A 57,208-nucleotide genomic window follows, 5' to 3' on the forward strand; every position below is an offset into this window, starting at 1 on the left:
TGGCGGCTCTGATCCGATGGACGCTGTACCTCTCTGGAGGCCTCGCTGAAGGCCGTGGGGATTGGCATCCCGAGCGGAGAAAGCAGGCTGGGTCCCGCTCGTCCTCTTCCTGCCCGGAGCCGACATGACCGCCGCCCAACCCCAGCCGCAGCCCAACGCCCTCGCTGAAGCGGCCCAGCCGTTGAGGCAGGTCGAGGCCGAGGTCGGGAAGGTGCTGGTCGGTCAGCGCGAGCTGGTGCGTCGGCTGCTCATCGGCCTGCTCTGCGACGCGCACCTGCTGCTCGAGGGCGTGCCGGGGCTCGCCAAGACCACCGTGGTCAAGACGCTCGCCGCGGCCTGCCAGGCGCAGTTCCGCCGCATCCAGTTCACGCCCGACCTGCTGCCCGCCGACATCATCGGCACGCGCATCTACGAGGCCGGCACCTTCGCCACGCGCAAGGGCCCGATCTTCGCGCAGGTGGTGCTCGCCGACGAGATCAACCGCGCGCCGGCCAAGGTGCAGTCGGCACTGCTCGAAGCGATGGCGGAGCGGCAGATCACCGTCGGTCGCAGCACGTGGCGGCTGCCCGAGCTGTTCCTGGTCATGGCAACGCAGAATCCGATCGAGCAGGAGGGGACTTTCGCGCTGCCCGAGGCGCAGCTGGACCGGTTCGTGATGCACGTGACGATCGGCTACCCCGATGCCGCCGCGGAGCTCGCCATCCTCAAACTGGCGCGCAGCCAGGCCAGTCGCCATGCACAGGCGCACGCCGCGCCCCGCTCGCTGCTTACCCGTGCCGATGTGATGGAGGCACGCGAGGCGGTGCTCGCGGTCCATATGGCCCCGGCGCTGGAGGAATACCTGACCCAGCTGGTGCTGGCGACCCGCGACGCCGGTCGCTACGGCGCCGAACTGGCCCGCTGGATCGCGTGGGGTGGCAGCCCCCGCGCCACCATTGCACTGGATCGTTGTGCCCGCGCCCACGCGTGGCTGGACGGGCGCGACTACGCGCTGCCCGAAGATGTGCATGCGGTGGCGCACGAGGTTCTTCGCCATCGCGTTCTGCTCAGCTACGAAGCCGAGGCGGAGGGTGTTCGGCCCGACCAGGTCATCGACCGACTGCTGGACCTTGTGCCGCTGCCGTGACCGCACTCCAGCAACACGCCACCGGAGATGGTCGCACCCGCGTTTCGCTGCCTGAACTTCTCGCGCTGCGCGCGCAGGTAGGGCGCGCCGTACTGCCACAGCAGGTCAGCCGCGCCGGACGCATGGGGCAGCAGGCCAGTCGGCTGCAGGGACGCGGCATGGATTACGCCGAGTCGCGCGTCTACCAGGGCGGCGACGACGTGCGCCGGCTCGATTGGCGACTGACTGCCCGCAGCGGCAAGCTGCACACCAAGCTGTTCCAGGAAGAGCGCGAAGGTCGTCTGCTGATCCTGATCGACAGCCACCCGGCCATGCGTTTCGGCACCCGAACGCGGTTCAAGTCGGTGCAGGCTGCCCGCGCAGCGGCATGGGCTGCCTGGTGCGCGGTCAAGGCCGGCGAGCGCGTGGCGATGATGGGTTTCGGCGCGCATGACGAGCTGCTTACGCCGCGAGCAGGGCCGCGCGGTGCACTCGCCGTCTGCGGCGCGCTGGCGCAATGGGATGCCCGGGCCGATGCGCTGCCGGGCGAGTCGTTGTCGGCCGCACTGCAGCGTGCCGGGCGCGTGCTGCATGGCGCCAGCCGGGTACTGCTGATCAGCGATGGTGGCTGCAGCGACGAGCCCGCCCGGCGCCAGTTGCTGGAGCTCGGGCGCAAGACGCGCTTCGGCGTGCTGGCGCTGGCCGATCCACTGGAAGTGAACGCGCTGCCGCCAGGACGCTATCCGCTCGAACACGACGGCGAACGCGTCGAATGGCTGGCCTACGCCGATCGCCAGCGACACGCCCTGCAGCGCGTCCTCGGCAGCGGCCACGCGCGACTGCTGGACCTGGCCCGCGGCGCGGGCGTTGCCTGCCGCACGGTCACCACGGCGGACGAGCCGTTCGAGAGCACGGCCGCGCTGCTCGGTGTCAGGGGCAGCGCCCGATGATGATGATCCGCCTGCCTGCGTCCGGGTCTCCACCCGGCCCCGTTCTGCGGGACATCCATCTGCCGCCGCCGCCCGGCTGGTGGCCGCCGGCACCCGGATGGTGGGCGCTCGCCGTGCTCACGCTGGTGGTGCTGTGCATGCTTGCCCGAGCGGGCTATCGGCGTCGCCAGCAAGCGCATCGGCGCCGGCGCCTGTGGGCCGAAGTCGATGCACTTGAGCAGCGGCACATGGGCGACTCCGACAGCGCGCTCGCCGCTGCGCTGCATCAGCTGCTGCGCCGCGCCGCGCGCCTGATCGATCCGGAGGCGGCGACCCAGACCGGTTCCGCATGGCGCAATACGTTGGAACGGCTGCAGGTCTCGGAGCCCACGGTCTCGCAGCTGGTGCAGCTCGACGCCGCGCTCTATCGCCCCGCCGGAACGTTCGACCGCGCCGGCGTGATCGTGGCGGTTCGGCAATGGCTGGCGGCGCTGGCGGCCAGCGACGCGATGCTCCGTCGCATTCCTCGCCACAGGAGCGGTGCATGAACCTGCCGGTTTTCACGTGGCCGTGGGTGGCGCTGCTGTTGCCGTTGCCGTGGTTGGTGCGTCGATGGTTCCGGCCTGCGGCGCCGGGGCAGGCGTTGCATCTGCCGCACGCGGGGTTGCAGCTGTCGGCCACCGATGCTGCGCCTGCCAGTGTGCTGCGGCAGTGGCTGCTGGCAATCGCGTGGCTCTGCCTGCTGCTCGCGGCGATGCGCCCGCAATGGGTGGGCCCGCCACAATCGCAGCAGCGCAGCGGGCGTTCGATGATGCTGGCTGTGGATCTGTCCGGCAGCATGCGCACCGACGACATGCGACTGGCCGGGCGCCAGGTCAGCCGCTTCGGCGCAGTCGAAGCCATCGCCAGCGACTTCATTACCCGCCGCAGCGGCGACGAGCTGGGGCTGGTGCTGTTCGGCAGTCGCGCGTTCCTGGTGACGCCGCTCACCTACGACCTCACCGCGGTGAGCGCCCAGTTGCAGGGCGCCGCAGTCGGCCTGGCTGGCACCGAGACCGCCATCGGCGATGCGATCGCCGTATCGGTGAAGCGGCTCGCTGCGTTGCCGCAGCAGGCGCGCGTGCTGGTACTGCTGACCGATGGCGTCAACAACGCCGGCAGCATCGCGCCTGTGGACGCGGCCAAGGCGGCCAAGGCGGCCGGCGTGCGGATCTACACCATCGGCATCGGCGCCGACCGCATGACCGTGCCGGATTTCTTCGGCAGCCGAACCATCAATCCATCGGCGGACCTCGATGTCGGCATGCTCACCTCCATCGCCGAGCAGTCCGGCGGACGGTTCTTCCGCGCGACCGACAGCGCCCAGCTGGCCGACGCCTACCGGGCGATCGATGCGCTGGAGCCGATGCCCCAGCGAGCGCCGGCGCTGCGTCCGCGGCATGAGCTGTTTCGCTGGCCGTTGCTGGCTGCCGCGCTGTTGCTCGCCCTGGCCGCATGGCCGCGTCGACGCGGCACGATGATGGAGCAGCGCGCATGATCGCGGCCGTGCATGCCTTTCACTTTCTGCGGCCGTGGTGGCTGCTCGCGTTGTGCGCGCTTCCGCTGGCGCTGTGGTCGTTGTCGCGCGCCGATCGCGGCGTGCGCGAGCTGGCGCGGGTGGTCGACGCCGAACTCCTGCCCCACCTGCTCAGTGGCAAGGCCGCCAGCCGCGGCGCCTCCGGAGTGCTGCTCGGACTCGGCTGGCTGCTGGCCGCGCTGGCGCTCGCCGGCCCCACCTGGAGCCGGCAGCCGCAGCCGCTGTACGCGGAGCGGGCGGCGCAGGTGGTGGCGGTGTCCATGTCTCAACGGATGCTGGCCCGGGACCTGGCGCCGAGCCGCCTGGACCGCGCGCGCTACAAGGCGCGCGATCTGCTTGCCGCCAACCAGTCCGGGCAGAACGCATTAATTGCGTTCGCCGGCGAAGCGTTCGTGGTGGCGCCGCTGACCAGCGATGCGGCCAGCCTCAACGAACTGCTCGACGCACTCTCGCCCGACACCATGCCCACCGAGGGCGACAACGCCAGTCAGGCGATCGAAAAGGGGGTGGCGTTGATCAGCCAGGCCAAGGCCGGTGGCGGCTCGCTGGTGTTGATCACCGACCGCGTGGACGGCGCTGCCGCAGCGGCGGCGCAAAAAGCGCGCGCGCAGGGAGTTCAGGTGTCGGTGCTCGGCGTGGGCACTCGCACTGGTGGCCCGGTGCCGCTGGGTGGCGGCGGGTTCCTGCGCGATGCGCGCGGCAATCTCGAGCTGGCGCGCCGCGACGACGGGGCGCTCCGTGCAGTTGCCACGGCCGGTGGTGGCCGGTTCGTCGCGATCACCGCCAACCACGACGACATCGATGCGCTGCATGCGCAGCTTCGCGGCGACGGCACTTCCGCCGCCGCCGGCGCCGCCGACAGCCAGCAATGGCAGGATCGCGGGCCGTGGCTGCTGCTGCCGTTGCTGCTGGTGGTGGCGCTGGGCTTTCGCCGTGGCTGGCTGATGGTGTTGCCGCTGGCATGCCTGCCCCTGCTGCCGGGCACGGCACACGCCGACGGCTGGCAGGACCTGTGGCAGCGCCCCGACCAGCAGGCCGCCCGGGCACTGCGCCAAGGCGACGCGGCGACCGCACTGAAACTGGCCCAGGATCCCGCACTGCGCGGCGCCGCGGCCTACCGCCGCGGCGACTACGCGCGCGCGGAGCGGGCCCTGGCCGGACTGCCCGGCAGTGATGCGCAGTACAACCTCGGCAATGCGCTGGCCCGGCAGCAGCGCTACAAAGAGGCGATTGGCGCGTACGACCGGGCGCTCGCGCGCGACCCGCACAACGCCGATGCGCTGGCGAACAAGCGTGCGGTGGAAGCGTGGCTGCGCCGCCAGCAACAGAAAAAGGACGCGCAGAACGGCGACGACAGCAAAGACCATCAGGGCAAAGACGGCCAGCAGGACGGCCAGAACGGCCAGTCCAGCGGCCAGGACAAGCCTCCCGGCCAAGGCCAGCCGAAGCCGGGCGAGAACGGCAAGAACGGCTCGGGCAAGCCCGGCACCGCGTCGGACAAGACCTCCGGCGACCAGACGCAACGCGAGGGCGAGCAGGGCGAACCCAAGGACGCCGGCGGCAAGCCGCAGACCGCCGCACAGCGCGCAGCCGAACAGGCGCGCGCGGAAGCTGCGCGTGAAGCGTTGCAGAAGCAGATGGACCAGGCGCTGGCAAAGAACGGCCGGTCCACCACCGATCCGGCCAACGGGCCCCACCAGCTGGGCCTGCCTGACAGCGACGACCCGACCTCGCGCCTCCCGGCACAGGTGCGCCAGGCGCTGCAGCGCGTGCCCGACGATCCGGGCGCACTGTTGCGGCGCAAATTCGAACTCGAGTACCGGCAGCGCCACGGCGGCGTGCCGGCGGAGGATGATCAGCCGTGACCCGTTCAGTGCGATGCGTGGCCCTGGTGCTGCTTGGCTGGCTGCTGCCGTGGCTGGCGGTCCACGCGCAGGTGCGGGCCACGCTCGATCGCAGCAGTGCTCGACTGGGCGACACCGTCACCCTCACCCTGCACGCCGACGCACCGCTTGCGAGCCCTGACCTCAGTCCGCTGCAGGGCGACTTCGAGGTGCTTGGTCGCTCCAGCGGCAGCAGCACCAGCATTCGCAATGGCCAGGTCACTACCGACTACTCCTACGGCGTGGCGCTGCGACCGCTGCACGAGGGCACGCTGCAGATCCCCCCGCTCACCGTCGGCAACCAGACCACGGAGGCGCTCACGCTGCAGGTGAGGACGCCCGACCCGGGCGATCCGGCCGCGCCGAACGGCCCGGTATTCGTGGAGGCGGCGATCGAGCCGGACCATGCCTACGTGGGGCAGCAGCTGCAGCTGAGCGTCAAGCTCTACTTCACCGCCAACCTCGCCAATGCCTCGCTGGCGGACCCGCGCATCGACGGCGTCGACGTCAGCCGCATTGGCGGCGACACCGATTACCAGTCCGAGCGAAACGGCCGCATCTACAACGTGATCGAGCGCCATTACGTGCTGCTGCCGCAGCGCGAAGGCACGCTCGATATTCCGCCGGTGCAGTTCCAGGGCGACCTGCTCGATCCGAACGACCCCGACAGCTTTCTCGGCATGGGCGCGCCGGTGTCGGCGCGCAGCAACCCGCTGCAGGTGCAGGTCAAGCCCGTGCCGGCGGGCTGGGGACAGGCGGCGTGGTTGCCTGCGCGCCAGCTCAGCCTGCAGATGGAGGGGCTGCCCGACGCCAGCCGTCCGCTGCGGGTGGGGCAGCCGTTCAACCTGCAGATGACGCTGGAGGCGACCGGCGTGCCGTTCGAGGCGCTGCCGGCGCTGAGCATGCCCGCGCTCGATGGCGCGACGGCCTATCCGGACAAGCCGGTGACCGGCAATCGCGCCGACGGCGGCTGGGTCGTCGGGCGCCGTCAGCAGGGCTTTGCGATCGTGCCGGACAAGCCCGGCACGCTGGTAATTCCTGCCGTCACCGTAAGGTGGTGGAACGTGGTGGCCGACCGCGCCGAGACGGCCACCATCCCCGAGCATCGCCTGCAGGTGCGCGCCGCCGATGGCTCGGTGGCGCCCGCGAAGCCGGCGCCGGCATCGTCATCGAGCACGGGCGATTCGGGCCCGGCGAACGTGCCGAACCGCGCCGCTCCGGAAGCCTCGGCCGCTCCCGCCGCGGGCGCCACGTGGCGGCGGGCGGCGCTGCTGGGTGCCGGCTTGTGGCTCATCACGCTGGCGGTGCTTGCGGCGGTGTGGTGGTGGCGACGCCACCGGCGCCGATCGGTCAGCGCCGATGCACCCGCGCCTCGGCCCGCACGGGCGCTGCGCAACGCGTTCGAGCAGGCCGTTCGCTCCGGCGATGCCGCCGCGCAGGCTGCTGCGCTGCTGGCGTGGGCCCAGGCGGAGCGGCCATCAGTCCGTCACCTGCAGGCGCTGTCCGAAGCGCTCGACTCGCCCGCGCAGCGCGACGCCATCGTCACCCTGCAACAGGCGCGTTTTTCTGCCCACGCCGCATCCGTCGATCGTGCGGCGGTGGCCGCCGCGTTCGCACCGGGACTGGCCTGGCGCGCGGGGCCGAGCGCTGGCGGCGATGGCGACGTGCTCGCTCCGCTGTATCCGTTCAAGCTGCACTGAGCGCGCGCTGCAGCACGGCGGCCATGTCGCGATCGCGGGCGCACAGCGTGACCTCGAGCCTGGGGCTCGCTTCGAGTACCGCCCGCACGGTGTGCACGGCGATGCGTGCCGCGGCCTCGGCCGGGTAGCCGTACACGCCGCAGCTGATCGCGGGGAACGCCACCTGTCGCAGCGCGTGCTGGTCGGCCAGCGCCAGCACATTGCGATAGCAGCGTTCAAGCAACATCGGTTCGTCGTGTCCGCCGCCGTGCCAGACCGGGCCCACCGTGTGGATGACGTAGCGCGCCGGCAGCACAAAGCCAGGCGTGATCACCGCCTCGCCGGTCCGGCAGCGCACGCCGGGGCGGTGTTCCGGCAGCGCGCGGCACGCCTCCAGCAACGCGGCACCGGCAGCGCGATGGATCGCCCCGTCGACGCCACCGCCGCCCAGCAGCGCGGGGTTGGCGGCGTTGACGATGGCGTCCACCGCCAGTGTCGTGAGGTCTCCCTGGCGCACGTGCAGAGTCATGGCCTGTCCATCGGCAGGCACGTATGCTTCGGTGCAATGGCTGGTTCGGAGTGCTTGATCGACATGGCGAAAACTGAAGACATCTCGTTCGGCTACCTGCTCAACGACGTCACGCTGCTGTTTCGCAAGCACTTTGATCGGCGTGCGGTGAAGTTCGGGTTGACCCGCGCGCAGTGGCGGGCCACCAAGATGCTGTGCCACCGCGAAGGCCTGCGCCAGACCGAGCTGGCCGAATACCTGGAGATGGAACCGATCGCCGTCGGCCGCGTGATCGATCGCCTGCAGGCGGCCGGATTCGTGGAGCGCCGCCCCGACCCGCGCGATCGCCGTGCGTGGCGACTGCATCCCACCGAGCAGGCGCGCAGCGTCACCGGCGACATGGAAGAGATCGGCCGCGGCCTGCGCAAGGACGCCACGCGGGGCATCAGCTATGCGGAGCTGGAACAGGCGCTGGCGGTGATGACCCGGATCAAGGACAACCTGCAGGCGCTCGACCAGGGCGCGGGCGAGCAGCTGGATGCTGTCGAAGGCGAGGACGCCAAGGAGTAACTGCCTCGCCTCGGGGCCCGTGTATCGGAGCCTTATCGCGCGTTCCTGGCCATGCATCTACCGGCACCTTGCGCAGCTGCTTCCTTTAGCCGTCTGGCCGGGGCAAGCCGCTGGCCGCAAACGTCCTGTGCGGCGTTCGCCTGCCGACCCTCTACCCCGTAACCGCGAACGGCCACGCTGGCGTCCATTCCTCCGTGCCACTGCCCCCGCGTTGCCTGTGTCGCCTGCAGCTTCACCCCGGATCGGGACGTTTCAGATACGGCACCGGCGGTGCGGGAGCGCAGGCACCGCGTTCACGCCGGCGCGAGCTAAGCTGCCCCTTTCGGCAAGGGAGACGGCGGCGATGCGCAACCACCTCACCACATGGATCGGCAGCTTCACCTTGCTGGCAATGAGTGCGTGCGCCAGCCAGGCCGCGACGCCGGGCCCGCTCGATGACGCGGCGCTGCTGGCTTATGCGAAGCAGCCCTGGGACAAGGCCGAGCTGATGCACAGCACGGTGGAGGTCGGGCGTTACCACGGCCAGCGCGTGGTGGCGGAATACCCGTGTGGCGACGTCTGTCCGCAGTACACCGCACGGGTCATCCACTACGAGCTCGCGCAGGGCGCCACCTGCGACAGCGTGGGCGGCGTGCAGCAGGACGTGCTGATGCCGGTGGCGATTACGGTTCGCCCGAAGACCTTCTGCTTTCCGAAAGTACTGGTGGACGCCCAGCTGCACTACACACGCTGACGCCCGGCTGCCCATGGCCGCCCGCCTCGTCGGCGGGGGTCGGGTTCCCGAGCGGCGCAGCGCCCATGCGCTGCGTCGGTGGGCGAAAGGCTCCGACCGCACGCGCAAGGCGACACGGCCTGCCTCTGACATCGTCACTATCGGCCGGTGACGCTCACTCGCCAGCGTCCCCCGGGAACGCGCCGGGTGCCGAGCCGAAATCGCCGTCGGCCTGGGCCGCCATGTACGCATAGGCGGCGTATACCGCCACGTTCTGCGCCAGATCCGCCGGGTCGATCTTGTCCAGCGTGTCCTCGGAGGTGTGGTGCCAGTCGAAGTAGTGGGTGCCGTCCTGGGTCAGCGACAGCGCCGCCATGCCTTTGGCGTGCATCTGCGAAAGATCAGACCCGCCACCCCCGGCTACCCTGGCGTCGTAGGCGACGCCGATCGGCGCAAGCACCTTGGCGATCTGCTCGATCGCGCCCCGCGCCTGCGGCTTCACGCTGGCGCTCATCCGCCAGATGCGGCCGGCGCCGAAATCCGACTCGGTGCCGAGCTGGTGGTTGGCCACGTCGGCGCCGTGCTTCTCGGCGTAGGCGCGACCACCGAACAGGCCCATCTCCTCGTTGGCGAAGGCGATCACCCGGATGGTGCGGTCCGGTCGCTGCGGCAGGTCGTGGATCAGCTTGGCCGCGGCCATCGCGATCGCCACGCCGGCGCCGTCGTCGATTGCACCGGTGCCGGGGTCCCACGAGTCCAGGTGCCCGCCGATGTCGACGATCTGCTGCGGATGGGTGCGACCGGTGATCTCGCCGATCACGTTGGCGCCGGTGTACTGGCCGGTGATGCCGCAATCCAGGTCGAGCTTTACCCGCACCGGCTTGCCGTAGGCCAGCACGCGCTCGAGCTGGTCGGCGTCGGGCGCGGCCAGCGCCGCGGCGGGAATCGCCTTGGCCGGATCGGTGAAGCCGGTGACGCCGGTGTGCGGCGCGCGGCTGTGCGGATCGGTGCCGGCCGAGCGCAGCAGGAAACCGGCGGCACCCTTGTCCTGGGCGATCACCGGCCCCTGCGTGCGTACCGACGAGCCGATCGCGTAGTCGTGCCCGTCTTTCTGCCGGGTCATGCGTGCGCCCACGTAAACGATGCGGCCCTTCACGTCGGGCGGCCTGGCGGCCTTCAGTGCCTCGAGCGTGGGGAACGCGATCACCTCGGCGGTCAGCCCACCCATCGGCGTGCCCGGCGAGTAGCCCAGCGCCGTGAGCGCGAGCTTCTGCGGGAACGGCGCGACGATGGCGCCGCTCTCGCTGCGGCGCTCCCACAGCGGGTAGCTCACCGGCTCGGTGTAGACGCGGTCGAAGCCCAGTGCCTTCATTTTCGCCACCGCCCACTCGCGGGCGCGCTGGTCGTTGGGACCGCCGGCCAGGCGTGGGCCCACCTCGGTGGTCAGCGACTGCACGATGGCGTATGCGGTGCCGTCGTGCATGGCGGTGTCGCGCAGCTGTTCGGCCGTCCTTACGGCCTTGGCCGGAATAGCGGTGGCGCGATCGGCAGCAACCGCAGTAGCGCTCGCCAGGGCGAGGCTGGCGGCGAGCAGGGAGAGCGAGAAGCGGCGCATCGGGAAGTCTCCGGGGGCAAACCCCGATTATGGCCGCGTGCCTGCGCGCCGCTTAGGCCAAAAGTCACGACGTGCCAGCGCAGGTCCGGCGGTGCCGCGGCCTGCGCTGGCGGACGATCAGTTCAGTGGACGCTGCCGCAGCAGGTCCCGGATCTCGGTCAGCACCACCACGTCCGGCGGCGGCGCGGCGGGAGCGGCCGGCGCGGCGGCCGCCTGTTCCTGCTTGCGGTTCATGCGGTTGATCACCTTGACCACGAAGAAGATCGCCAGCGCGATGATGATGAACTGGATCACCGTGTTGATGAACGCGCCGTACTGGATCGCGACCTCGGCCACCTTGTGCGCCGGGTCGGAGTTGTCGGCGGGCTTGAGCACCCAGCGCAGCCGCGAGAAGTCGACGCCGCCGGTGACCAGGCCGATCGGCGGCATGATCACGTCGTTCACCAGCGAGGTGACGATCTTGCCGAAGGCGGCGCCGATCACCACGCCCACGGCAAGGTCGACCACGTTGCCGCGCATGGCGAATTCCTTGAACTCCTTGATCATGCTCATCTTGGTCTCTCCCGGTACTGGCCCGATGGCGGGCGGATTGGGTGTGGCGCAACCGCTGTCGCGGCCGTGCGAGGTGTCAGCTGATGCGTCCGTCCAGGGTGGCCACGCCCACCAGCTCGGCGTGGAAACGGTCGCCCCGGTGCAGCGCCGCCACGCCTGCCGGCGTGCCGGTGAAGATCAGGTCGCCCGCCTTCAGCGCGAACAGCCGCGACAGTGTGGCGATGATTTCCGGCACGCTGTGGACCATGTCGCCCAGCGTGGTCTGCTGGCGCAGCTCGCCGTTGACGCTCAGCTGCAGCACGGTGGCATCGTCCAGCGTGGCCTGGGCGCGCGGCACCAGCGCCGACACCGGCGCGGAGTGGTCGAACGCCTTGGCCACGTCCCACGGATGGCTTTTTGCCTTGGCCTGCGCCTGCAGGTCGCGTCGGGTGAGGTCCAGCCCCACGCCGTAGCCCCACACCAGTTCGCCGGCGGCCTCCGGCGTGAGATCACGTCCGCCCGCGCCCAGCGCCACCACCATCTCCACCTCGTGGTGCAGGTCGGCGGTGGCCTGCGGATACGGCACGTCGGCGCCGTCGGTCACCACCGCGTCGGCGGGCTTGCAGAAGAACAGCGGCGTGTCCTTCTCCACCGGCGCGCCCATTTCGCGGGCGTGGTCGGCGTAGTTGCGGCCGATGCAGAAGATCCGCCGCAGTGGAAAACGGGCCGGGCTGCCGATGATCGGCAGGCTAGGCATCCTGGGCACGTCGATGGCGTAAGGCATGCGCTCAAGGGTATCAGGCGAGTCGCCGCGCGCCACCGGCGCGCGGAGCAAATGACAGCTGTCACCAGCGATGGCTGATCGCCGCCGCTGCCGGGCGATGGGCGCACACTGCAAGCTGTCGTCATGACGGCCGGGGTGGGCCGGCCGGGGAGAGCACGTGGACAACGCGGATCTGTTGAAGCAACTGCGGATCGACCGGAACGATCGCGAGGACGCCGGGCGTGGCGCACCGCGCTGGCCGTGGATCGCGGGCGCGCTGTTGGTGCTGCTGGTGCTGCTGGGCATCGGCGGCTGGTGGTGGATGGGACATCGCCCGCTGGCCGTCGAGACGGCCGCCGCGGTCACCCCATCGAGCCACAGCGAGGCCGGCGCCGTGCTCGACGCTACCGGTTACATCACCGCCCGGCGCCAGGCCACGGTGTCGGCGCAGATCACCGGCACGCTCACCGAGGTGCTGATCGAGGAGGGCGACCACGTGGACAAGGGCCAGGTGCTCGCGCGGCTCGAGGACAGTGGCTACCGCGCCAATCTCGAGGCCGCGCGGGCCAGCGCGCAGGCGGCCCAGGCGCAGGTTGCGCAGCTGCAAGTGCAGCTGGTGCAGGCCCGCGCCGACGCCAGGCGCCAGGACGCCCTGGTTGCGCGCGGACTGGTCTCCACCCAGGCCGCCGAACAGGCCCGCACCGCGGTGGCCAGCTACGCCGCGCAGTTGCAGGCGCAACAGCGCCAGGCCGCCGCGGCGCAGGCGCAGGCACGCGTGGCCCAGGTCGATTACGACTACACCGTGGTGCGCGCGCCGTTTGCCGGCGTGGTTACCGACAAGGCTGCCCAGGTCGGCGAGATCGTCTCGCCGCTGTCGGCCGGAGGCGGGTTCACCCGCACCGGCGTGGGCACCATCGTGGACATGGATTCGCTGGAGATCGAGGTCGACGTCAACGAGGCCTACATCGGCCGCGTCAAGCCGGGCATGCCGGCCCAGGCGGTGCTCGATGCCTACCCCGACTGGACCATCCCGGCGCACGTGATCGCGATCGTGCCGGCGGCCGACCGCGGCAAGGCCACCATCAAGGTGCGCGTGGCGCTGGAGCAGCGCGACGCGCGCATCGTGCCCGACATGGGCGTGCGCGTGGCCTTTCTCGACCAGGCGCCGCGCGCCGCCGCGAGCGCACCGCGCGGCGTGCTGGTGCCGGCCGGCGCGATCGTCCAGCGCGACGGTCACAGCGTGGTGTTCGTGGTCGAGGGCACCACTGCGCGCCAGCGCCTGGTAACTCCGGCCAGCCAGACCTACGGCGACCTGCGCCTGCTGCCGGAGGCGGTCAAGGCCGGCGAGAGCGTGGTGCTGTCGCCACCGGCCGCGTTGCGCGACGGCTCCGCCGTCCAGACGTCCACCACCCCTTGATAGCGCCCGCGGGCCCCCGTGCCGGGGCCTGCACGTGCCACGTCATCCACGCAGGAGAAGCAGCATGGCAACGTTGATCGACATCCATGACCTGGCCAAGGTCTACGAGCGCGGCAAGCAGAAGGTGGAGGTGCTCCACCACGTGAACCTGGCGATCCGCGAGGGCGACTTCCTCGCCCTGATGGGCCCGTCCGGCTCGGGCAAGACCACCCTGCTCAATCTCATCGGCGGGCTCGACTCGCCCAGTGCCGGCAGCATCACCGTGGGCGGCCAGCACATCGACCAGCTCGGCGCCGGCGCGCTGGCCAAGTGGCGCGCTGCCAATGTCGGCTTCATTTTCCAGTTCTACAACCTGATGCCGATGCTCAGCGCGCAGCGCAACGTGGAGCTGCCGCTGTTGCTGACCAAGCTCTCCGGCGCGCAGCGCCGCAAGAACGCGGCCATCGCGCTGCAGCTGGTGGGCCTGGCCGACCGTGCCTCGCACAAGCCCAGCGAGCTGTCCGGTGGCCAGCAGCAGCGCGTGGCGATCGCCCGCGCCATCGTCTCCGATCCCACCTTGCTGGTGTGCGACGAGCCCACCGGCGACCTCGATCGCCAGTCGGCCGAGGATGTGCTCGGCCTGCTGCGCACGCTCAACCGCGAGCACGGCAAGACGATCGTGATGGTGACCCACGACCCCAAGGCGGCCGAATACGCCGACCACATCCTGCACCTGGACAAGGGCTCGCTGGTCGAACAGGCGACGGCCTGAAGGAGGCGGCGATGAAATACCTGCACCTGATCTGGGCGGCGCTGTTCCGGCGCAAGACCCGTACCTTCCTGACGCTGGTGTCGATCGTCACCGCGTTCCTGCTGTTCGGCATGCTCGACGCCGTGCGCACCACCTTCGACAGCGGCAGCAAGAGCATCGTCGGGGTGGATCGGCTGATCACCTCCTCGCGCTACTCGATCATTCAGTCGCTGCCGCAGTCGCTGCGTTCGCGCATCGCCGCCGTACCCGGTGTGCGCGACGTGGCCTATGCCAACTGGTTCGGCGGCATCTACCAGGATCCGAAGAACTTCGTCTTCAGCTATGCGGTGAGCCCGAACTACCTGGACGTCTATCCGGAGATCAAGCTCTCGCCGGAGCAGCGCAAGGCGTTCGACGAGACCCGCACCGGCGTGGTGATTGGCCCGCTGCTGGCGAAGAAGTACGGCTGGAAGGTGGGCGACAAGATCCCGCTGCAGTCGACCATCTTCCCGCAGAAGAACGGCGACAAGACCTGGCAGTTCGACATCGTCGGCATCTATGGCGTGGGCGAGGGCGCGGCCAACGGCATGGACCAGCTGTTCCTGCTGCACTGGAAATACTTCGACGAGGCCAACCTGTATTCGCGCCACGAGATGGGCTGGTACATCGATCGGCTGGCAAATCCCGATGATGCCGACCGCGCGGCCAAGGCGATCGACGACATCTCGGCCAATTCCGACCACGAAACCAAGACCCAGACCGAGCAGGCGTTCAGCGCCTCGTTTGCCAAGCAGTTGGGCGACATCGGGTTGATTGTCACGGCGATCATGGGCGCGGTGTTCTTCACCCTGATCCTGCTCACCGGCAACACCATGGCGCAGGCGGTGCGCGAGCGCACCTCGGAACTGGCGGTACTCAAGACGATCGGGTTCTCCAGCCCCAGCGTGCTGGGCATGGTGCTGGCCGAATCGGTGCTGCTGCTGGTGCTCGGCGGGGTGATCGGGCTGGGCATCGCCGCGGTGCTGGCGCCCGGCGTGAGCAAGGGCAGCGGCGGCATGGTCAACCTGCCGCCGGTCGGCGCCACCAGCTGGGCGCTGGGCGTGGGGCTGATGGTGCTGATCGGTCTGGTGGTCGGCGCGTTGCCGGCGCTGCGCGCGATGCGCCTGAATATCGTCGACGCCCTCGCGGGCCGCTGAGGAGAACTCCATCATGAAGAAATTCCTGCGCTTCCTCGGCAATCTCGGCCTGCTTGCGTTGCTCGCTGCCGTCCTCCTGGTCTGGACCCGGCTGCCGCTGGCCGCGGTCGGCGTGCTGGCGCTGGTGCTGGCGCTCTGGCTGGTGCTCACCCGGCGCGGTCGCCAGACGCTGTCGGTGACCCGCGTGGGCATCAGCACGCTGGGCCAGCGCCTCGGCGCCTCGTCGGTGATCGTGATCGGCATTGCCGGCGTGGTCGGCGTGCTGGTGGCGATGCTGGCGATGGGCGACGGCTTCGCCGCCACCCTGCAACAGACGGGCAGTGACGACAGCGCCATCGTGCTGCGTGGCGGCTCGGCGGCGGAGCTCAACTCGGTGCTCGAGCGCGACAACGTCGACGTGATCGAGCAGGCACCCGGCGTGGCCAAGGGTGATGACGGCAAGCCGGTGGCCTCGGCGGAGATCTCGGTGGTGGCCAATCTGCCCAAGAAGAGCGACCCGACGGTAGATGCCAACGTGCAGATCCGGGGCGTCGGCGACGCCGCCTGGGCACTGCGTCCCAACGTGAAGATCACCCAGGGCCGACGCTTCCAGCCGGGTCTGCGCGAACTGGTGGTGGGGCAGGGGGCGCAGCGGCAGTTCGCCGGGCTGGAGGTCGGCAGGCAGATCCGGCTGGCGGGCCAGGCCTGGACGGTGGTCGGCGCGTTCGCCGCGGGCGATTCGCACGATTCGGAGCTGTGGGGCGACAAGCAGACCGTCGCCTCGGCCTATCGTCGCGGCTCCAGCGCGCAGTCGGTGACCGTGCGGCTGACCTCGCCCAAGGCGTTCGACACGTTCAAGGCTGCACTGGTCAGCGATCCCCGCCTGAAGGTGGACGTGACCACCACGCGCGAGTATTTCGCCAAGCAGTCCGAGGGCCTGACCAAGGTGATCCGCATCGTCGGCATCACGGTGGGCAGCATCATGGCGATCGGCGCGATCTTCGGTGCGCTCAACACCATGTTCGCCGCGGTGGCAGCGCGGGCGCGCGAGATCGCCACGCTGCGGGCGATCGGCTTTCGCGGCGTGCCGGTAGTGGTGTCGATCCTGCTCGAGACCATGCTGCTGGCACTGCTCGGGGGCCTGCTCGGCGGCCTCGTCACCTGGCTGATCTTCAACGGCTACACCGCCTCCACCCTGGGTTCGAACTTCAGCCAGGTGGTGTTCCAGTTCAAGGTGTCGCCGCAGCTGCTGTGGACCGGCATCAAGTGGGCGATGGCGATCGGCTTCGTCGGCGGGCTGTTCCCCGCCGTACGCGCGGCGCGGCTGCCGGTGACGACGGCGCTGCGCGAACTCTGAGGGCAGGGAGTGCGTGGGCAGGAGTGAGAATAGAGAGAGCGTCGGCCGGGCCCGCTGACTGCCCTTTCTCTCACTCCTCGCTTTTCGCTCCCCACTCCTCGTGCCTTAGGGCATGACCGGTGGGATGTAGGTCAGTGTCATACCCAACAACCACAACAGCCCCAGCACCAGCGGCACGTGCACCAGCAACTGCATGAAGGTGTAACCGACCAGGTCGCGTGCCTTCAGCCCCAGCACGCCCAGCAGCGGCAGCATCCAGAACGGGTTGATCAGGTTGGGTAGCGCCTCGGCAGCGTTGTACACCTGCACTGCCCAGCCCAGGTGCACATGCAGGTCGTTCGCCGCCTGCATCACGTAAGGCGCCTCCACCAGCCACTTGCCGCCGCCGGACGGCACGAAGAAGCCGAGCACCGCCGAGTACGCGCCCATCACGGCGGGAAAGCTGTCGGTGGAGGCCACCCGCACGAACAGGCCGGACAGGTGATGCGCCAGGGTCTGGCCGTCCGCGCCGGTGGCCTTGGTCAGCAGCGCGGCGATGCCGCCGTAGAGCGGAAACTGGATCAGCACGCCGGCGGTGCTCGGCACCGCGCGCGCCACCGCGTCGAGAAAGCTGCGCGGACGCCAGTGCAGCAACAGGCCCAGGGTAAGAAACAGCAGGTTGTAGGTATTGAGATTGGCGATGGCGCCGAGCACCGGCTGGCTGGCGAATTCGCGGGCCAGCCAGCCCAGCCCGAGCAGGCCGATCACCAGCGACAGCAGCGGGCTGTATTCCAGCCACTCGCCCGGTCGCGTGCGCGGCGGCAGCGCAGGCAGTGGCGCATCGCTGACGTCGAAATCCTTCGCCACCCGCGCGTTGGCATCCGACGGCGCGGTGAACCAGCACACCAGCAGCGACACGCCGATCAGCGCCGCGGTGAGCACGATCGACTGCCACAGGAAGATCGTCTGCGAGAACGGCAGCACGCCGGTGATGCCGAGCAGGCCCGGCGGCATGCTCTTGGGGTTGGCCTGCAGCTGCGCGGCCGACGAGGACAGCCCCATCGCCCACACCGCGCCCAACCCGAGATAGGCCGCCGCACCGGCGGCGCGGTAATCCATGCGCAGGTCGCCGCGCCGCGCCAGCGCGCGCACCAGCAGGCCGCCGAACACCAGCGAGAAGCCCCAGCTGAGCAGCGATGCCAGCATGCTCACCAGGCCCACGTAGACCACCGCGCCGCGGCCGGAGCGCGGCGCCCGCGCCAGCACGTCGATGAAGCGCGCCACCACCGGTGCGGTCGCCAGCACGTAACCACCGATCACCACGAAGGCCATCTGCATGGTGAACGGAATCAGGCTCCAGAAGCCGTCGCCGAACGCCCGCACTGTGGCCACCGGCGTGGTGCCGAAGCTCATGGCGGCGATGGCGACCAGGGCGACGCCAAGCGCGGCGAATACCCATGCATCAGGAAACCAGCGCTCCGACCAGGCGGCGCAGTGCAGCGCCGCGCGGGCCAGCATGCCTTCGTTGGGGTGGGACATGCGCCGGCCTCCTGCGATGGGAGCGGGCATGGTGGCGCGCCGTTGGCGGCGCGGGCAAGCGCAGGCCGTCGGCGCGGTCAGGCGGCGCGTTTTTGCCGCGCCAGCGTGATAACGCCCACTCCCAGCAGGATGACCGCCATGCCGGCCAGGTCGAACGGTCCGACATGCTCGCCGGCCAGCAGCACGCCGAACAACACGGCGACCGGCGGATTGACGTAGGCATAGCTGGTGGCCACCGCCGGGCGCGCGTGCTTGAGCACGTACAGGTAGGCGGTGAATGCCACGATCGAGCCGAACAGCGCCAGATAGACCACCGCCGCGGTGGCGCGCACAGTCGGGTGGTCCGGCAGGTGCTCGCCGCCGGCGTAACCCACGCCGAGCAGGGCCACGCTGGCGCACAGCATCTGCGCGGCCGTGTTCATCGGGCCGGCGGGCATGTCCTGCCGGCGGCTCCAGGCCGAGCCGAATGCCCAGCACATCGCCGCGGTGATCAAGGCCAGCGCGCCGATGCGCGAACCGGACAACCCGCTGCCGAGGTTCAGCACCACCACGCCGGCGAACCCGATCAGCAGGCCGATCGTTTCGCGCCGCGTCGCCCACTGGCCATACAGGCCCGCGAACAGCGCCGCAAACAGCGGCATGCTGGCCACCGCCACGGCGGCGATGCCCGAACTCACGCGCTGTTCGGCAAAGCACACCAGCCCATTGCCGAACCCGAGCAGGAGCACGCCGGTGAACGCGGCATTTTGCCACTGCCGCGCGGACGGCGCGGCCAGGCCGCGCAAGCGCAGGAAGCCGTAGAGCAACACGCCGGCGCCGAGAAAGCGCACCCCCGCCAGCAGAAACGGCGGATAGCTCTCCAGTGCATAGCGGATGCCGAGATAGGTCGATCCCCAGATCACGTAGAGCGCGAGCAGGGCAAGCGGGATCAGCACACGCTCGTCGACGGGGCCGCGCACGGTGGACGCAGAAGCTGGCTGGGACATGCTGGGGAGGTGTCGCGCGGGGAAGGGCGCCATTATCCGCGAGCGCGACGCGCCGCACGAGAGGCGCTGCCGGCAGCACCGGGGCGCGACGCGGCCTGTTCGCGGGCAAGCAGTTGCACCTTGCGCTCCACGCCCCAGCGCCAGCCGCCCGGCGAGCCGTCCTCGCGCACCACGCGGTGGCACGGCACGATCAGCGCCAGGCGGTTGCTGCCGCAGGCGCGGCCGATGGCGCGCGCGGCTTTCGGCACGCCCAGTTCGGCGGCCAGTGCCCCGTAGCTGCGCGTGCTGCCTTCGGGAATCCGGGTCAGCGCCTGCCAGACCCGCCACTGGAACGCGGTGGCGGCGATATCGATCGGCGGCAGCGCCGGCGCTTCGGCCTCGCTCCAGCCCAGTTCGTGGGCGATCCGCCCGACCACGGCGTCCAGCCACTCCTCGCGGCCAACATCGACGCGCTCACGCGCGGCGCGCGGAAACTCCTGCGCCAGCTGTGACTCCAGCGTTGCGCCGTCCTCGCCCAGCGACACCGTACACAGGCCGCGCGTGGTGGCGGCGACCAGCAACTGACCCAGTGGCGTGGCGGTGATGGTGTAGCGGATGCTCGCCCCGGCGCCACCGGCCCGATAGCTGGCGGGAGTCATGCCGAGCAGGCGATCGCTGTGTTCGTAGACACGGCTGCCGGAGCCGAAGCCGGAGGCGTATACCGCGTCGGTCACCGCGCTGCCCTGGCGCAGCGCGTGCCTGAGCTGGTCGAAACGGCGCGCCCGATGGTATTCGGCCGGGCTCACGCCGTAGCGGCGGCGAAACGCGCGCTGCAGGTGGGACGGGCTGAGTTCGGCGAGTGCGGCCAGGCTGGCCAGGGTCGGCAGCGTGTCGCACTGCTCGATGCGCGCGCGCACCTGTTCTAGCGCTAGGTCGGTACCGGGACGGGGCATGAGGGTGGCATCCTCGACTGGATGCGGCTCAGCCTACGCAGGCGGGCACGTGCCGACCATCCGGATCTTGCGCGGCGAGGTGCTTGGGGAGGTGAGCTTCAGTGCGCGGCGCGATGGCCGTCATGCAGCACCACGAACTCGCCTTCCAGCGTTTCCGCGCGCGCGGCCGGGCGCGCCGGGGCCGGGCGTGCGGGGGCCTTCCACTGACGGATCGCCAGCAGCACCACGCCACCGACCAGCAGCACGCCGGCGACGACCAGGCCGAAAACCATCAGTACGCCGACCACCGCCAGGCCCAGAATCACCGAAACGGCGCGGGCGAGCGGATGGCGGGAGCGACGCGTGGCAGGCAGTACGAAGCGCATGTGTTAAAAATCCGTGTGGTAAAATCAACGACTTACGCGTGCAACGATGAGGCCTTCACGCCTCCGGGACAAGTGCCGATGGATAGAAACGAGATGTCGCCCCCGCTGTGCCGGTTGCACGACATCCCGGACGGCGAGGCAATTGCAGTGGATGCTGCGCTGCCCGACGGCGAAGAAAATCTGATCGTCTGGCGCCGTGGCGAGGCGGTGCACGCCTATCTCAACATCTGCCCGCACGCCGGCCGGCGGCTTGACTGGGCGCCGGGCAAGTTCCTGCTGAGCAAGGGCGCTCTGGTGTGCGCCGCGCACGGAGCCAGCTTCACTGCGTCCAGCGGCTGGTGCGTGGGCGGCCCGTGTCGGGGCCAGAGCCTGCGGCGGGTGCCCGTGACCGTGCGCGACGGCGAGGTGCGGCTCGCCGAATGAACGAGCGGCGCGCTACAGGCGCGCGTCTGCCAGCGCTTCGCGCGGCACGCTCTTGATGTCGAAGATGGTGCAGGCCTCGCGGCCCCATGCGCGAATCGTCGCAGCATCGATCGCCGGAAACTGCCGGTGCACCACGGCCAGCACGATCGCGTCGTAGGCGCCCAGCTCCGGCGCGGCCAGCGGCCGCAGGCCGAGCTTGCGCTCGGCTTCCTCGGCATCGGCCCGGGGATCATGGACATCCATGCCCGCATGCGCCGCCGCGAGCGCGCCAACGATATCGGTGGCGTGCCTGTTGCGCAGGTCCGGGCAGTCTTCCTTGGACGTCACCCCGGCACCAGAATGCGCGAGCCGACCCAAGCCGTCGAAGCTCATCTCCATGCGGATCCGCCGGCGTCAGCCCAAAAGCACGGCAGCGTCGCAGCCGGCCCCGCGCCGGGCCGCGGCCGACGGCGAGGGTTCCAACGCCGCGGTCGCCACCGCCTGCGCCGTGATCGCCTGCTGCCGGTCGGCTCATGCCGAGGAGCATGCGTACGCGGCGCAGGCAGGGCGTGGGGGGCGTCCATCAGGCGATGGACGCGGATCCGTCATTCGTGCGATCAGTTGCCCAGGCGCTGGTTGGTCAGCGCGGCATTGCCCACGATGCCCGACAGCGGCAGCAACTGGCTCAGCACGCGATTCCAGCGGGTAACCCCGGCCGGGCCCACGAACACCACGTCACCCGCATGCACCTGAAAGTTGTCCGCCAGCGCGAAGGCCGCCGGCGACCGTGCGTTGAGGTGGTACACCTTGGCCGGTTCGCGGGCCAGATCCTGTACCCCGCGGATGACATAGACGGCGCGTCCGTCGGAGGTCACCGGGTTCAACCCACCCGCGCGGCCGATCACCTGGGTGAGCGTGAGGCTGGAGGTCTTGAACGGGATCGCCTGGGGGCGGATCACCTCACCCATGACGTAAACCTCGCGCTGGTCGTTGTAAGGCAGGAACAGCCGGTCGCCGGGCTTCAGGTAGATGCCCTGCGCCGAGCGCGGCCCGACCGCGTTGAGATCCAGGTGATAGTCCTGGCCGTCGCGGGTGAGAACCAGGTCGGAGAGGTCGGCCTGCTCGGCGTCGACACCCGCCGTACCCACCACCTGGCCCAGTGTCATCGGCACCGCGGTAATCGCCTGCGGGTCGGTCTTGCCGAACGCGCCTTCGAGCGTGATGCGCTGGCTGCCGTAGCCGATCACGCTCACGTCCACCTGCGGATCATCCACGTAGGCGGCGATCTTCTTGCTGATCACCTGCCGCAGCTCCTCCACCGTCATGCCCTCGGCCTTGATGGTGCCCACGTACGGGTAGAACAACGTGCCGTCGGGCCGGATCAGGCGGCCGTTGGGCAGGGTCTGCTGCTGCGAACCGGCCGGCGAGGTCAGCTCGGGATGGTCCCAGATGGTGATGTAGAGGGTGTCGCCGGGGCCGATCTGGTAGGCCTTGGGCTGATACTCCGTCAGCGCGGCGGGTACCGCCTCGCCACGGCTGTCGGTGGCCGGGCTGGAGACGAGATCGGGCGTGATCTGCACCAGCTGCACGTGGCCGCTTTCGGGAGCGTCGCCGTGGGTGAGTGCGTCGGCGGACATGCGTTGCCCGGGCGCAATCGCGCAACCGTGCAGCAGCAGCGCCGACAGCATGAGTCCAACCAGGGAAAAGCTTTTCATGAGCGTGGCCTTCTATGGCAGTGCCCGCGAACGGGCCATGGATGACCGTGCCCCGGACGGGGCAAGGTAGCGGGCGGACGCATACGCACCTGCACGGGGTGCATCGTGCGAACGTCCTGTTCCCTTGCGTCGCTGACGACACGCGCGTGCGCCAGCAACTGATGAAACTCAGCAGAGGCCGGATAAACGGCGGCCGATAAAAAGCCGTCGCGAACCATTAATGGCCGCTGCATAAAAACGTGGTTTTCACGCCGCGAAAGTAGGCCCGCCAATTCCACATTTTTTCGTGAATAAACCGTGTTACATCGGCGCCATCTTCTTCACGAGCGTGAATCATGTCAGGCGTGTAACAGCGGCGGTGGCCATTATTAAAAGGAGGCGATTGTAAGCCCGCCGCATCCTCCTTTTTGGTAACCGTTTGTAACGGCGAGTAACCCGTCCCGGGGGAATGTAACGGCTTGTAAGAATCCGGCCTTTTTGGCTCTGGTGCTATTCCTTGTGGGCCGTCACGCAGGTTAAATGGCCCGCTCCGGCATGGCGAGCCGGGATCTGTGCGTCGATGTGGCGCGGTCTGACGCGGCGAAATGGATCGGGATCACTTATGGACGTGCGGAAAACAGATGTCGCATGGATGGGTCGGTATGTCATTACCGCCTTCATTGCTTGCGTGCATTACCGCACATATGGCGCGCTCCGATTATTGCGCCGTTTATCGGGAGTGGCGGCAGTGGCAGAAAAGGATGTGGCGGATCGCGCGGGCGGCAGCATGTTCCAGCAGGTTTTGATTATCTGCGTGGGCAATGTGTGCCGCAGTCCGATCGCGGAGTTTCTGCTGCGCGAGCGGCTTCGTGATCGCGGCATCCAGGTGGACAGCGCGGGCCTCGGCGCGATGGTGGGATACCCGCCGGAGGGCCACGCCGCCGCGCTGCTCAAGGAGCACGGCATCGACGCTTCCTCGCACCGCGCCCGACAGCTCGAGCTGTCGATGTTGCGCGAGGCCGATCTGGTGCTGGCGATGGAGCGCAGGCACGTGCACGCGGCGACCCGGCTGGCGCCGGAAGCCAGCGGCAAGGTGTTCCTGCTGCGCAAGTGGCTCGATGCCCGCGACGTGCCGGACCCGCACCTGCAGTCGCGCCCGTTCTTCGAGCGCGTGTACGAGCAGATCGATCGTGGCGTCGGCAGCTGGCTGCGCTACCTGTAAGTCCCTTTTTCATTTTCTGGAACGGCACCCATGACTACCCGGCAAACGTTCTCATCGCGCGACGACGACATCGATCTGCGCGCCATCCTCGGCACGCTGCTCGATCACAAGTGGCTGATCATCGCGGTGACCGCGGCCTTCGCCATCGCCAGCGTGCTCTACGCGGTGCTGGCCACGCCGGTCTACCGCGCTACCGCGGTGGTGCAGGTTGAGCCGAAGACGCCCAGCCTGCCGGGCCTGCAGGATCTCAGCCAGACGCTCGGTACCTCCACCTCGCAGGCGGTGACCGAGATTGCGCTGCTCACCTCGCGCTCTACCGTAGGCCAGGCGGTGCAGAACCTGGGCCTGGACATCGACGTCAAGCCGGAGCACTTCCCGCTGTTCGGCGCCTTCATGGCGCGCCGGTTTTCGCCTACCCGCCCGGGCGAGGTGGCCGCGCCGGTCGCGGGCATGAACCGCTACGACTGGGGCGGCTCGCAGCTGGAGATCTTCCAGCTCGACGTGCCGCCGAGCCTGCTCGACCAGCCGCTGCACGTGGTGGCGGGCGAGCACGGCAACTACGTGCTCACCGACGACGACGGCAATACCCTGCTGTCGGGTCGGGTCGGTCAGCCGGAGTCGGCCAGCGGCATCACCATGCAGGTGCAGGCGATGCAGGCCAACCCGGGCATGCGCTTCGACGTGGTGCGGCATGCGTCGCTGGTGCTGATCGGCCGGCTGCAGGCCAACCTCGTGGCCGCTGAACAGGGCAAGGACTCGGGCATCATCCGGGTCACCTACGACAACAGCGACCCGCAGCGGGCCACCCGCTTTCTCGATCAGGTCACGGCGCTCTACGTGCGCCAGAACGTCGACCGCAACTCGGCCGAGGCCGCCAACAGCCTGAAGTTCGTGCGCGACCAGCTGCCGCGCGTGCGGCTGGAGCTGGAGCAGGCGACCAAGGCCTTGAATGCTTTCCAGACCCAGGCCCATTCGGTCGACATCACGCTGCAGACCAAGGGCGTGCTCGACCAGATCGTGTCGATCGAGAGCAGCCTGCAGCAGCTGCGCATGCAGATGAGCGACATGCAGCAGCGCTTCACCCCGCAGCATCCCGCCTACAAGGCGCTGCAGCAGCAGATCGGCCAGCTGGAAGCCAAGCGCGACACGCTGCAGAAGCAGGTGGGCAAGCTGCCGGACATCCAGCAGCAGCTGCTGCGGTTGACCCGCGATGTGCAGGTGAGCAACCAGACCTACACCAGCCTGCTCAACCAGGCCCAGCAGCTGGACATCGCCCGCGCCGGCACGGTGGGCAACGTGCGGGTAATCGACCGTGCCGCCACCGATGTCACCCAGCCGGTGTGGCCGCAACGCGTCCTGGTGGTGCTGGCAGGTACGGTGCTGGGCGGGGTGCTGGCGGTCGGCTTCGTGTTCCTGCGCCAGATGCTCAATCGGGGCATCGAAGATCCGGCCGCAATCGAGCGGCTGGGACTGCCCGTCTACGTGTCGATTCCGCACAGCGAGCTGATGCCTGCGGCAGTGCCGCGCAGCCGCCAGCGGCGATTGGGTGCAAAGCAGAACCTGCTGGCACTGCGCGCGCCCGACGACATCGCCACCGAGGCGCTGCGCAGCCTGCGCACCAGCCTGCATTTCGCCCGCATGGAGGCGAAGAACAACCTGCTGATGATCAGCAGCGCCAGCCCCGGGGCGGGCAAGTCGTTTGTGGCCGGAAACCTCGGCGTGGTGGTGGCCCAGGCCGGGCAGCGCGTGCTGCTGATCGACGCGGACATGCGCAAGGGCACGCTGCACAACGCCGTCGGTGGCCGCCCCGAGGAAGGATTGTCCGAGCTGATCAGCGGCCAGATCGACCTGCCGCATGCGGTGCGCAACGTCGATGGTGCCGGCAAGCTGTTCTTCATCGCCCGCGGCAAGGTTCCGCCCAATCCGTCGGAGCTGCTGATGCACGCGAACTTCAGCGCGCTGCTGGAGAAGCTCAAGAGCCGCTTCGACCTGATCATCATCGACACCCCGCCGATCCTCGCAGTGACCGATGCGGCGGTGATCGGCCACCACGTCGGCACCAGCCTGATGGTGGTGCGGTTCGGCGTGAACCAGGCGCGCGAGATCGCGCTGGCGCGGCAGCGCTTCGAGCAGAACGGCGTGCCCATCAAGGGCGCCATCTTCAATGCCGTGGAGAAGCGCAGCGCCGGTTACTACACCTACGCCTACTACGCCTACGGCAGCACGCCGGCGGAAGTTCCGCTCGGCGCCTGAGGGCGCGGGCGATCACCTCATAAAGGAGCGGCACGCATCATGAAAGTTACGTTGTTCGGCAGCGGTTACGTGGGTCTCGTCACCGGCGCATGCCTGGCGGAAATGGGCAATCAGGTCACCTGCGTCGACGTCGACGTCGACCGCGTGGCTCGGCTCAAGCGCGGCGAGGTGCCCCTGTTCGAGCCCGGGCTGGAGCCGATCGTGCGGCGCAACCAGGCCAACGGCAATCTCGACTTCACCGTCACCGCCGCCGAGGCGGTGGCCCACGCGGACGTGATCTTCATCGCCGTCGGCACGCCGCCGGCCGAAGACGGCAGCGCCGATCTCAGCCACGTGCTCACGGTGGCGCGCACCATCGGACAGCATCTGCAGCAGCCCGCGGTGGTAGTGGACAAGTCGACCGTGCCGGTCGGTACCGCCGAGCGCGTCCACGCGGCGATCGCCGCCGAACTCGACGCGCGCGGCGTCAGCGTGGACGTGGACGTGGTCTCCAATCCCGAGTTCCTGAAGGAGGGCGAGGCGGTGGAAGACTGCCTGCGCCCGGAGCGGATCATCCTGGGTACCAGCAGTGCGCGCGCACTGGCAGTGCTGCGCACGTTGTACGCCCCGTTCAATCGCAACCGCGACCGCACGCTGGTGATGGATACGCGCTCGGCCGAGCTGACCAAGTACGCGGCCAACGCCATGCTCGCCACCAAGATCAGCTTCATGAACGAGATGGCGAACATCGCCGAGCGTGTCGGCGCGGACATCGAGCACGTGCGTCGCGGCATCGGCACCGATCCGCGCATCGGCTATCACTTCATCTACCCGGGCGCCGGTTACGGCGGCTCGTGCTTCCCCAAGGACGTGCAGGCGCTGGCGCGGATGGCGCGGGCAAGCCAGTACGAGGCACGCATGCTCGGCGCCGTCGAGGCGGTCAACCACACGCAGAAGCTCAAGGTCTTCGAGCTGCTGAAAAATCACTTCAAGGGGCACCTGGCCGGACGCACGGTGGCGCTGTGGGGCCTGTCGTTCAAACCGGAAACCGACGACATCCGCGAGGCGCCCAGCCTGTACCTGCTGCGGGCCCTGTGGGCTGCCGGCGCCAAGGTGCGCGCGCACGATCCGCAGGCGTCGGACCACGTGCTGCACTGGTGCGGCGAGCGCGAGGATCTGGTGATCTGCGAACAGCCCTACGAAGCGCTCGAAGGCGCCGATGCGCTGGTCCTGCTGACCGAGTGGAAGCTTTTCCGCAGCCCCGATTTCGGTCGCATCCGTGCCGCACTGCGAGAGCCGGTGCTGTTCGATGGACGCAACCTGTACGACCCGGCAGCAGTCGAGGGGGCCGGGCTGGCCTACTACGGCATCGGCCGCGGGCGCTCGATCGGACTGGCGAGCCATGCAGTCGTCGAGCCGGCGGTGACCGCCGGTGCCGATCCGCTCGCGGCGGCGTGACCGAACCATGGCATCAGTCCTCTCCTGGCGATGGCGCATGACTACCCTGCCGCAGGGCTGGCATCGTGCCGTGGGCGCGATCTCGCTGCTGTGGCTGGCAACGGCGCTGGGTGCCGGCATGACGTTCGGCTCGCAGGCGCTGCTGGCACGCGAGCTCGAGCCGGCGGGCTATGGCCTGTTCACCTCGTCGCTGGCGATGATCACCATGGTCGCACCGCTGGCCGGCTTCGGCCTGGCCCAGTTCTGGCTGAAGGCCTATGGCGCAGAGGGCTGGGCGGCCAATCGCTGGCTGCGGCCGTCGATGCGGTTCCTGAGCGTGAGCACGCTGCTGACGATGCTGCTGATCGCCGCCTGGGCGATCACCGCCGCGCCGGCGGACGCCACGCCGATGTTGCTGATCCTGCTGCCGGTGGTGCTCGGTGTCCTGGCGGCGTCGTTGATCGGCACCAAGCTGCGGCTGGAGGAGCGCCACGGTGCGCTCGCGGCGTGGCAGCTCGCCACGCCGGGGAGCCGGCTGCTGGTGGCGGTGATGCTGCTGCTGGTGCCGAGCCTCACCAGTCGGTTCGTTGCGGTGGGGTTTGCGGTGATCTCGCTGGGCGTGGCCGCACTGGCGACGCCGGAACTGCGGGCGATGTTGCACGGGGAAATGAAGCTGCACGGCCACGGGCCGCGCCCCGCGCCGGCGGCGTCCACAGAAAGCCCGGCGCCCGGGGCCTGGTCGGTGTGGTCGCAGGCGTGGGCATTCGGGCTGTCGGCCGTGCTCTATCCGGTGTTCTTCCAGATCAGCACGGTGCTGGTGAAGTACTTCGACGGCAACGTGCGGGCGGGCATCTTCGGCATTGCGCTGGCGGTGATGACGGCGATCTACCTGATCCCCACCACCGTGTTCCAGAAGTATCTGCTGTCCAAGCAGCACCGCTGGGCGGTGCATGACCCGAAGAAGTTCTGGATGGTCTACCGGCGCGGCAACGTGGCGATGCTCGTCGCCGGGCTCGCCCTGGGCGCTGCCGTGGCCGTGCTCGCGCCGTGGGCGGTGCCTCTGGCCTTCGGCGAAAAGTACCGTCCGGTGGTGCCGGTGTTGATGGTGCTCGCATGGTGCGTGCCGATCCGCTTCATGGCCATCGGCATCGGCTCGGCGCTGCTGAGCGAGCGGCACATGCGCTACCGGGTGTTCGCCATGGGCCTCAGCGCGCTCGTGGTAATCGCATTGAATGTGGTGCTGATTCCCTCGCATCACGAAATCGGCGCAGCGATAGCCACCGTCGTGGGTGAGACGGTGTTGTTGCTGGCCCTCTATGGCGGCGTCCGCCGCTTTCATCCTCTGCAGGAGCGCGCGTCATGATCAGCTCGCGTCTGAAGCGCCTCATTCGACCACTGCACAACCTGCTGTGGGCGTTTGGCGGGTTTGCCTACGACTTTTCCCGTTACGTGCGTTACGGCGGCTGGCGCGCCCACGCCGAGCACCGTCGCCGCGACTACAAGGCGGTGAAGATCTATCACCAGCTGGAGAAGAGCCTGAGTTTCCGCGAGCGGCGTGCAAACTCCGGCTGGGAGGCGGCGGGCAACCTGCTGCGTGTGCTGGAGCGGCGCACCCCGGCGACGGCCGGCCCGGGCTACCACGAGTCGGTCGGCGTGAAGGTGCTGCGCGATTTCGCGGCGACCGCCGACGGTGGCGGCGACACGGCCCGGCGGGTGCAGGAGTTCCTGCAGCACGTTCGCCAGGAGTCGGCCGAGGGAGGCGTGATCGATTTCCATCTGGAAGAGCTGCTGGCCGGCAAACTGGAGGACCCCGAGCGCTTTTTCTGTTCGCGCCATTCCGTGCGTGATTTCCGCCCGGGCGCCGTGCCACGCGAACTGATGCGGCGCGCGATGAAACTGGCCATGCGCACGCCCTCGGTGTGCAACCGCCAGGCATGGCACGTCTACCAGATGGACTCGCGCGGCACCATCGATCGTGCGCTTGCCCTGCAGAACGGCAATCGCGGCTTCGGCCACGAGGTGCCGTGCCTGTTGATCATCACGGCCGACCTGCGCGCCTTCGACACCCACGGCGAGCGCTTCCAGCACTGGGTCGACGGGGGCATGTTCGCCATGTCGCTCGCGCTGGCGCTGCATTCGCTCGGGCTCGCCTCGTGCTTCCTCAACTGGAGCCGCGGAGCGCGCGAGGACCGACGCCTGCGCCGCGTCGTGCCGATCGATCCGGCCCACACCGTGATCACGATGATGGCGGTCGGCTTCGCCAGTGACGAATTCAAGGTGTGCTACTCGGCGCGCCGCCCCATCGACAGCATCCTCACCTATCTGGACGATCCTGCATGAAGCGATTCTATCTATCCGGCCAATACGCCTTCGACAACCGCGGCTGCGAGGCGATCGTGCGCAGCACGGTCGACCTGCTGACCGAACAGTTCGGCGAGGTCGAAGTGCTGGTGCCGGCCACCAATGGCCAGCGCGATGCCGTGCAGTGGCCGCAGGCAGCCAGCAAAGGCGTGCGCTTCGTGCGGGCCTACCAGCCGCTCGAGGGACGCTACTGGGTGCAGTTGCAGCGACTTCCGCTGCCGTTGCTGCAGGGCGCTCCGTGGCCGTTCCCGATGCCTTCGTGGTTGCGCGACGACCTGGACAGCGTCGACGCCGTGCTGGCCGTGGGGGGCGACAACTATTCGCTCGATTACCGCATTCCCTCGCCGATCATGGCAGTGGACCGCTACGCCATGGACCTGGGCAAACCGGTGATCCTGTGGGGCGGTTCGGTCGGGCCGTTCGACCGCGCGCCGGGGCTGATGCGGCCGATGGCGCGGCACCTTTCGCGCATGCGGCACGTGGCTGCGCGGGAGTCGGCCAGCTACGACTACCTCACCCGCAAGCTCGGCCTGGCCAACGTCATTCGCATGGCCGATCCCGCTTTCGTGCTCTCTCCCGAACCGGTCGCGGTGGACGATTTCTGGCCCGAGGGCAGCGGGCGCGTGCTCGGCCTGAACGTGAGTCCGTTGATCGAGCGCTATCGCAAGCCGGGGCAGGATCTGCGGGCCGAAGTGGCCGGGTTCATCCGCCACGTCGTGCAGGACCTGGGCATGCGTGTGCTGCTGGTGCCGCACGTCAATCCGCTGATGGCGGAAGGACAGGGCGGCGACTCGCGCTACATGGCGCCGCTGCTGGAGCAGCTCGGAGACCTGGGCGGTGCGGTGAAGCTCATGCCCAGCCACTTCAATGCGGCGCAGACCAAGCATGTGATCAGCCGACTCGACTTTTTCATGGGCGCGCGTACGCACGCCACCATCGCGGCCCTGTCCAGCGGCGTGCCGACCATCTCGATTGCCTACAGCGTGAAGGCGCGTGGCATCAACCGCGACCTGTTCGGCAGCGAGGACATGGTGCTGCAGACGCCCGACGTTTCGGCCACGACGCTGCGCAGCGCCATGGAGTGGCTGATGGGGCAGGAGCAATCGATGCGCGAGACATTGGCCGACCGGCTCGGCGAGTGGCGCGGCATGGCACGTACCGCCGCCGTACGGGTATCCGATGCACTGGTCCACTGAAGAGGCCTGCGCCGCAATGCAATCCACAGCTTCCAGCCTGCCGTCGGCGGACTCCAGACGCACCGCGGACTTTTCGCCGCGCCAGGCGATCGCGCCGATCAGCGTGGTGGTGCCCTGCTTCCGCTGCACCGCGACGATTGCCGGTTCGGTGGCCCGGGTAGCCGCGCAGACGATGCGGCCGGCCGAGGTGCTGCTGGTGGACGATGCAAGCGGCGACGGCACACTCGAATGCCTGCAACAGGTGGCGCGCGACTATCCCGAGGGGTGGGTCAAGGTGTTCGCCCTGCCGGCCAATGGCGGACCGTCGGCGGCCCGCAACGAGGGCTGGAAACACGCGAGCCAGCCGTGGATCGCCTTCCTCGATGCCGATGACAGCTGGCACCCGCGCAAGATCGAGTTGCAGATGGCGGTGCTCAACGCCGATCCGCATATCGCGATGATCGCGCATCTGATGAATGTGCAGCCGCGCTCGGCGCCGCCGCCGCCGCTGACCTACCCGATCAAGATCGTGAAGATGCCCAAGCGCCTGCTGCGCCTGCGCAGCGGCTTTCCCACGCCATCGGTGATCCTGCGCCGTGACCTGCCGTTCCGCTTCGACGAGAGTCGGCGCCGCTCGGAAGACGCCCTGCTGTTCGGGCAGATCCTGCTGTCGGGCTATCGCTGCGTGACGATCCGGCAGGTGCTGGTCTCCGGTCACAAGCAGCCTTTTGGCGAGGGCGGCCTGAGCGGCGACCTGGCCGCCATGCAGAAGGCAGGCTGGGACTCGCGGCAGGCACTGTACGCGCAGGGACTGGTGGGTCGCGCCGAGTTGCTGGCGACCCATGCCTATTCGATCGCCCGCTACGCGCGGCGGCACGTGCTGACGTTCCTGCGTCGCCAACGTGCCTCCAACCGTGCCGGCCAGGGACACTGACTCGATGGCCATCAACGACAGTTTGTTGCAAAGCCCGCTTGGTCTGGTGGACAGCGGCGACACGGCCGCGGCCAATGCACGTGCGGTGCTGACGGTACTGGTGCTCGGCGTCGCCTGCCTGATCGCGACCGCCACGGTCGCCTTGCGTGCCGAGAACATCGGCACCGACACCCATATCTACGCGGGCGTGTTCGAGGCCATGCGCCACGGCCAGGTGACCACGCGTTTCGAGCCGGGGTTCGTCGCACTCACCAAGATCAGCAGCGTGATCGGCATGAGCGTGGTCGGCTACCAGGCGACGCTTTTCCTGGTGTTGCTGGCGGGCGCAGCGGCAGCGGCCCATCGCTACTTCAACTACCTCGGCTCCAACCGCGAGTTCCTCACGTTCCTGTGCGCGGCGCTGCTGTTTCTCTTCCTCTCGCCGATGTTCGTCAACGCGTCGATCAACGCGGTGCGCCAGGGGCTGGCGACGCCGTTCGTGTTCGCAGCCCTGCTGGCGTTTCACCGAAAGCAGTGGCGCGGCTTTCTGTTCTACGGCTTGCTGAGCAGCAGTCTGCACTACTCCTCGTTGATGTACCTGGGCTTTGCTCCGGTCCTTCTGCTGAGATTGCGTACGCAGCGAATCATCGCGGGCGTGGCGTTTGTGGCGTACTGTTCCGGGCTGTCGATGCTGCTGGTGCGGACCATCGCCCCGGCGGTCTACGCCGCGGTGATGAGCTACAGCTCCGGGGCCGAGTACCGCGCCGGCGTACGGCTGGACTTCGCGGTGTTCTCCCTGTTCTGGTACCTGCTGCCGTTCATTGCCTCGCGCCTGGTGCGCGAGCCGTACGACGAGCGCATCAAGAGCAGCGCCGCCGTCTACATGGCCATGGTGCTGCCGTTCCTGGCCGTGGGCTGGGGCAACTACTCCAACCGCTACCTGCTGGTGCCATGGGTGGCGGCGTCGTTCATTCTCGCCGCCATCGTCTGTCATGCGCGCACGCCGGTGCTGCGTCATCCCCTGTTGCTGCGGCTCGTATTGATTCCAGCCAGCGGCCTGTTTTCCTACTTCGTGCTCCACATGGTGCTGATATGAGCGTGCCCGGGGCGAGCTACAGGGCGCCTCCGACCGACGCCACCCTGTCGGGCCCGATCCAGCTGATCGCGGAGGCCGACGGGCGCCGCGTCGATTTTTCGCCGCTGCGTCGTCGCTCGCCGGGCAACGCCATCGATCTGGTGTCCGTAGCGGACCTGTTGCGCAACGCGTTCGTCTACCCGCCACACTCGATCTACAGCGACGTCAAGATCGCCATTTCCGGGTTCGAGCCGGACCAGGACCTGCACGCGCAACCTCGATTCCACTTCCCCTACCAGTCGTCGGCTGCACCCGCGCGGCCCCGCCTGGCGGACACCAGTGGTCCGCTGCTGGTCGAGCGCTACCACCAGCTGCTGTGCGAGGCGGTGTTGCGCACGACCGCCACCATGCGCACGCCCTGGTTGCTGCAGAGCGGAGGCAAGGATTCGACGTCGATGGCGCTGGCGGTGGCGGAGGTGCGACCGGACACCACCTGCGTCACCTATCTGGGCGGGCGCGAGGAGAACGAAGTGGAGTCGGCGCGCCTGGTCGCGGGTCGGCTGGGACTGCGTCACGAGACGCTGGTGTGCGACCCGGGTCGGGCATACGACCGGTATCTGGCGATGGTGGGGAGGATGCCGCTGCTCACGGCCGACTTCGCCATGTTGTCGTATGCCGATCTGGTCACCGAGATCGCCGCCAACGGTGGTGATGTCGTGCTCGACGCGCTTGGCTCGGACCCCTATTTCGGCCTGCCGCTGCGTTGGCCGCAACTGTTGCGCGGGGTACTGGCGCGGCGGCTCTCCCTGCCCGACGTCATGCTGCACTCGTCTCTGGTCAGCCGGAACTTCCCGCTGTCGTATGCCTTGGGCTCGCTGCAGATGGATCGGTTCGAGCGCACCTTTCCCGGTTCCCGGTTCACCGATCGCGAGGTGGACGACCTGCTGCACCTGCCGATGGCGGCCGCCTCACGGCAACGGCTGGAAATGTTCCGTGCAGACATCACTGCGGCGCCCACGCTGGAGGCCCAGCGGAGGGTCGCGGCGACCATCGTGGAAGCCGCGACTTTCGGCAAGGGCATGTACACCACCGAGGCGATGGGGCTGGCGCTGGGCTATCCGTATTGCGATACCGCGTTGTGCGACTGGATCTTCCACCACGTGCCCGACGCCATGCTCATCGGCCGCGGCGGGGTGAACAAGGTGCTGGTGCGACAGCACATTGCGCGCCGGTTCCAGCAGTTGCCTTACGTGAGAGCCAAGGGGTCGTTCCGTTTCGACGTCTGCGGTCTCGCCGACCGGTTCGATCAGGTACATGCCTTTGCGCTGCGTGCGCACGAACTGGTCCCCGGCGCCTCGGCCTGGCTGGAACGTCATCGCCACCAGCTGGGCAACAAATACTTTGCCTCGAAGTTCTACCTGCTGGCGGTAACCCTGCCGTGGCTGCTGAGCCGGATCCATGCGGCCGACCCTCCCGTACGCACGCATCGAACGGAGTAAGCGGACATGCGCGAAGCATTTCCCGGTCACGAGGCCAAGCCGGTACCGGTGGCCTGCCCGGCGGGCCCGGTGGTCGCGGCCGATGCCGAGCTCGCGGCGGCGCGGATCATGCCGGGTGCAGGCAAGGGCGACGGCTGTTCCGAGGCGATGGGAAGCACGCAGGTGCGCGCGGGCAGCTACCCGACGGCGCCTGCGCATGACCGTATCCAGGTGGATGCCTCTCCCCACCGGGGCGAGGCCGATTTCTCCGCGATGCGCGACATGCACGGGCAGGCCGAGGATCTCGACCCGGTGTCGATGGCCGATCTCTTGCGCAATGCGTTCGTCTACCCGCCGCACTCGATCTTCCGCAACGTGAAGCTGGCCACCACCGGCTTCATGCCGCAGCAGGATCTGCACGATGCGCCGACGTTCCACTTCGAGCGGCAGTCGGCTGCGGTCAAGCGGCCCACGGCGAGTGCGATCGACGATGAGCGACTGGTCGACACCTACCACCGCCTGCTCTGCGAGGCGGTAACGCGCAACACGGAGCGCATGCGAACGCCATACCTGCTGCAGAGCGGCGGCAAGGACTCCACCTCCCTGGCAATCGCGATGTCCGAGGCGGCACCCCAGGTTGTCTGCATGACCTACCTCGGCGGACGCGAAGAGAACGAGGTGGACTCGGCGCAACGGGTCGCGCAGAAGCTGGGACTTCGGCACGAGTCGCTGACCTGCGATCCCGGGCGCGCCTATGATCGCTATCTCGCCCTGGTGCCGCGCATGCCGTTGCTCACGGCGGATTTCGCACTGCTTTCCTACTGCGATCTCGCCACTGAAATCGCGCGACACGGTGGCGACGGCATCATCGACGGTCTCGGCTCGGACCCCTACTTCGGCGTTCCTCCCAACGGCAAGCAGCGCCTGCTGGCGTCGCTGGCGCGGCGGGTGCGACTGCCGTCTTCGCTTCAGCGCATGCCGCTGATGCGGGGCAGCTTCCCGCTTTCGTACGTGCTCGGCACGTTGCAGATGGACTCGTTCGAACGCTTCTATCCCGGCTCGCGCTTCACCGATGCGGAGGTGGACGCGTTGCTGGGGCGCTCGCTTTCTTGGCTGTCCAGGCAACGACTGGAAACCTTCCGCGCCGACATCGACGCGGCCCGTACAGGCGAGGCAAGGCGCCGGATCTCGGCAACGATCCTGGAGCCTGCCCTGTTCGCCAAGGGCATGTACGTCGCCAGCGCGCTGGACCTGCGGATGGCTTATCCATATTGCGACGGGCCGCTGTGCGACTGGGTCTTCCAGGACGTACCCGACGAGCAGTTGATCGGCGCGGGCGGCATCAACAAGGTGCTGGTACGCAAGCACATCGCCCGGCGCTTCGGCCATCTGCCCTATGTCGCCGCCAAGGGTTCGTTCCGCTTCGATCTCTGCGGACTGGCGCACGAGCGGTTCGATCAGGTATGGGCGATGGCCCAGCAGACCCGGGGGCTGGTTCCCGGCGCCCCGGCGTGGCTGGAACGGTATCGTCACCAGTTAGGCAACAAGTATTTCGCCTCCAAGTTCTATCTGCTTGCGATCCTGCTGCCGTGGCTATTGCAGCGGTTCGACGGGGCGCTGGCGCAACTGGACTGCGGTGACGCATCGTGACGGTGGGGTGCGGGGACGACACGCGCATGGCGCGGCGGGCGTTTCTGCGCCGGGCCTGTGCGCTGGCGTTGCCGGTGCTCGTGCTGCCTGCCATGGGCAAGGCGGCTCTCGCCGTGGCGCCAGGCCCGCGCAAGCCGGTCAACGTGCGCGAGCACGGCGCCGTGGGCGACGGCGTGCATGACGATACCGCCGCCTTCCAGGCGGCCATCGATTCGTTGCTACTGGTTGGTGGGACGGTGAGCGTGCCCGCGGGCCGCTACCTGATCGACGCGGCGCGTTCGGTAAGGCTGCGCTCGCACACCCGGCTGGTGATGGACCGCGACGCCGTGCTGCTGGCCAAGCCCAATGCGCTGGAGCGCTATGCGGTGGTGTTGATCCGCGGCGTGATCGACGCGGGCGTCAGCGGCGGGCGCATCGTCGGCGAGCGGTCGGAGCATACGGGCAGCAAAGGCGAGTGGGGGCACGGCATCTCCGTGCTCGGCGCCCGCCACGTGAGCATCCGGGACGTCGATATCTCCGCCTGCTGGGGCGACGGCATCTGGGTCGGCACCATCTTCGGGCGCGGTGGCGCGATGAAGGTGGCGAGCGACGTCACGATCGAGCGGGTGACCTGCCGTGGCAATCGCCGCCAAGGCCTGTCCATCACCGCGTCACGCCGCGTTACGGTGAGGGACTCCCACTTCAGAGACACCGGCGGCACGGCGCCGGGATGCGGCATCGACGTGGAGCCGGACACCATGAAGATGGGCGCCGAGGATGTGCTGATCTCCGGTTGCAGCATGAGCGGCAACCACGGCAGCGGCCTCTCGGTGGCGGGCGAAAACGTGCTTCGGCTGCGACTGGAGCGCTGCGACATACGCAGCAATCGCGGCTATGGCGTGCTGGTCACCGGGGCGGGCCGCGTGGTGCTTGCCGACAACACCATCGCCGACAACGGGCTGAGCGGAACGTACCTGCGCAGGGGCGTGCGCTCGTGTGTCCTGGCGGGCAATACGTTCAGCCGCAACGGCACGCGCTACATGCACGAGGCGATCAAGCAGGCGATGCAGGCATTCGCCGCCGAGCCGGCGTCGCGCAGCAAGCGCGACCTGAAAGTGGATGACGGCGTGCAGGCGACCGTCATGGAAAGCAACCGATACCTGCGGTAGCGACGGTCCGTGTGCGTGGCACACGTGGATCTGTCGGCCGTTTCTGCGGTGCGACCGGGGCCGCTGCCGCCGCGTCGCGGCGTTATATCCCCTCACGAACGACGGAGCGTCGATGAAATTCATCCTGTTCGCCAACACCGACTGGTACCTCTACAACTTCCGCCTCTCCACCGCGCTACGCCTGCAGGCGGATGGCCACGAGGTGGTGATGCTCTCCCCGCCGGGACCGTTCGGTTCGCGCTTCGCCGGACATGGGCTGCGCTGGGTCACCCTGCCCATGGACCGCGCCAGCCTCAATCCGCTGCGGGAAGCGGTGACCTGGTGGCGACTGGTCCGGGTGCTGCGTCGCGAGCGGCCCGACCTGCTGCACAGTTTCACCGTCAAGTGCGCCGTATACGGTGCGCTTGCCGCCCGCGTCGCGGGCGTGCCTGCGGTAGTCAACGCGGTGGCGGGCATGGGCTACGTATTCACCAGCGACGGGGTCAAGGCGCGCGTCCTGCGGCCCCTGGTCAAGCTGCTGCTGCGGACGACACTGCGCGGCCGGCGCTCGCTGCTGATCCTGCAGAACCCCGACGATGCAGAGGCATTTTCGCAGGCGCGTCTTGTCGATCCCGGCCGGGTCCGGATGATCCGCAGCTCCGGAGTCGATACACGTCGTTTCGCCCCCGCAGATCGCCTGCCCGTCGATGGCGAACCCCTGCGCGTGCTGCTGGCGGCGCGGCTGCTGTGGGAGAAGGGCATTCAGGAGTTCGTGGATGCGGCAAAGCAGCTGCATGCGGTTGGCCGCAACGTGGAGTTCCTGTTGGCTGGCACTCCCGATCCAGGTAACCCGCGTTCGGTCTCGCCCGCCGAGGTAAAGCGGTGGGACGAAGAGGGGATCGTGACCTGGCTTGGCCATGTCGACGACATGCCGGCCCTGCTGCGCACCGTGCACGTGATGGCGCTTCCGAGCTATTACCGGGAGGGCGTGCCCAAGAGCCTGATCGAGGCGGCAGCATGCGGCCTGGCGATCGTGACGACGGATCTTCCCGGTTGTCGGGAAGTGGTAACCGAGGATGGTCGCGACGGCCTGCGGGTGGCCCCGCGCGATGCGGCCGCACTGGCGCAATGCATCATCGCGCTGGACGACGATCGGGCCCTGCTGGAGCGACTGGGCCGCCGGGCTCGGCAGCGGGCGCTCGATGAGTTCGACGAGCGCTCGGTCATCCAGCGAACGATCGACGTGTACAACGAACTTCTGCCGCGGGCCGGCAGGCAGGGACAGCGAACGCCCGCCGCCGGCAAATATCCGCCCAGGCCGCAGCCGCGCTGAGGCGACCACTGCGCCGCTTGCCAGGCATCGCGCGGGCTGGTGTCGCGGGAGCCACGGGGTTCATTACATCGGGGCCTCGGGCGACCCGCTGCGACGAGTCGATCGCGGCGGCTCCGGCTTCCACATCACCGCGCCGAGCCCTCGCCGTCGTGTCGTAGGCAGATCAACGCGCCGGTGTCGGCAGCACCCGGCCGCTTGGCCATCCGGTGGCAGGGCCGATTGCGGCCGAGTCTTCCGCCAGGACCCGCGCACGCGGTGAGCGGCCCAGCGGGCGTCCTGAGCGGCAGAGGCATCGGGAGCGATCCATCGTGCGGGGCAGGCAGAACACGCCCGCTGCCCCCGCGTGAGCGCCTGCGGAAGTATTGCGGCGGGGTTGATCCAGCCGCGTCAGTTGCACGGCCTGCGCGACGCGGCTTTTACAACGCGCAGTCGCCTTCTCCGACGAGGATCACCTTCCCGGACGATCCGCGACAAACTGCACCGGCAGGGTGCTGCGTCGCATGGCCGGCACCGTCCCTGCCACCGCGCGGCGCCGGGCGTGCTTCCGTACAGGAGCTGGCACGCGATGGCTCTTTCGCTGCGCCGCGCGGCGGGCTTGAACCTGAGGGCCAGCAACTGGTCTGCGTGCAGTGGCAGTCGACGTCCGCGGAGGTCACCGGAGGATGGCGGACACGCTCGGGGCGGCTCCACTTGCGACCTTGCGCCCAGGCGGTTGCCCGGCCAACTGATGCGCAGGTCCAGCCCGAAGTGGCGCGGCCTGCCTGCGCCGGGCGTCGAAGCACACGACCAGCCGCATCCCCATCCGCAGGCCACCTGCGCGCTCAACTGCATGCAAGGGGCCCGCGGCCGCCCGGGCCGGAGGGTTCTCCGGACGCAATTCGGCCGCCCCAGCGTGTGAACGAGGCATTCGCGTACTCCTCACGCCCCCTTGTTCAGAAACCGCGATTCCCACAGTCATGCGGCCTGACGCCAGCCCACTTTCGATTTGTCGGTGCGTGGTTCAGGCCGCCATCGCGTTGGCTGACTAAGGTCCGCCGGGTTGCCCCTGCCGCATGGATGCCTGCGCGTGCGTTGCGACGCAGCCGGGGTGACGCCTCCTTGACGACCTCAAAAGGCTCACACGTGACTTCCAAGAAAAACCGTACCAATTTTCCTGTTTCACTTGAACATTCGCGGGCCGGGGCCCGCACCTCGGGGATCTCTCGCAGAAAAACGCTTCGTCTGACCGCGGCCGCGCTGGCGCTTTCGGTCGTCGCGTGGCCAACGTGGGCAACCTGGTACCCATCCGCACCGCATCTGAGCATCGGCTCGCGCACCGTGAACGTGCGCAATGCCGGTGCAAGGGGAGATGGCGTGCATGACGACACGGCTGCTTTCCAGGCGGCCATCAACTCACTTCCCTCCAGCGGCGGTACCGTGACGGTGCCAGCGGGGAGGTACCGCATCAATGCGCTGAAGTCCGTCAACCTGCGCTCGCACATGCGTCTGAAGATGGATTCGGGTGCGCAGCTGGTGGCGATTCCCAACAACCGCACTCGTTCTTACGTTGTGAAGGCGTGGCGGGTGAACAACGTCGAGATCGTCGGCGGCGAGATCGTGGGCGAGCGCGCCCGGCACGCCGGCAGTACCGGCGAGTGGGGCATGGGCCTGGACATCCGTGCATCCAGCAACGTGTCCGTGCGCAACCTCAAGACGTCCGACTGCTGGGGCGACGGCGTCTACATCGGCGCGATCGGCCGTGCCGGTCACGCCACGCCCTCCACCGACATCACGCTCAATCACGTCACGTCCACCGGAAATCGCCGGCAGGGGATGTCGATCGGGCCGGTACAGCGGGTGTACGTGGTAAACAGCGCCTTCCTCAATACCCACGGCACGATGCCGCAGTCCGGCATCGACATCGAGCCGCAGACTCAGGGCCCGTCGCGCGACATCAGGATCGAGTCCACCACGATGGCCGGCAATGGCGGCAACGGACTGGTGATGCACGGCAACGTTGCAGGCGTGGTGGTGAAGAGCAGCAAGATTGAAAAGAACAACGGCTTCGGCGTGCTCGGGATCCAGCTGGCTGACGCGTGGATCGCCGAAAATGTGATTACGCAGAATGGCCTGGACGGGGTCGCCATGACCTCCACCACCCGGCGGGTCAAGATCACGAGCAACACGATCAACTACAACAGCACCCGCTGGTTCAAGGCCAACCATCGGTCTATCTACATGCTGACCCGGAGCCCGCGCGACCTGCAGATCGACTCCAGCACGTGGTCCATGACTGTTTCATCCAACACGTTGTCGCCGCGGCCGTAACGCTTGCGGGCACAGGGGCAGGCGCGCTCATGCGTATCTGCCCCTGTGGTTGCGACGCCGGGAGAAGAGGGTGCGTGCTGCACGGTCGGGCTACCACGCCAACCGTTGCAGTGACTGCCGCTGGCGCGTCCACGCCGCCAGCGAGTGAGGCGCTTTGCGCAGTGAGGCCTCCGGGCCGGCTGCAGAGCGTGCGCCGGTCGATCTTCTTACTACCGGTTCATAGGTAACAAATTCATTCTAATCAATTAGATACGCGTTCTTCAGAGCGTGCGCTCGCGCACATCGGTATCAACTTTGTTGAGGCATCGTGAAGACGTGGCCAACGAACAGTCACTAGTCCTTCACGCCTGAGTACCCGACCCCCATGAACAAGATCCAGCTCGGCCGCGCATCGGCGCAGGCTTCCCCTTCCTCCCGCCGCCGCGCCCGCGGCGCCCTGCTCACCGTCCTGGCGCTGGCGCTCGGTTCCGTGGTCGCCCCGGCGTCGGCCGCCGTCTGGTGGACCACCAGCCCGACCGTGGTGATCGGTTCAAAGATCGTCGACGTCCGCAACGCCGGCGCGCGCGGCGACGGAGTGCACGATGACACCGCAGCGTTCCAGGCGGCCATCAATTCGCTGCCCAGCACTGGCGGTACCGTGGTGGTGCCGGCCGGGCGCTACATGATCAACCCGGTCGCCTCGATCAAGATGCGTTCGCACACGCGCCTCAAGCTGGATCCCAGCGCCCAGCTGGTGGCGATTCCGACCAGCAGCGAGCGCTACTACGTGATCAAGGTCTGGGGCGTGACGGATGTGGAGGTGACCGGCGGCCAGGTCATCGGTGAGCGTGCCAAGCACATGGGCAGCACCGGCGAGTGGGGCATGGGCGTGGACATCCGCGCTTCCGACAACGTCTATTTGCATGACATCAAGGTGTCCAGTTGCTGGGGCGATGGCGTGTATGTGGGCGCTACCGGTCCGGCGGGGAGCGCGATCCCGTCCACCGATGTCACCCTGCGCAATGTCGTCTCCGATGGCAATCGCCGACAGGGTCTGTCAATCACCGTGGTCGATCGGGTCTTCGTCTACAACAGCACGTTCAGCAACAACGTCGGCATCCTGCCGCAGTCGGGGATCGACGTTGAGCCGATGTGGCAGGGACCCACGCGCAACGTCCGGATCGAGAAGAACCATCTGATCGGAAATGCGGGCAATGGCCTGGTGATGCACGGCGATGTGTCCGGTGTCGTGGTCAAGAGCACCACGTCGGAGAAAAACAACGGTTACGGGATCCTGGCGATCGATATCGCCAACACCTGGATCGCCGCGAACCTGATCACCCAGAACGGGCTCGACGGCGTTGCCATGACGAAGGCAACCCACGACGTCAAGATCACCAGCAACACGATCAACTACAACAGCACCCGCTGGTTCATCACCAACAACCGGTCGATCTTCATGCTGACCAAGAGCCCGCGTGACGTGCAGATCGATTCCACCACGCGCAACATCACTTTCACCAACAACATCCTGTCGCCGACGCCGTAACCCCGGCGAAGCTATGGAAAAGCAAAAGAAAGGCCACCCTCGGGGTGGTCTTTTGCTTGTGGCGTCACACGATCAGTCGGTTGCCGGTCCGTGGCGCACCACGCGGTTGATCTGGCCGTCGAGGTACATCCATTTGACCGGACCATGGCGCTGCTCGCGGCGGTGGATTCCCCGCGTCACCTGACGCCGCAGCTCCGGCGCGGTGCGGGCGGGGCTCAGGGCCATCAGCGCCAGCTCGATCTTTCTCAGGATGCGTTCCAGCTGCCCGAGCCAGGCGGCGTAGGAGCTGGTGAAATGAAGATGCAGCTGCGGATGCAGTGCCAGCAGCTTGGTGATGTCGCGGGTGCGTGCGGCCGAGGGGTTGTCGGCGATGACGTGAGTCTCGTGGGCACGCGGGTAATGCGCCGCGATGCTGGCCAGGAACGCCGCGAGCTCGGCCGACGTGGCGCGCTTGCTGACTGGCGGCGAGGCGGGATCCTCCTCGCGCCCCTTCAGTGCGCGGCATAGCGCCATGGTCCCGGGCCGCGCCTGCGCCGCAGAGCGCGGTTGGCGCGCCGGGGGCGACCCGGGCGGCACGCGGTCGACGATGCGGAAAACGGCAGCGTGCTGCGACCGGTTGAGGTACAGCCCGATGAAGTCGGCGGCGCTGGCGTTGAATTCCGGCTCCGGCAATGCGGGCGCGCTTTCCAGGCGATGGGGCTTGATGCCGTGGCGGGCCCAGATGCGCGCCACCGTCATGTGCGAGATGGTGCCGCCAAGCTCCGCCGCCAGCTTGCGCGAGGACCAGTGTCGGGAACCGTCGGCAGGCCGGTGGTGGGTGGTCCAGGTGAGGACACGCTTCTCCAGGCGTTCGGTGACCTTGTAGCGTTCGCGTCCCGCATGGCGTGCGTAGAGACCGGCGAGGCGCTCGGCGGTGAAGCGCTTGCTCCAGCGTGCGATGTAGCTGTCGCTGCAGCCCAGTCGCTTGCGGATTTCAGCCCAGGTGTGACCGTCGGCGAGCAGCAGGATCAGTTGCGCCCGCCGGGCGGCATCGCTGCGCGCCGCCCCGGTGCTCGCCTGGTGCTCCAGTTCGAGTCGCTCGCTTCGCGACAGCGTCAGCACCGGCGAACGTCCGACGCGGGAGGGCTGGGCGCGGGCACCGGCGAGCCCGGGTCGGGAGGGAGTCGCTGCGGGGCCAGGCGGTTGGGTTGACGGTCCGCGCATGCCATCGCTCACCCTTGTGACTGTCGATCCGTCTTGCGCCGCATCTGCGTGTGCTCGCTCGGTCCGCTCTCTGTCGCGGTGGCACGTGCATCCAGAGCGACCAGCTGCGCAAGCTTGCGCGGCAGTTCACGAACCGCGCGCCGGCGTTCGCGCACCGCCGCCAGCTGCTGTCTACGCCAGACCTGACTGTGCATGGCGATGTAGATCACCGCCAGCGCGCCGAACGAGAGCATGTTGCTGCCGGCATTCAGGCGTCGCGTGAGCATGCCCACCCCGACCAGCGATGCCGCCAGCAGCACCAGCGCTGCGAGCGTGGCGCGCGGTCCGAAGCCGGCGTTGAGCATCAGATGGTGGATGTGGCCGCGGTCCGGCTTGAACGGCGACTTGCCTTCGCGCATCCGTCGCGTCATCACCGCCAGCGTGTCCAGCACCGGCAGCGCCACGCTCCACACGACGTCCACCGTGGAAAGATGGGGCCCGCTAGAGGTCTGGCTGGAGCGGATCAGCATCCATGCCAGCAGGTAACCCAGCACCACGCTGCCGGCGTCGCCCAGAAACACCTTGCGTCCGACGAGTCCGAGATTGACGGCCAGGTAAGGCAGCAGGGCCGCTGCCAGCAGCAACAGCACGCCCAGTGAAGGCCACTGGTCGATGCCCTGGTAGACGGCGATGCCGCCGATGCCGACCAGCGCCAGCATGCCGGCCAGGCCGTCGATGCCATCCATCATGTTGAACGCGTTCAGCAAGCCGATCACCGCGATCAGGGTCAGCGGGATGCCGGCCACGCCCAGTTCCAGCTCGTAACCGAACGCCCGACCGAGGGTGTGGATGTACACGCCCGTGACGCTGACCATCGTCAGCACCGCCGCGGTCTGCACCAGCAGCCGGCTGCGCACGCTGAGTTCGAAGCGGTCGTCCAGCGCGCCCAGCAGCACCAGCGCAGCGCCGGTGCCGAGCAGGCAGCGCGCGAACAGATCGGACGGCGCGGCGAAAAACCAGCCGGCCATGACGCCGGTGAACACGGCAATGCCGCCGATCAGCGGCACCTGGCCCATGTGCGTCTTGCGCTCGTTCGGACAATCCACGAGCCCGAGCGTGCACGCGTGGCGATACAGCAGCGCCAATGTCGTGGTGCACGCGAACGTGGCGACGGCACAGGGCAGCAGGATCCGGTAGTACTCCATGGAAGGGTCATCCTTACGGCGGATTTCATGCGCGTGGCAGTCGATCCGGTGCGGGTTGCCCCAGTGCCATGCGTTTGAAAGCGTCGCTGCGTGCAGCGGCGCGCATTGCATGACTCGCGCAGCGCGCGCTATCGGTTTCGTGCGCTGTCGGCAGATGGGGGTGGCGTAGGCCACCAATAGACGTGATCCGCCCCGCGCCGTGCTTGATATTTATCAAGTGCGCCAAGCCTTGTGCCGCAACGGTTTGCGCGGTGCATGCGTCGCGTGAAGACGTGACCTCGGCGCCTTCGCGCGACGTTGATTTCAGCGGAACATCAGGTTGATCACGACCATCGTTATCAACAGCACCGTCAGGGTGAGCGGCACCCCCACGCGCAGGAAGTCCTTGCCGCGATAACCGCCGGGGCCGGCGACCATCATCAGCGCCGGATGGCCGGAACTGAGCAGGAACGTATTGGAGGAGGACACCGCCACGATCAGCGCATAGGCCGAGGGGTTGCCGCCAGTTGCCACCGCCACGCTGATCGCGATGGGCACCATCATCACGGTGGCGCCCACGTTGGACATCACCTGCGAGAACAGCAGCGTGAGGATGGCCAAGCACAACTGCAGCACCCAGGGAGCGGCATGACCCAGGTAGGCCAGCACTTCCTGCGCGATCCATGCGGCGGTGCCGGTAGCGTCCATCGACCAGCCCAGCGGAATCAGGCAGGCGGTGACGAAGATCGTCTTCCAGTTGATCGCCTTGTACGCCTCGTCCATGTTCAGCACGCCGGTGAGCAGCATGCCGATGGCGCCGGTCATCATCGCCACGGACAGGTCGAGGTTGGTGAACAGGGCAAGGCACTTGGCCAGCAGGAAGAAGCCCACGGCGTGCCAGATCTTGCCGGGCCGCTGCTCTTCCTTGGGGACGTCGGTGACCACTACCAGGTCCTTGTCCTCGCTGGTCTGGGCCAGCTCGCGCCAGCTCGAGTGCAGCACCAGCGTGTCGCCGGCGCGCAGGCTGATGCCGCGCACGTCATCGCGCAGCACCTGGTCGCCGCGGTTCACCGCCAGCACCGAGATGCCGTAGCGCTTGCGCAGCCGCAGCTCGCCGATGGTCTGCTTGATGAAGCGCGAACTGGGCGGGACCACGGCCTCGGAGATGCCCGCCCGGGTCGGATTGAACAGCTCGCCGAGCTGTCGCATGCGCGGCGACAGCTTGCACAACTGGTTGTTGGCGAATTGCGCCAGTTGCTCGCGGGGGCCCAGCACGCCGAGCACCGAGCCGACCCAGATCACCTGGTCCACCGGCGGCGCCATGCGTGCATCGTTGCCGCTCTTGATCGCCAGGATCAGCGGCGCCTGGTGCAACTGCTCGGCTTCGCCGATGCTCATGCCCACCAGCGGGCTCTCCGCGGTGACGGTCAGTTCGGCGGTTTCGCCCACGATGCCGTAGGTGTCGGCAAAGTAGCTCTCGGTGCGTCCCGGCGTGACCTTCAGCCGCTCGTCCTCGCGCTCGGGCAGCAGCCGGTGGCCGAAGAAGTAGAAGAACGCGATGCCGGCCAGCGCCAGCGCCAGGCCCACCGGGGTGACGCTGAACAGGCCGAACTTCGGGATCGTGTGCGCACCCGGCGGCAGGTTGTTGTTGGCGCTGGCGATCAGGTCGTTGAGGATGATCAGCGGCGAGTTGGCGATCAGCGTGGTGTTGGTGGCCGCCAGGATGCAGAACGCCATCGGCAGCAGCAGTCGCGAGATCGGCACGCCGGTGCGCGCCGAGAGGCGGCTGATCACCGGAATCATCAGTGCCGCCAGCGCCTGGCTGGGGATCACCGCGCTGAAAAGGCTGGTGACGGCGTTGATCACCACGCCCAGGCGCGACTCCACCCCGCGTGCCATGCGCATGACGAAGTTGGCGGTCAGCGAGAGCACGCCGGCGCGATCCAGCCCCGCACCCATGATCATGATCGCGATGATCGCGATCACCGCGTTGCCGGCGAAGCCGTTGAACACGCGGTCGGACGGGATCAGGCCGGTCAGCCCGATCACCACCACCACGAGCAGCGCAACCATGTCGGCGCGAATCCACTCCAGCACCAGCATGAGCATGGTGAAGCCGACCAGGGCCAGCACCAGGATCATCTCGGGAGTGAGGGTCAGACCCACGGGCAGAGGTCTCGCAGGGAGTGGATTCGCACACCAGCGACTTGCCGGGCCAGGCCGCACGAATGCATGCGGTGGTGCGAAGAAGGCCTCACGCGGCGTCCCGTCCCTGAATCAGGCCGCAGTATATGCGGCCACGCATGCGGGCGGTCGAACCGCAGCACGCGCGCGTGGTCACTGGCGACGATAGAGCAGGTCCCACACCCCGTGACCGAGCTTCAGGCCGCGCCGTTCGAAATGGGTTTCGATGCGCCAGCTTGGCCGCTCGGAGCGCGCGCCGGGGGCTACCTCGTTACGCCAGTGCGGTGCTGCCTCCATCACCTCCAGCATGTGGGCGGCATAGGCCTCCCAGTCGGTGGCCAGGTGCAGCAGTCCGCCTGGCGCCATGCGCGAGGCGAGCAGGGCGACGAACTCCGGCTGCACGATGCGGCGCTTGTTGTGCCGCTTCTTGTGCCACGGGTCGGGAAACCAGATGCGCACCTCGGCCAGCGCGCCCGGGGCGATCTCGTGTTCGAGCACCTCCACCGCATCGTGCTTGTACAGGCGCACGTTGTGCGCGTCGCGCGCCGCCAGCGCATTCATCAACCGGCCCACGCCCGGCCCGTGCACTTCCACGCCGATGAAATCGCGTGCCTGGTCATGTTCGCTGGCCCAGGCCAGCGCCTCGCCGTTGCCGAACCCGATCTCCAGCACGCGGGGTGCGACGCGGCTGAACACCGCGTCCAAGTCGCGCGGCTGGCCGCGGTAATCCAGCCCGAAGCGCGACCAGTGTGCGTCGAACGCCCGCTGCTGCGCAGTGGTCATGCGGCCCTCGCGCAGCACGAAGCTGCGGATGCGACGCAGGTAGGCGGGGCTGTCGGTGGCGGCTGCGGGCTGCCCGTCGTCGCCGTCGTGGGGGTGTGTCATGGAAGGTCCGTGGAGCGGCGCGGTGCCGGCGCGCGTTGCAATGCAAGAACAACGGCCCGCCTGCGCGGCGGGCCGTCCTAAGGGCCGCCTAGTGTAAAGCGGCGACGCTCAGCGGTGCTTGTAATGCAGCATCGCCGGCGTGCCGGCGTCGTCGCCTCGGGCGGCCGGGGCAGCTGCCGGCTGGCTCGGGCGCGCAGTGGGCGTGAACGGACGCGCCGCCGGCGCGCTGCGGTCGGGCGCCGCCTGCCGCGGCGCCGGCTCGCGCGCTGGTGGCTGGAAGGGCCGCGACGACGGCATTGGCGCGGGCCGGGCGTACTCCTCGCGGCGCGGCTCCGCGCGCGGCTCGAAGCGACGCATGGCCGGCTCCGAAGCCGGGGCGCGCACGGCCGGTGCCCGCATCATCCGCACATCGCCCCGCTCGGCCCGCTCGCCCTGCCAGCGTCCTGCCGACCATTGCCGTGCCGGCTCGATCCGCGCAGGCGTCGGCAGCACGGCCGGACGCGCCGCTTCGCGTGGCGGGCGATACATGGTCGGCGTCTCGGGCGCCGCCGCAGCGCCCTGCGGGGCTCGCACGATGCGCGGGACCTCGGGCAACCTGCGCGGTGCCGCCCGCTCCGGGTCGATGGCATTGCCACGCGCTGCAGGGAATCGCGCGGGCTGGCTCTGCGGATGGGCGAAGCGCGAGGAGCGCACGCCGGGCACGGCCGCGTCGCGGGCCGAGCCCAGCTCGCCACGCGCCTGCGGGAAGCGCGACATGGCGGCGGGCTGGGGAACGCGCACCGGCGCAGGCCGGTTGCCGGCGCCGATGCGATCGGCCGACAGCTGGCCGGCTCCTGCGGGCGGCGCGTTGTGGGCGATCACGGCGCGGTCGAAGCGACCGACGGGCACGGAGCGCGTGCCGCCCTCGCGTCGCGGCGCGAGGCTTGCGCGTACCGGCTGCAGGTCGATGCCGCCGGCCAGCACCGGCGCGGCGCGCAGCTTGCCCGGGTCCACCTTGAGCCGGTGCGTGTCCGCCCGGCGGGCGTGGACGAACGCCTCGCGCGACATCGCCGTGATGCCGTAGGGCGCGTAGCGGTTGGCATAGTCCTGGTCCGGGCCGCGGCCGTCGCGGTGATGCCGATAGTGCTCGTCGATGCGATGGTCGTGATCGCCGTCGTGGTGGCGGCCCCAGCGGATGTTGTGACGGTTCACGCGCCGGTAGTAGCTGGCGCTTGTCGCGTACCACGGGTCGTAGATGTCGCCGGGGCCCAGCGGAAACCAGCCGATCGGCGCGCCGCTGCCGATCGACACGCTCCAGCCGCTGCCGCCGACAAACGCCACCAGCGCCGGCGCATAGACCGCGCGCAGTTCGCGCGGTCCGGGGATCCAGCCCCAGCGCCCGTGCACGCGGATCCAGCGACCGTAGTGGTACGGCGCGAAACCCCACGGCGCGTCGTCGACCCAGCTCCAGCCCCACGGGGCCACGTAGGCCCAGTGGCCCTGGCGGTATGGCGCCCAGTCACTGCCGACGATGGCCGGGTACCAGACCTGGCCGTAGTCGTCGCTGGACTGCCACTGGCCGTACTGGTCCAGGTCCTCGTAGCCGACCACGTCTTCGGACACGTACTGGCGCGACGGCGAACGGACGTAGCGCGCATCGCGGTCGGAGCACCACAGGTCGAACGCATCGCGGGCGCCGCTGTAGGACTCGACCAGCTGCGCCAGCGAGCTGTCGTCGAAGCGGTAGCTGTGGCCACCGACCAGCGCGCGGCGGGCGCCGCCCTCGCCGTACACGGTGGCCTGGCCTTCCAGTGCGGTGATCTCGGTGCCGCCACCGCGGTCGTCCACGTCCACGCGGAACACGCCGGGGCGATCAACCACCAGCGCCACGGCCGGCGTATCGATCTCGTAGCTCTGGCCCTCGGCCAGGCCGCGCACGGACAGGCTGAGCGTGCCGCGGGTCAGTTCCAGCTGACCGGTCTGGTCGTCCAGCCGCAGCACGCCGAGATCGGTATCGCGGTCGGCGCGCAGGCTGGCGCGATCGAGTTCGAGCTCGATGCGCGCGTCGTGGCCGGTGGACAGACGATCGCCGCGGGTGAGCGGCCGGTTCACGCTGGCGTCGCTCCAGCGGTCGGCGCCGGCGGGCAGGAAGCCCACCGCGCCGGCAAGGTACGACAGACGCGCCACGCGGTCGGGTGGATCACCGGCGCTGCCGTCGTCATCGGATTGGGCGTGGCTGGCGCCGGCGGCAAGCACGAGCACCAGCGCGCTCAGCAAACGCCAGGGGCGGCGGGGATGGGACAGGAACGAGAGCATGACTTCCTCCGTGGAAGCGGCGACCCGGGCGGGCGGGGCGACACGTCATGAAAACGTGCCGCCGCCGCGCGGGATGACGTGGCGACATTATGGGCACGCAGTGCCGCATTGCCGCAGCGCAGGCGCTGATTCTGCGGCGGGCGATTCAGCTGGCCGCCATGCGCGGTTTAGCGCGCGTTGGGCCATTCCCCCGGACGCCGCCGGCGGGTTACCATTTGCCGCCGACGCGGGTGTAGCTCAATGGTAGAGCTGTAGCTTCCCAAGCTACTGACGAGGGTTCGATTCCCTTCACCCGCTCCACTTTCTCGATTTCCCCCTCGAGTTCCCGACCCCTCCCCGACGCGTGCGCTGACCATGGCGGCTGTTCTCACCCTCGGCTGGCGGGAGCGGCTTGCCCTGCCCGAACTCGGCATCGCCGGGCTCAAGGCCAAGCTCGATACCGGCGCCCGCTCCAGTGCGCTGCACATCGACGCCCTGCAGCCCTTCCAGCGCAATGGCGATACCTGGCTTCGCTTTACCGTCAGCTCCGGCCGCCGGCAGGTGATCCACTCGCACTGCGAGGCGCGCGCGCTGGACCGGCGGGTCGTCACCGACACCGGTGGGCGGCGCAGCGAGCGCTGGTTCATCCGCAGCGCGGTGAGCCTGGCCGGACAGTCGTTCCCGATTGACATCAGCTTGACCGATCGTCGTCACATGCTGTTTCCCATGCTGCTCGGCCGCACCGCCCTGATCGGTCGGTTCGCGGTCGACCCGATGCTTTCCTACACCCAGCCGCGCACTCCGTACCCGGTCCCGGACAACCCATGAAAATCGCCATCCTCTCGCGCAACACGCGGCTGTATTCGACCCAGCGCCTGGTCGAGGCGGCGCGCGAGCGCGGCCACGTGGTGCGCGTGCTCGATCCGCTGCGCTGCTACGTGCGCATTGCGCCGGGCAACATGGAGATCCGCTACAAGGGCAAGGCGCTGCGCGACATCGACGCGGTGATCCCGCGCATCGGCACCCAGAGCACCTTCTACGGCACCGCCGTGCTGCGCCAGCTGGAGATGATGGGCGTGTACACGCCCAACCCGTCCGATGCCGTGCTGCGCGCGCGCGACAAGCTGCGCTGCCTGCAGATCCTTGCCTCGCACGGCCTGCAGATGCCGGTGACCGTGTTCGGCGACAACCCGGACGACACCACCGACGTGCTGGCGATGCTCGGCGAGCCGCCGCATGTGATCAAGCTCAACGAGGGCAGCCAGGGCACCGGCGTGGTGCTGGCGGAAAAGCGCAGCGCTTCGCAGAGCGTAATCGAGGCGTTCCGCGGGCTGTACGCCAACTTCCTGGTGCAGGAGTTCATCGCCGAGGCCAAGGGCAGCGACCTGCGCTGCTTCGTGGTCGGCAACAAGGTGGTGGCGGCGATGCAGCGCGACGCCAGCCCGGGCGAGTTCCGCGCCAACCTGCATCGCGGCGGCACCGCGGTGAAGGCGACCCTCAGCCCGCAGGAGAAACGCATCGCGATCAAGGCTGCGGGGGCGCTGGGGTTGGGGATCGCCGGCGTCGACCTGCTGCGCTCCAACCGCGGACCGCTGCTGCTGGAGGTGAACGCCTCGCCGGGGCTGGAAGGGATCGAGGCGGCCAGCGGGCTGGACGTGGCCGGCAACATCGTCAAGCACCTGGAGCAGAACGCCGGCCGCTGAATGGCGCCACGGCGCGATCGGGGCCATTAACCGGTTCCTAACCCTCCGCCGCCTATAAAGGCGCCACTGCATTTGTTTGGCACTTCAACCTGTAGGTCTAGGTGGCAGCAGATTCGGTATCGGGGCAGTAGCTTGGGCCCGGGTGTGCTGATCCCGACGTGGGTCAGTCATCCGGGCTTTTTCTTTGCCCGCGCGGCGCATTCAGTCTCGCGCCCCGGCGATTCGCCGCTGCCCCGCAACAGGCTTGTTAAGCTTGCAACCACTGTGTCGGCCCCTGCGCCGGCGGCTCGGAGCGGCGCATGCGCGTACTGGTAATCGAAGACAACAGCGATATCGCGACCAACATCGGCGACTATCTGGAAGACCGCGGCCACGTGGTGGATTTTGCCGGCGACGGCGTCACCGGCCTGCATCTGGCGGTGGTGCACGACTTCGACGTGATCGTGCTCGACCTCACGCTGCCCGGCATGGACGGCCTGGAGGTTGCGCGCAAGCTGCGCCACGAGGCGCACAAGCAGACTCCCATCCTGATGCTCACGGCGCGCGACGCGCTGGAGCAGAAGCTGACCGGCTTCGAGTCCGGCGCCGACGACTACATGACCAAGCCGTTCGCGCTGCAGGAGTTGTCCGCGCGGCTGGAGGTGCTGGCGCGCCGCGGCAAGGGTCCCCAGAGCCGCGTGCTGAAAGTGTCCGACCTCACCTTCAATCTCGACACGCTCACGGTGAACCGCGAGGGCAAGTCGATCCAGCTCAACCCGATCGGCCTCAAGCTGTTGCAGGCGCTGATGGAGGCGAGCCCGTCGGTGGTTACGCGGCAGGACCTGGAGCAGAAGGTGTGGGGCGAGGAGCTGCCGGACAGCGACTCGCTGCGGGTGCACATCCATGGATTGCGCGCGGCGATCGACAAGCCGTTCGAGAAGCCGCTGATCCACACGCGGCACGGCATCGGTTACCGCATGGTCGATCCGGATGCAGTCCAGGCGTAAGCTGCGGTTCCGCCTCGTCGTCTCCTTCGCGCTGTTCGGCTTCGGCCTCAGCGCGTTGTTCGCTTTTGCGGCGCTCAACATCCGCACGCGGGTGGAGGATCAGCTCGTCAACGCCAGCCTGCTTGACGACGCCAGATACTCCAACCGCTATGCCCAGGAGCATCCCGATTCGCCCGGTCCCGGTTCGCGGCTCATCACCGGCACGGTGAAGAGCGAGCGCACGCTCTACAAGGCGCCGCTGGCCTGGCAGAACCTCGGCACCGGCGTGCACGACATCCACGAGCCCGATCCGGACGATGGTGGCCAGATCCACCACTACAAGCTCGCGGTGTATCGCGAGAACGGCATCATCAGCTTCGTGCGTTACGACGTCTCGCGCGAGGAACTGGGCAAGCAACAACTCCTGTTCAGCGTCATTGGCGCGGTGTTCCTGTTCGGCCTGCTGTCGCTGGCCATTGGCCTGTGGCTGTCGCGCAAGGTGCTCAAGCCGGTCAGTCAGCTGGCCCAGCGCCTGCGCGAGTTCCGAAAAGCGGGCAGGGCCGAGCCGCTGGCGCCGGATTTCGCCGACGACGAGGTGGGCGAGCTGGCCCAGGCGCTGGACGACTACGGCGCACGGCTCACCTCGATGGTGGAGCGCGACCGCGAGTTCAACTCCGATGTCAGCCACGAGTTGCGCACGCCGCTGGCGGTGATCGCCAGCACCACCGAGTTGCTGCAGGACTCGCCCGATCTCACCGACAAGCTGCGCGAGCGGCTCAAGCGGATCGAGCGCGCCTCGCGCCAGGCGACCGAACTGATCGAGGCACTGCTGCTGCTGTCGCGCGCCGAGCGCCGCGGCCCTACCCGGGGCGAAACGACCGATGTAGCCAAGGTGGCCACGGACGTGATCGAGAGCCAGCGCCCGCAGATTCGCGACAAGCCGGTCGCCGTGCATCTGGACGAACGCGAACCGGTGAGCGTGAACGCACCGGCCTCGGTGCTGGCGGTGGCATTGACCAACCTGATCGGCAACGCCATCAAGTACACGCTGGATGGCGAGGTGCGTGTGGAAGTCGGCGCGAACGGCATCGAGGTGATCGATACGGGCCCGGGCATCAAGCCGGAGGACGCCGAACGCCTGTTCCAGCGTGGCGTACGGGGCGAGGGCGCGGGCGGAAGCGGTGCCGGGCTGGGCCTGGCGATCGTGCGCCGGCTGTGCGACCTCTACGGCTGGCAGGTGTCGATGCGCCCGCGCAGCGATACCAACGGCGCCATCGCCAGCATCGTGTTCGGCTGATTCGCCTTCGTTGGCAGCCCGCTCGGGCGACGCCGCGGCCCGGGCTGCGAATGAAAGCCAGCGTCAGCGGCCGCAGCGCACGTGGCTCATCCGCTCCCGATAGGAGCCCGCTTGCGGGCGATGCTTTGGTGCTGGGACGGGCATTCAGGGCCACGGTCAAGGCCACGGCATCGCCCGCGAGCGGGCTCCTATGCGGTCAGCGTGCAAGCGCGACGCAGAAAAACGCCCCGCATGGCGGGGCGTCCTGGTCTGCCGTGTCAGGTGGCGCGTCGATCAGACCGCTTCGAGCCAGCCCCACTTGTCCGGCGTCTTGCCGTCGAACAGGCCGAAGTACAGCTCCTGCAGGCGGCGAGTGACGCGGCCGGCGGTGCCGTTGCCGATCTGCTTGCCGTCGACCGAATTGATCGGGGTGATCTCCGCCGCCGTGCCGCACATCAAGAGCTCGTCGCACAGGTACAGGTACTCGCGCGGGATGTCGCGCTCGACTACCTCGATGCCTTCCTCGCGGGCCAGCACCTTGAGCGTGTCGCGGGTGATGCCGGTGAGGATCGACGCGCTGGCCGGGGTGGTGTGCAGCACGCCGTCGAACACCAGGAACAGGTTCTCGCCGGCGCCTTCGCTCAGCAGGCCGCTGGAGGCCATCGCGATGCCCTCGCCAAAACCCAGCCGACGCGCTTCACGCGCGATCAGCTGGCCGGACAGATAATTGCCGCCGGCCTTGGCGCCGGCCGGGATGGTGTTCGGCGCGAAGCGCTGCCAGCTCGACACGCAGGCGGTGATGCCCTTCTCCAGCGCCTCCGGGCCGAGGTACGGACCCATCGGCCAGGTCGCGACTGCCACGTCGATCGGCGTATCGGCCGACAGGCCGAAACCGCCCAGGCCGCGGTAGGCGACAGGGCGCAGGTAGGCGGCGGAGAAGCCGTTCTTCTTGATTACGTCACGGCAGGCCGCAGCCAGCTCGTCGAGCGAATACGGCAGCACCATGTCGTAGATGCGCGCGGACTGGTACAGCCGCTTCAGGTGGTCGGTGAGGCGGAAGATCGCCGCGCCGTCCGGCGTCGCGTAGCTGCGAATGCCCTCGAACACCGACGAGCCGTAGTGCAGGGCGTGCGACATCACGTGGGTGGTGGCGTCTTTCCACGGCTTGATCTCGCCGTTCTGCCAGATCCATTCGGGGTACTGCTGCGCCATGACGCTTCTCCGTTGGGGGACCGCCCATGATAGCCGTTCGCCCGGGCGACCGCCCGCGGGGGCTAGTTGGTCGGGCGCAGCCACAGGCAGCCGGACTGCTGCTCCAGCGCGAACGCCGTGGAGCGGCTGCTCCCGCTGCCGTCCTCGGCCTGGGTCAGCACGCTGATGCCTGCCGGTGCTTGCGCCGTCGCCGCGGCGTGGTTTTCGCCCGCGGCCAGCAGATGAGCCAGTGGCTGGCTGGCGTCGTACAGGTCCACCGGTGCGCCAGCGTGGGCGGTGCGGCCGCCGCCGTAGTCGGTGATGTCGAGCAGGGGGTGACGCATCAGCTCGGACAACGCGCGGATCTGCTCGACGACCGCATCTGCGCTGTAGCCGTCCCACAGCATCAGCCCGGCCAGGCGGTTTGGCTGGTTGCCGGCAAATGCCTCGACCACCTGCTGCTTGAGCGCCGGCAGGTCGATCACGCACAGCGGCATGACCGGCTGCCCCATTGCCGCCGCCGTGGTCGGCACCGGCGCTACGGACGGCAGTGCGGGCGTGGCTTCAAGGTCGGCGCAGCTGCGATCGGTGAAGATCTGGCCCCCGCTGCGGTCGACGCAGCGGTGAATCCCGTCGCCGGCTTGCGCATGGGCGTGCCGGCAGGCCGGGCCGGCCAGCAGGAGGAGGGTCACGCACAGGCCGGGCAGCGCTCGCATCGCATCAGCATATCGCCGCGCCAGCGTCCGGCTCAGTGCAGCAGCTCGAGCACCGCGCGGGTCGGGCGAGAACGGTTCAGCGTGTAGAAGTGCAGCCCCGGTGCGCCGCCTTCGAGCAGGCGACGGCAAAGCCCTGCGACCACTTCCGCGCTGAGCTGGCGCACCGCCTCCACATCGTCGCCGTGCGCCTGCATGCGCTTGGCGATCCAGCGCGGGATTTCCGCGCCGCACATGTCGGAGAAGCGCTTGAGCTGGCTGAAGTTGCTGATCGGCATGATGCCCGGCACCACTGGAACCTCCACGCCCAGCCGGCGGATGTCGTCGACGAAGCGGAAGTAGGCGTCGGGATTGAAGAAGTACTGGGTGATCGCGCCGTTGGCGCCGGCGTCCACCTTGGCCTTGAAATGGCGCAGGTCCGACAAGGCATCCTCCGCTTGCGGGTGAGTCTCCGGGTAGGCCGCCACCTCGATGTGGAAATGATCGCCGGTGTGCTCGCGGATGAACTGCACCAGCTCCGCGGCGTAGCGGAAATCGCCGTGCGAGGCCATGCCCGAGGGCAGGTCGCCGCGCAGCGCCACCAGCCGCCGGTAGCCTGCCGCACGGTACCCGTCCAGCAGTGCGCTGATTTCCGCGCGCGTGCCGCCCATGCACGACAGATGCGGCGCCACGGTGAGCCCGTGTTCCCGGTGCAGGTGCGCCACCGTGTCGCCGGTGTAGCTCAGCGTGGAGCCGCCGGCGCCGAAGGTTACCGAGGCGTATTCCGGCTCCAGCCCTTTCAGCTGCTGTGCCGCGCGGTCGAGCTGGGCGCGCTGTTCGTCGGTCTTGGGCGGGAAGAATTCGAAGCTGATCGACGGCATGGCGGGAGCGTCATCGTGAGAGGTGTGGCCAAGTGTATATCTCTTGTTCGCGATGAAGCGATATAGCTTGCCTTCACCGGCAGTGAGGCCGTGCAGGCAGGTCCGCGGCGGCGGTTGGCGACCCCGCGTCAGCTTGAATCCGACGGCGCCTTGTCCAGTGGCGAAGCTTCCGGGCCCCGTCCCCGCATCGCGCGAAGATGTCGCAGCATGCGGCGCCACTGCATGGCGACGATGTCTGCGGCCACCACGAGGCCGGGGAGGGGGTCGTCGAGGCGGAACGCATGGAAATGCGCCTTCGCCCACTGGCGCATCACCGCCAGTGCGGGTGCGCGCGCGCCGGGCGGCTGCTCGCGCAACGAGCGGATGTCACGCGGCAGGTTCACGCAGCCGGCGCCCACGGGGTAGATTGCCGGGGCAGCGGTGACCGGCAGGCCCAGCGCGTCGTGCCAGGCCATCTCGCACACGTTGACGCCGCAGCGCGATGCAAACTCCACGTAAGTCCACGC

50 protein-coding genes and 1 tRNA gene (1 of these 51 cut by a window edge) are annotated in these 57,208 nt (G+C 68.6%); 32 read left to right on the plus strand and 19 right to left on the minus strand.

The window, feature by feature from the left end:
* The first annotated feature begins 124 nt into the window (after positions 1-124).
* Genes VFG40_RS05010 through VFG40_RS05035 form a run of 6 tightly spaced genes read left to right on the plus strand, consistent with a single transcriptional unit; the run spans position 125 to position 7,193 of the window.
* Positions 125-1,126 (plus strand): AAA family ATPase, encoded by a 1,002-nt coding sequence (locus VFG40_RS05010; protein ID WP_324895538.1) that lies wholly within the window; start codon positions 125-127, stop codon positions 1,124-1,126.
* Positions 1,123-2,055, plus strand: coding sequence for a DUF58 domain-containing protein (locus VFG40_RS05015; protein ID WP_324895540.1), 933 nt, complete (start codon positions 1,123-1,125; stop codon positions 2,053-2,055). The genes VFG40_RS05010 and VFG40_RS05015 overlap by 4 nt, the downstream gene beginning before the upstream one ends.
* The gene (locus VFG40_RS05020; protein WP_324895542.1) at positions 2,052-2,582 is read left to right on the plus strand and encodes a DUF4381 family protein; all 531 of its coding nucleotides are present in this window, start codon (positions 2,052-2,054) and stop codon (positions 2,580-2,582) included. Before VFG40_RS05015 ends, VFG40_RS05020 begins: the two co-directional genes overlap by 4 nt.
* 2 nt (positions 2,583-2,584) lie before the next feature.
* Complete coding sequence (locus tag VFG40_RS05025; RefSeq protein WP_324895639.1) at positions 2,585-3,571, plus strand: VWA domain-containing protein; 987 nt, start codon at positions 2,585-2,587, stop codon at positions 3,569-3,571.
* Positions 3,568-5,475: a VWA domain-containing protein gene (locus VFG40_RS05030; protein ID WP_324895544.1), complete on the plus strand. Its 1,908-nt coding sequence runs from the start codon at positions 3,568-3,570 to the stop codon at positions 5,473-5,475. Before VFG40_RS05025 ends, VFG40_RS05030 begins: the two co-directional genes overlap by 4 nt.
* Positions 5,472-7,193 carry a BatD family protein gene (locus VFG40_RS05035; RefSeq protein ID WP_324895546.1) on the plus strand — a complete coding sequence of 574 codons (1,722 nt, stop codon included), beginning with the start codon at positions 5,472-5,474 and terminating at the stop codon, positions 7,191-7,193. Before VFG40_RS05030 ends, VFG40_RS05035 begins: the two co-directional genes overlap by 4 nt.
* Here VFG40_RS05035 and VFG40_RS05040 read toward each other — a convergent pair.
* A complete protein-coding gene (locus VFG40_RS05040) occupies positions 7,180-7,701 on the minus strand; it encodes an O-acetyl-ADP-ribose deacetylase (RefSeq protein ID WP_324895548.1) in 522 nt (173 codons plus the stop codon). The genes VFG40_RS05035 and VFG40_RS05040 overlap by 14 nt on opposite strands.
* 63 nt (positions 7,702-7,764) lie before the next feature.
* Between VFG40_RS05040 and VFG40_RS05045 the strand changes: the two genes are divergently transcribed.
* Together VFG40_RS05045 and VFG40_RS05050 are read left to right on the plus strand one after the other, a co-directional pair.
* A complete protein-coding gene (locus tag VFG40_RS05045) occupies positions 7,765-8,250 on the plus strand; it encodes a MarR family winged helix-turn-helix transcriptional regulator (RefSeq protein WP_324895550.1) in 486 nt (161 codons plus the stop codon).
* 343 nt (positions 8,251-8,593) lie between these two features.
* Positions 8,594-8,983 (plus strand): hypothetical protein, encoded by a 390-nt coding sequence (locus VFG40_RS05050; protein ID WP_324895552.1) that lies wholly within the window; start codon positions 8,594-8,596, stop codon positions 8,981-8,983.
* A gap of 154 nt (positions 8,984-9,137) precedes the next feature.
* On the opposite strand, the gene VFG40_RS05055 is transcribed toward VFG40_RS05050, so the two are convergent.
* The 3 genes from VFG40_RS05055 to VFG40_RS05065 form a co-directional block, all read right to left on the minus strand.
* Positions 9,138-10,577: a M20/M25/M40 family metallo-hydrolase gene (locus VFG40_RS05055; protein ID WP_324895553.1), complete on the minus strand. Its 1,440-nt coding sequence runs from the start codon at positions 10,575-10,577 to the stop codon at positions 9,138-9,140.
* A 117-nt stretch (positions 10,578-10,694) separates the two neighbouring features.
* Positions 10,695-11,129: a large-conductance mechanosensitive channel protein MscL gene (mscL, locus tag VFG40_RS05060; protein WP_324895555.1), complete on the minus strand. Its 435-nt coding sequence runs from the start codon at positions 11,127-11,129 to the stop codon at positions 10,695-10,697.
* 76 nt (positions 11,130-11,205) lie between these two features.
* Positions 11,206-11,892, minus strand: a complete 687-nt coding sequence (locus VFG40_RS05065; RefSeq protein WP_324895557.1) for a fumarylacetoacetate hydrolase family protein — start codon at positions 11,890-11,892, stop codon at positions 11,206-11,208.
* 157 nt (positions 11,893-12,049) lie between these two features.
* On the opposite strand from VFG40_RS05065, the gene VFG40_RS05070 reads away from it, so the two are divergent.
* The 4 genes from VFG40_RS05070 (at position 12,050) to VFG40_RS05085 (ending at position 16,550) form a co-directional block, all read left to right on the plus strand.
* Complete coding sequence (locus VFG40_RS05070) at positions 12,050-13,288, plus strand: efflux RND transporter periplasmic adaptor subunit (protein WP_324895559.1); 1,239 nt, start codon at positions 12,050-12,052, stop codon at positions 13,286-13,288.
* Positions 13,289-13,352: 64 nt separating this feature from the next.
* The gene (locus VFG40_RS05075; protein ID WP_324895561.1) at positions 13,353-14,039 is read left to right on the plus strand and encodes an ABC transporter ATP-binding protein; all 687 of its coding nucleotides are present in this window, start codon (positions 13,353-13,355) and stop codon (positions 14,037-14,039) included.
* Positions 14,040-14,050: 11 nt separating this feature from the next.
* Complete coding sequence (locus tag VFG40_RS05080; protein ID WP_324895563.1) at positions 14,051-15,214, plus strand: ABC transporter permease; 1,164 nt, start codon at positions 14,051-14,053, stop codon at positions 15,212-15,214.
* 13 nt (positions 15,215-15,227) lie between these two features.
* Positions 15,228-16,550 (plus strand): ABC transporter permease, encoded by a 1,323-nt coding sequence (locus VFG40_RS05085; protein WP_324895564.1) that lies wholly within the window; start codon positions 15,228-15,230, stop codon positions 16,548-16,550.
* Positions 16,551-16,655: 105 nt separating this feature from the next.
* Here VFG40_RS05085 and VFG40_RS05090 read toward each other — a convergent pair whose 3' ends face one another.
* The 4 genes from VFG40_RS05090 to VFG40_RS05105 form a co-directional block, all read right to left on the minus strand.
* Complete coding sequence (locus tag VFG40_RS05090; protein ID WP_324895566.1) at positions 16,656-18,068, minus strand: short-chain fatty acid transporter; 1,413 nt, start codon at positions 18,066-18,068, stop codon at positions 16,656-16,658.
* A 77-nt stretch (positions 18,069-18,145) separates the two neighbouring features.
* Entirely contained in the window at positions 18,146-19,054 is a 909-nt protein-coding gene (gene yedA / locus VFG40_RS05095) for a drug/metabolite exporter YedA (protein WP_324895568.1), read from the minus strand.
* Between the two features lie 32 nt (positions 19,055-19,086).
* On the minus strand, positions 19,087-19,986 hold the full coding sequence (locus VFG40_RS05100; protein WP_324895570.1) for a methylated-DNA--[protein]-cysteine S-methyltransferase: 900 nt from the start codon (positions 19,984-19,986) through the stop codon (positions 19,087-19,089).
* A 98-nt stretch (positions 19,987-20,084) separates the two neighbouring features.
* Positions 20,085-20,351 (minus strand): hypothetical protein, encoded by a 267-nt coding sequence (locus VFG40_RS05105; RefSeq protein WP_324895572.1) that lies wholly within the window; start codon positions 20,349-20,351, stop codon positions 20,085-20,087.
* A gap of 93 nt (positions 20,352-20,444) precedes the next feature.
* Between VFG40_RS05105 and VFG40_RS05110 the strand changes: the two genes are divergently transcribed.
* Positions 20,445-20,774, plus strand: coding sequence for a Rieske (2Fe-2S) protein (locus VFG40_RS05110; protein WP_324895574.1), 330 nt, complete (start codon positions 20,445-20,447; stop codon positions 20,772-20,774).
* A gap of 12 nt (positions 20,775-20,786) precedes the next feature.
* On the opposite strand, the gene VFG40_RS05115 is transcribed toward VFG40_RS05110, so the two are convergent.
* Both VFG40_RS05115 and VFG40_RS05120 read right to left on the minus strand, forming a co-directional pair.
* Positions 20,787-21,146, minus strand: a complete 360-nt coding sequence (locus VFG40_RS05115) for a UDP binding domain-containing protein (protein ID WP_324895576.1) — start codon at positions 21,144-21,146, stop codon at positions 20,787-20,789.
* 224 nt (positions 21,147-21,370) lie between these two features.
* Complete coding sequence (locus VFG40_RS05120) at positions 21,371-22,468, minus strand: polysaccharide biosynthesis/export family protein (protein WP_324895578.1); 1,098 nt, start codon at positions 22,466-22,468, stop codon at positions 21,371-21,373.
* 727 nt (positions 22,469-23,195) lie between these two features.
* Here VFG40_RS05120 and VFG40_RS05125 point away from each other — a divergent pair.
* The 14 genes from VFG40_RS05125 (at position 23,196) to VFG40_RS05190 (ending at position 42,285) form a co-directional block, all read left to right on the plus strand.
* Complete coding sequence (locus VFG40_RS05125) at positions 23,196-23,669, plus strand: low molecular weight protein-tyrosine-phosphatase (protein ID WP_324895581.1); 474 nt, start codon at positions 23,196-23,198, stop codon at positions 23,667-23,669.
* A gap of 30 nt (positions 23,670-23,699) precedes the next feature.
* Complete coding sequence (locus VFG40_RS05130) at positions 23,700-25,922, plus strand: polysaccharide biosynthesis tyrosine autokinase (RefSeq protein ID WP_324895583.1); 2,223 nt, start codon at positions 23,700-23,702, stop codon at positions 25,920-25,922.
* A 39-nt stretch (positions 25,923-25,961) separates the two neighbouring features.
* A complete protein-coding gene (locus tag VFG40_RS05135) occupies positions 25,962-27,359 on the plus strand; it encodes a UDP-glucose dehydrogenase family protein (protein ID WP_324895585.1) in 1,398 nt (465 codons plus the stop codon).
* Positions 27,360-27,396: 37 nt separating this feature from the next.
* The gene (locus tag VFG40_RS05140; protein ID WP_324895587.1) at positions 27,397-28,701 is read left to right on the plus strand and encodes a lipopolysaccharide biosynthesis protein; all 1,305 of its coding nucleotides are present in this window, start codon (positions 27,397-27,399) and stop codon (positions 28,699-28,701) included.
* Positions 28,698-29,678, plus strand: a complete 981-nt coding sequence (locus VFG40_RS05145; protein WP_324895589.1) for a nitroreductase family protein — start codon at positions 28,698-28,700, stop codon at positions 29,676-29,678. Before VFG40_RS05140 ends, VFG40_RS05145 begins: the two co-directional genes overlap by 4 nt.
* Positions 29,675-30,895 (plus strand): polysaccharide pyruvyl transferase family protein, encoded by a 1,221-nt coding sequence (locus tag VFG40_RS05150; RefSeq protein WP_324895591.1) that lies wholly within the window; start codon positions 29,675-29,677, stop codon positions 30,893-30,895. Before VFG40_RS05145 ends, VFG40_RS05150 begins: the two co-directional genes overlap by 4 nt.
* A gap of 16 nt (positions 30,896-30,911) precedes the next feature.
* A complete protein-coding gene (locus VFG40_RS05155; protein ID WP_324895593.1) occupies positions 30,912-31,808 on the plus strand; it encodes a glycosyltransferase family 2 protein in 897 nt (298 codons plus the stop codon).
* A 4-nt stretch (positions 31,809-31,812) separates the two neighbouring features.
* A complete protein-coding gene (locus VFG40_RS05160) occupies positions 31,813-32,883 on the plus strand; it encodes an EpsG family protein (RefSeq protein ID WP_324895595.1) in 1,071 nt (356 codons plus the stop codon).
* Positions 32,880-34,361, plus strand: coding sequence for an asparagine synthase-related protein (locus tag VFG40_RS05165; RefSeq protein WP_324895597.1), 1,482 nt, complete (start codon positions 32,880-32,882; stop codon positions 34,359-34,361). The genes VFG40_RS05160 and VFG40_RS05165 overlap by 4 nt, the downstream gene beginning before the upstream one ends.
* A gap of 6 nt (positions 34,362-34,367) precedes the next feature.
* Positions 34,368-35,990: an asparagine synthase-related protein gene (locus VFG40_RS05170; protein ID WP_324895599.1), complete on the plus strand. Its 1,623-nt coding sequence runs from the start codon at positions 34,368-34,370 to the stop codon at positions 35,988-35,990.
* Positions 35,991-36,016: 26 nt separating this feature from the next.
* Positions 36,017-37,138 carry a right-handed parallel beta-helix repeat-containing protein gene (locus VFG40_RS05175; RefSeq protein WP_324895601.1) on the plus strand — a complete coding sequence of 374 codons (1,122 nt, stop codon included), beginning with the start codon at positions 36,017-36,019 and terminating at the stop codon, positions 37,136-37,138.
* Between the two features lie 112 nt (positions 37,139-37,250).
* Positions 37,251-38,450 (plus strand): glycosyltransferase family 4 protein, encoded by a 1,200-nt coding sequence (locus VFG40_RS05180; RefSeq protein ID WP_324895603.1) that lies wholly within the window; start codon positions 37,251-37,253, stop codon positions 38,448-38,450.
* A 1,122-nt stretch (positions 38,451-39,572) separates the two neighbouring features.
* Entirely contained in the window at positions 39,573-40,757 is a 1,185-nt protein-coding gene (locus tag VFG40_RS05185) for a right-handed parallel beta-helix repeat-containing protein (RefSeq protein WP_324895605.1), read from the plus strand.
* A 364-nt stretch (positions 40,758-41,121) separates the two neighbouring features.
* A complete protein-coding gene (locus VFG40_RS05190) occupies positions 41,122-42,285 on the plus strand; it encodes a right-handed parallel beta-helix repeat-containing protein (protein WP_324895607.1) in 1,164 nt (387 codons plus the stop codon).
* 72 nt (positions 42,286-42,357) lie between these two features.
* Here the strand turns inward: VFG40_RS05190 and VFG40_RS05195 are convergent, their stop codons facing one another.
* The 5 genes from VFG40_RS05195 to VFG40_RS05215 form a co-directional block, all read right to left on the minus strand.
* Positions 42,358-43,386, minus strand: coding sequence for an IS630 family transposase (locus VFG40_RS05195; protein WP_324895609.1), 1,029 nt, complete (start codon positions 43,384-43,386; stop codon positions 42,358-42,360).
* Positions 43,387-43,496: 110 nt separating this feature from the next.
* Positions 43,497-44,672, minus strand: coding sequence for an undecaprenyl/decaprenyl-phosphate alpha-N-acetylglucosaminyl 1-phosphate transferase (locus tag VFG40_RS05200; RefSeq protein ID WP_324895611.1), 1,176 nt, complete (start codon positions 44,670-44,672; stop codon positions 43,497-43,499).
* 303 nt (positions 44,673-44,975) lie between these two features.
* Entirely contained in the window at positions 44,976-46,793 is a 1,818-nt protein-coding gene (locus VFG40_RS05205) for an SLC13 family permease (protein WP_324895641.1), read from the minus strand.
* A gap of 195 nt (positions 46,794-46,988) precedes the next feature.
* Entirely contained in the window at positions 46,989-47,720 is a 732-nt protein-coding gene (trmB, locus tag VFG40_RS05210; protein WP_324895613.1) for a tRNA (guanosine(46)-N7)-methyltransferase TrmB, read from the minus strand.
* Positions 47,721-47,828: 108 nt separating this feature from the next.
* On the minus strand, positions 47,829-50,015 hold the full coding sequence (locus VFG40_RS05215) for a DUF6600 domain-containing protein (protein WP_324895615.1): 2,187 nt from the start codon (positions 50,013-50,015) through the stop codon (positions 47,829-47,831).
* 226 nt (positions 50,016-50,241) lie between these two features.
* Between VFG40_RS05215 and VFG40_RS05220 the strand changes: the two genes are divergently transcribed.
* The 5 genes from VFG40_RS05220 (at position 50,242) to VFG40_RS05240 (ending at position 53,959) form a co-directional block, all read left to right on the plus strand.
* Positions 50,242-50,315 (plus strand) — tRNA-Gly (locus VFG40_RS05220).
* Between the two features lie 54 nt (positions 50,316-50,369).
* Complete coding sequence (locus VFG40_RS05225) at positions 50,370-50,822, plus strand: ATP-dependent zinc protease family protein (protein ID WP_324895617.1); 453 nt, start codon at positions 50,370-50,372, stop codon at positions 50,820-50,822.
* Entirely contained in the window at positions 50,819-51,697 is an 879-nt protein-coding gene (rimK, locus tag VFG40_RS05230; protein WP_324895619.1) for a 30S ribosomal protein S6--L-glutamate ligase, read from the plus strand. The genes VFG40_RS05225 and rimK overlap by 4 nt, the downstream gene beginning before the upstream one ends.
* A gap of 299 nt (positions 51,698-51,996) precedes the next feature.
* A complete protein-coding gene (locus VFG40_RS05235) occupies positions 51,997-52,683 on the plus strand; it encodes a response regulator transcription factor (RefSeq protein WP_324895621.1) in 687 nt (228 codons plus the stop codon).
* Complete coding sequence (locus VFG40_RS05240) at positions 52,667-53,959, plus strand: sensor histidine kinase (RefSeq protein ID WP_324895623.1); 1,293 nt, start codon at positions 52,667-52,669, stop codon at positions 53,957-53,959. Before VFG40_RS05235 ends, VFG40_RS05240 begins: the two co-directional genes overlap by 17 nt.
* Positions 53,960-54,232: 273 nt before the next feature.
* On the opposite strand, the gene VFG40_RS05245 is transcribed toward VFG40_RS05240, so the two are convergent.
* The 4 genes from VFG40_RS05245 to VFG40_RS05260 form a co-directional block, all read right to left on the minus strand.
* On the minus strand, positions 54,233-55,150 hold the full coding sequence (locus VFG40_RS05245; protein WP_324895625.1) for a branched-chain amino acid transaminase: 918 nt from the start codon (positions 55,148-55,150) through the stop codon (positions 54,233-54,235).
* Between the two features lie 62 nt (positions 55,151-55,212).
* Positions 55,213-55,821, minus strand: a complete 609-nt coding sequence (locus tag VFG40_RS05250; RefSeq protein ID WP_324895627.1) for a DUF4124 domain-containing protein — start codon at positions 55,819-55,821, stop codon at positions 55,213-55,215.
* A 56-nt stretch (positions 55,822-55,877) separates the two neighbouring features.
* Positions 55,878-56,702 carry a methylenetetrahydrofolate reductase [NAD(P)H] gene (metF, locus tag VFG40_RS05255; protein ID WP_324895629.1) on the minus strand — a complete coding sequence of 275 codons (825 nt, stop codon included), beginning with the start codon at positions 56,700-56,702 and terminating at the stop codon, positions 55,878-55,880.
* 128 nt (positions 56,703-56,830) lie between these two features.
* Positions 56,831-57,208: the 3' portion of a carboxylate--amine ligase gene (locus tag VFG40_RS05260; RefSeq protein ID WP_324895631.1), read on the minus strand. It continues 885 nt past the right edge of the window; 378 of the gene's 1,263 nt are visible here — the last part of the coding sequence; the start codon falls outside the window, past its right edge; the stop codon is at positions 56,831-56,833.

Origin of the sequence: Dyella sp., from assembly GCF_035685805.1 — a bacterium.
GTDB lineage: Bacteria > Pseudomonadota > Gammaproteobacteria > Xanthomonadales > Rhodanobacteraceae > Dyella_A.

Bases quoted from the DNA above. Each gene is read 5' to 3' on its own strand.
- VFG40_RS05100 (WP_324895570.1), bottom strand. From the start codon at position 19,986: ATGCCCCGTCCCGGTACCGACCTAGCGCTAGAACAGGTGCGCGCGCGC.
- VFG40_RS05135 (WP_324895585.1), top strand. From the start codon at position 25,962: ATGAAAGTTACGTTGTTCGGCAGCGGTTACGTGGGTCTCGTCACCGGC.
- VFG40_RS05140 (WP_324895587.1), top strand. From the start codon at position 27,397: ATGACTACCCTGCCGCAGGGCTGGCATCGTGCCGTGGGCGCGATCTCG.
- VFG40_RS05205 (WP_324895641.1), bottom strand. From the start codon at position 46,793: ATGATCCTGGTGCTGGCCCTGGTCGGCTTCACCATGCTCATGCTGGTG.
- VFG40_RS05170 (WP_324895599.1), top strand. From the start codon at position 34,368: ATGCGCGAAGCATTTCCCGGTCACGAGGCCAAGCCGGTACCGGTGGCC.
- metF (WP_324895629.1), bottom strand. From the start codon at position 56,702: ATGCCGTCGATCAGCTTCGAATTCTTCCCGCCCAAGACCGACGAACAG.
- VFG40_RS05130 (WP_324895583.1), top strand. From the start codon at position 23,700: ATGACTACCCGGCAAACGTTCTCATCGCGCGACGACGACATCGATCTG.
- VFG40_RS05225 (WP_324895617.1), top strand. From the start codon at position 50,370: ATGGCGGCTGTTCTCACCCTCGGCTGGCGGGAGCGGCTTGCCCTGCCC.
- VFG40_RS05050 (WP_324895552.1), top strand. From the start codon at position 8,594: ATGCGCAACCACCTCACCACATGGATCGGCAGCTTCACCTTGCTGGCA.
- VFG40_RS05155 (WP_324895593.1), top strand. From the start codon at position 30,912: ATGCAATCCACAGCTTCCAGCCTGCCGTCGGCGGACTCCAGACGCACC.
- trmB (WP_324895613.1), bottom strand. From the start codon at position 47,720: ATGACACACCCCCACGACGGCGACGACGGGCAGCCCGCAGCCGCCACC.
- VFG40_RS05165 (WP_324895597.1), top strand. From the start codon at position 32,880: ATGAGCGTGCCCGGGGCGAGCTACAGGGCGCCTCCGACCGACGCCACC.
- VFG40_RS05235 (WP_324895621.1), top strand. From the start codon at position 51,997: ATGCGCGTACTGGTAATCGAAGACAACAGCGATATCGCGACCAACATC.
- VFG40_RS05090 (WP_324895566.1), bottom strand. From the start codon at position 18,068: ATGTCCCACCCCAACGAAGGCATGCTGGCCCGCGCGGCGCTGCACTGC.
- VFG40_RS05110 (WP_324895574.1), top strand. From the start codon at position 20,445: ATGTCGCCCCCGCTGTGCCGGTTGCACGACATCCCGGACGGCGAGGCA.
- VFG40_RS05175 (WP_324895601.1), top strand. From the start codon at position 36,017: ATGGCGCGGCGGGCGTTTCTGCGCCGGGCCTGTGCGCTGGCGTTGCCG.
- VFG40_RS05245 (WP_324895625.1), bottom strand. From the start codon at position 55,150: ATGGCGCAGCAGTACCCCGAATGGATCTGGCAGAACGGCGAGATCAAG.
- VFG40_RS05160 (WP_324895595.1), top strand. From the start codon at position 31,813: ATGGCCATCAACGACAGTTTGTTGCAAAGCCCGCTTGGTCTGGTGGAC.
- mscL (WP_324895555.1), bottom strand. From the start codon at position 11,129: ATGAGCATGATCAAGGAGTTCAAGGAATTCGCCATGCGCGGCAACGTG.
- VFG40_RS05075 (WP_324895561.1), top strand. From the start codon at position 13,353: ATGGCAACGTTGATCGACATCCATGACCTGGCCAAGGTCTACGAGCGC.
- VFG40_RS05150 (WP_324895591.1), top strand. From the start codon at position 29,675: ATGAAGCGATTCTATCTATCCGGCCAATACGCCTTCGACAACCGCGGC.
- VFG40_RS05030 (WP_324895544.1), top strand. From the start codon at position 3,568: ATGATCGCGGCCGTGCATGCCTTTCACTTTCTGCGGCCGTGGTGGCTG.
- VFG40_RS05065 (WP_324895557.1), bottom strand. From the start codon at position 11,892: ATGCCTTACGCCATCGACGTGCCCAGGATGCCTAGCCTGCCGATCATC.
- VFG40_RS05145 (WP_324895589.1), top strand. From the start codon at position 28,698: ATGATCAGCTCGCGTCTGAAGCGCCTCATTCGACCACTGCACAACCTG.
- VFG40_RS05105 (WP_324895572.1), bottom strand. From the start codon at position 20,351: ATGCGCTTCGTACTGCCTGCCACGCGTCGCTCCCGCCATCCGCTCGCC.
- VFG40_RS05010 (WP_324895538.1), top strand. From the start codon at position 125: ATGACCGCCGCCCAACCCCAGCCGCAGCCCAACGCCCTCGCTGAAGCG.
- VFG40_RS05040 (WP_324895548.1), bottom strand. From the start codon at position 7,701: ATGACTCTGCACGTGCGCCAGGGAGACCTCACGACACTGGCGGTGGAC.
- VFG40_RS05190 (WP_324895607.1), top strand. From the start codon at position 41,122: ATGAACAAGATCCAGCTCGGCCGCGCATCGGCGCAGGCTTCCCCTTCC.
- VFG40_RS05020 (WP_324895542.1), top strand. From the start codon at position 2,052: ATGATGATGATCCGCCTGCCTGCGTCCGGGTCTCCACCCGGCCCCGTT.
- VFG40_RS05215 (WP_324895615.1), bottom strand. From the start codon at position 50,015: ATGCTCTCGTTCCTGTCCCATCCCCGCCGCCCCTGGCGTTTGCTGAGC.
- yedA (WP_324895568.1), bottom strand. From the start codon at position 19,054: ATGTCCCAGCCAGCTTCTGCGTCCACCGTGCGCGGCCCCGTCGACGAG.
- VFG40_RS05115 (WP_324895576.1), bottom strand. From the start codon at position 21,146: ATGAGCTTCGACGGCTTGGGTCGGCTCGCGCATTCTGGTGCCGGGGTG.
- VFG40_RS05085 (WP_324895564.1), top strand. From the start codon at position 15,228: ATGAAGAAATTCCTGCGCTTCCTCGGCAATCTCGGCCTGCTTGCGTTG.
- VFG40_RS05055 (WP_324895553.1), bottom strand. From the start codon at position 10,577: ATGCGCCGCTTCTCGCTCTCCCTGCTCGCCGCCAGCCTCGCCCTGGCG.
- rimK (WP_324895619.1), top strand. From the start codon at position 50,819: ATGAAAATCGCCATCCTCTCGCGCAACACGCGGCTGTATTCGACCCAG.
- VFG40_RS05120 (WP_324895578.1), bottom strand. From the start codon at position 22,468: ATGAAAAGCTTTTCCCTGGTTGGACTCATGCTGTCGGCGCTGCTGCTG.
- VFG40_RS05080 (WP_324895563.1), top strand. From the start codon at position 14,051: ATGAAATACCTGCACCTGATCTGGGCGGCGCTGTTCCGGCGCAAGACC.
- VFG40_RS05045 (WP_324895550.1), top strand. From the start codon at position 7,765: ATGGCGAAAACTGAAGACATCTCGTTCGGCTACCTGCTCAACGACGTC.
- VFG40_RS05180 (WP_324895603.1), top strand. From the start codon at position 37,251: ATGAAATTCATCCTGTTCGCCAACACCGACTGGTACCTCTACAACTTC.
- VFG40_RS05200 (WP_324895611.1), bottom strand. From the start codon at position 44,672: ATGGAGTACTACCGGATCCTGCTGCCCTGTGCCGTCGCCACGTTCGCG.
- VFG40_RS05240 (WP_324895623.1), top strand. From the start codon at position 52,667: ATGCAGTCCAGGCGTAAGCTGCGGTTCCGCCTCGTCGTCTCCTTCGCG.